Origin of the sequence: Gilliamella sp. BG2 (genome assembly GCF_046635645.1) — a bacterium.
GTDB lineage: Bacteria > Pseudomonadota > Gammaproteobacteria > Enterobacterales > Orbaceae > Gilliamella > Gilliamella bombi.
In genome coordinates, this window is the sequence record NZ_JBIDFF010000021.1 from 1 (window position 1) to 41,912 (window position 41,912).

Below are 41,912 nucleotides of genomic sequence, written 5' to 3' on the forward strand. Positions count from 1 at the left end.
GTATGAATAGCGCGATATGGTTAATGATTAACTAGCTTTAAATTGCGGTTACCTGATAGTGAGACATTTCCTTGGCTTGCTTGCTCGACAAAGTCACCCCACCAGTCAAGCATAATACGCTTTTGATGTTCATATTCTGCTTTGTTGTAGGCTCGCCTTACTGCGTTTTTATCTACATGCGATAACGCGCTTTCAATGACATCATAATTAAAGCCTTGTTCGTTTAATGCGGTACTAGCTAAAGCTCTTAATCCATGCGCAACTAACTTATCTTTGTATCCCATGCGCTTTATTGCCATGTTAGCGGTTTGGCTACTCATTGGCTTGTTATAAGGCGGTCTTGCTGTTGGGAAAACAAACTCACTTTTATGATTAATAGATTTCATTATCTCAAGTATTTTTATTGCTTGCGGTGATAAGGGTATATTGTGAGGTCTATCCATTTTCATGCGTTCGGCAGGAATACTCCATAATTTTTTATCTAGATTAATTTCTTCCCACTTAGCCCCTACGGCTTCACTTGGTCGCGTTAATGTTAATAACTGCCATTCAATCACGCATCTAGTTTGCAATTCAATCTTTGCCATAGCTAAAGCTTGCATGAACTGCGGTAACTCAGTAGGGGGAATAGTTGGCTGATTTTTTACTTTCGGGCTATTAAATACGTCGGTGATTTTGGCTAGAGGGTTATTATCGATAATTCCCATATTGACAGCATAATACATTATTTCATTAATTCGCCGGCAAACTCTTTTTACTGTTTCGTATTTATTATTGTTATTTAATGGCTGTAATGCGTTAATCGCTTTGATAGCTGTTACTTGGTTTATTGGAATATCTTTTATATAAGGGAAAACATGATTTTCTAATGAACGCCAAGCCTTTTTGAGCGTTTGTTCTTCTAAACCTTGTTCTGTTTTGAATTTGAACCATTTCTCAGCCATAGCGTAAAAGGTATTATTACAAGCTTCTTGCTTACGTTGTTCTTGTTCCGCTTTGTGATGCTGTGGATCTATCCCTTGTTTAATTAATTCGCGTGCTTCATCTCGTTGTTTTCGTGCCTGCTGTAGCGAAACTTCTGGATAACTTCCGAAGCTTACAGTAGTCCTATTATTAGTTATAGGGCGGTAATATCTGAATTGCCATATTTTTGCCCCTGTTGACTTAATAAGTAAAAGCAAACCATTTCCATCATAAATAGGATAATCCTTACTTTGTGGCTTGGCATTCTTTATTTGTGTATCCGTCATTGGGGTTACTTTTTTAGGCATACTTTTCTCTTATGGGACTATGAAATTATTTTAATATGTTTGCATAGTCCTTAATATAGTCCTAAAAACTTTGGTTGTAAATGTACCTTAATGATACTTAATGGGCAATAAAATAGACTTTAAGGCTTGTTATTACTGGGTTTGGTGTGCTTTGTTGGGTTTAAAAGAATGTTACTGTTTATTGATTTGGTGCCGTGGGCGGGACTTGAACCCGCATGCTCTTAGAGCACTACCCCCTCAAGATAGCGTGTCTACCAATTTCACCACCACGGCGCCGTTGTTATTCAGGTATATCTGAAGTCGAATTTTGCTGTACAGGTTGAGTAACTGGAGCTGTAGTAGGTGCAGTATTACCTTCATTCAGCTGTGTTGTTACTGGTACAGTATCTTCAATATTCTCAAATTCGCTAGATGAAGCTATTCGTGGTTTGCTACCTAAATTTGAAAGTAAAATGCTTATTACAAAAAACAAAATACCTAATAAAGTGGTAGCGCGAGTTAAAAAATTCCCACTACCTGAAGAGCCAAATAAAGTTGCGGATGCACCAGCTCCAAATGATGAGCCCATGTCAGCACCTTTACCTCGTTGTATTAAAACTAACGCAACTATTATAACCGCGATAATTAAATAGCTTATAATTAAAAATTCGTACATTTCAACCTGTCAATTTATATGTTATACAACAGAATTTATTGATGCGAAATATTAGCGAAAGACAGACCAACAAGCAAGTAAAATTTCATAAATTGTTAGTCTGTTTTAAAAAAAATTTTTAGTCAATCTGAGATTGTTAATGTCTAAACTAAAATAAGCGCCATGATTATTGACTGCATTAATTTCTTTTAGTTTAAATAAAGTAATTATTCTTTACATACAGCGTGTAATTTTTGTTCTTTTCCCCATACTTCAACTTGCCCTATCCAAGCGTCAATAGCATATCGGTTAGAACGTCCTGGGTATTGATTTGTTAGTGGAAACTCATCAGATGAAAAAAACCATTGTTCTCCTGTGAACCAATTGGACTTAGGGTAATTTGGGAAAGTTGTCATTCCCCATTCACTTAATACCCCTTGGTTGATTGTCCGTGTAAACAGATCCCAAGTCAGTGGTATTATTTTCCATGAATCTAAAGCATTAGGAGAATTTGACATTTCAGCTCGAGTAGGTATGTTTTCTTCGCCATGACATACTTGCGTTGCTTGTTCATATGTGTATACTCCATCTTTTGGAGCAACCCATGTTTTGGTTGGATTGAATGTGTAACTATGTATTATGCTGTTATCTGATTTAAATTTTGCTGATACCGTTACTGTGCCATTAGGTTTATGGTTGAGATAAACCATGCCATTATTATCTACTGTCACACTACCTACTGGTGTTGTATTCACAGAATAATCCCAATCTGTTTGGGCACCAGTCATAATTAATTGAAACTGAGCGCCAGAAAAACCTGTTGTTGGAAACTTCGGATAGGCAGATGCATAAAATCCATTGAGAGGGTCAAAAACATTATGATCGTAACCTCCACCACAAATCGAATCTCTATATTCAGTACCAATTTTATTCCAGCCTTTATATCCTCGGTTCGGATCAATCAAAGAGTCTTCTACAGTACCATAACCTACAAGTACACAATCTGTTTTACCATTTTGTGTAAAATGATAAGGACTTCCCCAAGTTTGATTATTATTGACTATCATTTGATTAGGTTTTGCAAAACAGATCGCCGAATCAGTATTAATTTGATAAATTTTGGTTAAATTATATAATTCGCTGTCTTTAGGAACACCATATTCAGAATGGACTTGTATATCAGAAAGAGTAATAACTAATTTAAGCGGCATCTGAAACCCACTGCCACAACCAATTACCTTTCCATATTGAGATTTTGAAATTTCTTGTCCTGCATTATCAAACCATTTAAAGGTAATTGCACCAATAGAAAAAGCCCCTTTATCGGAAGTCTTACCTCTGTCTCCATCTTCATCATAGTAATTCAGAGTGGGGGAAAATTTAAAATCAGTTGGTGTTTTGATGATAAAGTCATTTAATGTAAGGTTTTTATCAAACGATTTAGGGATATTTTTTAATTGTTCACTATAAAAAGTATCTTTAACGGTAAAACCTAAATTATTTTCAGAAGAAGCCGAAATAAAAAGAGGCGCATTTCCCATAATTGTTCCTACTGTTGTTGCCGATAGGGTAGCTGTAGCTGAAAATGGAAGTAGAAAAAAATAAATAAATAAAATAATTGAATACAAGATTTCTTTGAAAAGTGTTATTTTTAGTTGCTTATAAATTTTTTCCATCCTAAATTATTCCCATTGATTTATTTTATTGTTTTAAAAATTTTTGTATTGTTAGAGAATTGTTGATCTATTGTATTAATCATAAACCTCTTTTACCTTTTTAGTCACATCAAACAACATGCTAACATAGCAATAACGGTATTAATTTCTTTCTATTTAAACGTAAAATATTGTTATCACCTTTCGTAAGTTTATTCTTATTGAAAGAACCAATACATCTAAATAATATATATTTTATAAACCTCGTATTAGACTAATAAGATTTGCAATTCCAATAAGTAAGAAATTAATTCTACACAATTACATTCTCCACTATCAAGTTTAGCCATTTTAACTCATTAAATTATTGCTGGATAAAAATTAATCATTATTATTAGAAATATATTATTCCTTGTCATATCGTTTATAACAATCGGTTGTAATCTTGTTAATCGTTATAAACAATCAATTTAGTCGATAGAGAGGATACTTGTGATATACACAATATGAAGATGATTACGGTTTTGCCATGTGAAATCTGCTAACTCAGATAAAACATTTTTAACTAGTTTCCTTTTGAAGGTTAATACCATAGCCATTAATTTCGTTATTACAACTATTGATAACTAACTTCATAATATTGTTATGATATAAAGTAGTAGAGAAAATTAAATTTATTAATGTCAAAATACTAAGGTTATTGCACGAAATTAACGTTCCATAACGTTTAAGTAACGCTCTATGATGATTTTTTGGCTTATTTAGTGTCAAACATAATGTATCTATAAGTATTACAAGTTAGTTGTGATAATCAATGGTACGTTTCTATCTAAAAAAACGGTATAATATCGCCATTTGTATTATGACAAATTGTATTTATGAAATTTATTGTTAAGCTCTTTCCCGAAATTACCATCAAAAGTGATTCTGTTCGTTTACGATTTATTAAAATACTAACAAGTAACATTCGTAATATTTTAAAGCATCATATTGAAGATGTTGCGGTTATTCGTCATTGGGATTTTATTGAAGTTCGTCCAAAAGTTGAAAATAGTGAAGCTAAGATACTTGAATTATTAATGCGAATCCCTGGTATACATCATATTTTAGCCGTTGATGAAATCACTTTTGTTGATATGCATGATATTTTTGAAAAAGCATTAGATTATTATGCTCCATTAATTGAAAACAAAACGTTTTGTGTACGCGTTAAGCGTCGAGGTAAACATGAATTTACTTCAATTGATGTTGAACGTTATGTTGGTGGTGGGCTTAATCAACATGTGTCTTCGGCTAAGGTTAAATTAACTCATCCAGAAATCACCGTTCATCTTGAAATCGACAAAGAAAAGTTACTGCTGGTAAAAGGTCGACATGCTGGCATTGGCGGTTTTCCAACTGGTACACAAGAAGATGTTCTTTCGCTCATATCGGGTGGTTTTGATTCTGGCGTATCAAGTTATATGCTAATGCGACGCGGAAGCCGAGTGCATTATTGTTTCTTTAATCTTGGTGGAAAAACTCACGAAATTGGAGTTAAACAAATGGCGCATTACCTATGGGAGCGTTTTGGTAGCTCACATAAAGTGCGTTTTATTGCTATTGATTTTTCGGATGTTGTTGGTGAGATTCTTGAAAAAATTGATGATGGGCAAATGGGCGTTATCTTAAAGCGGATGATGATTCGTGCGGCATCAAAAATTGCGCAACGTTATAAAGTGGAAGCTCTCGTTACTGGAGAAGCATTGGGGCAAGTATCAAGCCAAACACTTACCAATTTACGTTTAATTGATAATGCTAGTGATACATTAATTTTACGTCCTTTAATCACACACGATAAAGAAACCATTATCAATATTGCGCGTCAAATTGGTACTGAAGATATAGCAAAAACAATGCCAGAATTTTGTGGCGTAATATCTAAAAACCCAACAGTTAAAGCCGTGAAAGAAAAAATTGAAGCAGAGGAAATGAATTTTAATTTCACGATTTTGGATAAAGCAGTTGCCGAGGCTGAAAATATTGATATTCGTGAGATAGCAAAACAAACTGATACAAAAATTGCTCATGTTGAAACTGTCACAACTTTGAGTACCGATCACGTGGTTATTGATATTCGATCTTCAGAAGATCAGGAAGATAATCCACTTATATTAAGCGATATTGAAGTTAAGCATATTCCATTTTATAAGTTAGCAACGCAATTTGGGAATTTGGATCAATCGAAGCAATATTTACTATATTGCGATCGTGGAGTCATGAGTAAATTACAAGCGCTTTATTTAATTGACCAAGGCTATAATAATGTAAAAATATTTTCTATATAAAAATTAACAATAATTTACTATATTGTTCGTGATTTTTACATATATAGTAAATTTTTGGATAAAACTATATTTGGTATAAAAATTAATATCAAGAATGAATGAAATAAAGAGGATTGTAATGAGCAGTAAATTACTTGTAGTTGATGATGATCCAGAAATTACTTTATTATTACGAGAACTTCTTGAGTTAGAAGGATTTCTTGTTGAAATAGCGAATAATGGTATTCAGGCTTTAGAAAAGTTTGATAGTACGATAGATCTTATTTTACTTGATATTATGATGCCTGAAATGAATGGACTTAAATTCTTATCTCAACTTAGAGGTAAATTTACGATACCTGTTATTTTTTTAACGGCTAAAGATAATGAATATGATAAAGTGATTGGACTTGAGCTTGGTGCTGATGACTACATTCTAAAACCATTTAATGATAGAGAGCTTATTGCCCGAATCAATGCACTTTTGCGTAGAGCGCATTGGGATAATGTAGCAAACGATGAAACTGAACAACCAATTAAATATACAATTGATAAACTTAATGTAAATCGAAAACAGGGATCTGCTTTTTTTGATAACAAGTATATAGATTTAACGGGTACTGAGTTTCAAGTGTTGCTTACCTTTCTAGAAAATTCGGGAAAGATAATTACACGCGAAAAACTAAGCGAATTTGTTTTGGGTAAAAATTTAGCTCCACTTGCTCGCTCAATTGATGTACATGTATCTAGATTACGGAAAAAACTACCGCCTAGAAGTGATGGTTTACCATGGATTAAAACATTACGTTCAAAAGGTTACTTATTTGTAATTGATCGAAATGACGATTTGTTATATGAATAACTTTATAATGAAGATCAGATAATATGATATGTGGCTTTTTGATAAACTAACAATAAGAATTTTCACAATATTTTTATTAACCATAGCTTTTTTTCTAATGTTAATAATGGTTTTGCCGAGTCTTGATGCTCGAAACCTAACCTACTTAGCAAACAAAGATAAACAAGCTGGTAATATGCTTGCGCATCAAATTGAAAATGATCTTATTAATGTACCAAAAGATAGTTTTCGGTGGTGGATGCGTTTTATTGTTGTTATGGATAGTTATCAAAAACCGGGGCAATTTTTATTTATTGTTACTCCTAATGGGCAAATCATTACAGCTGAAACAAAAAATATTGATTTAATCAAAAACTTTAGTGAAAAATCCCATGATGTCAAAGATCCTGCAAAAAAAATTTATGATTCTCAAGAAATTATAGGACCTTTTCTCATTCATTATGCTAATGCTGAATATCAATTATATATCCTACAACAAACTACAGATATTCAATCTCAATTAGTCAACTTTATATTTGATCATCCTTTTTTACTATTAACTTTAACCATGCTGGCAAGTTCTCCTTTTTTACTATGGCTATCTTGGAGTATTGCAAAACCTGCTCGAGGGCTAAAAAAAGCAGCTGATCAGGTTGCGAAAGGGAATTTACAAGAGTGGCCTGAGCTAGAACAAATAGGATCGTCTGAATATAAAGCTACTGGGGCTAGTTTTAACCATATGCTAAGAGAGCTTAAACGAATGCAAGAAGTACAGCAACGTTTGTTTTCAGATATTTCTCATGAATTGCGCACTCCTTTGACTCGTTTGCAGCTTGCTACATCGCTATTGCGACGCAAACAAGGTGAAAGCAGTGAAGTTATACGTATTAATAATGAAGCAATAAAATTAGATTCTATGATTGGTGACTTATTGTCATTGGCAAGGCAACAATATGACAATAATGAAATTCGTGAAGTTAATAAAATTAATATTCTATTTAAACAGGTGCTTGATAATGCCACTTTTGAAGCAGAACAAATAGGTAAAACGTTGGTCGTTACAAATTTTCCAACTAACCATACTATATTATGCTATCCAATTGCTTTGTGTAGCGCACTTGAAAACGTTATACGCAACGCATTTCGCTATTCAAATAAACAGATCGATATTAATTTTGTAGCACAACAACAAAAGCTAACAATTACAATTGATGATGATGGTCCAGGAGTTGCTGAAAGTGAACTAGAACAAATTTTTAGACCTTTTTATCGTACAAGTGAAGCTCGAGATCGTGAATCTGGCGGAACTGGATTAGGGCTCGCTATTGTAGCTAATGCCATCATACGCGATCACGGTACTGTAAAAGCAGAAAAAAGTCATCTTGGTGGACTTAGAATTGTGATAATATTGCCAATTCATAAACATCAATAAATAATAAATGAGAAAAGTTGTGTCAAATTCAGCCTTAAACATCGTTTTATTTGAACCCGAAATTCCTGCTAATACTGGAAATATTATCCGTCTTTGTGCTAACACTGGTTTCAATTTACATATTATTGAGCCTATGGGCTTTTTCTGGGATGACAAAAAGTTAAGGCGAGCCGGGCTTGATTATCAAGAATTTGTTGATGTAAAACGCTATAAAAATCTCAACCATTTTTTAGATGCCAATCAAATAGACCTATCAACACAAGTTTATGCTTTAACCACAAAAGGACAAAAGCCACACAGTGAAGTCGATTACCAGCAAAATGACTTCTTAATGTTTGGACCAGAAACCCGAGGCTTACCCAAAAACATACTTGATGCACTACCACAAGAGAAAAAGATCCGCATTCCCATGCTCGCCACTAGCCGTAGTATGAATTTATCTAATTCTGTTGCCGTTGTGGTTTATGAATCATGGCGTCAGTTAAATTATATGGGTGCAAAATAAATTTTAGTCTTACTCAGTTGTTGGATAAATACCGACGTTGGGAAAAAAGCAATATTCAAACCTTTCGGTGCGGTTAAAATAATTATTTTTTTATAAAAACCTTTTATATAGTTCATTTATTTTATTAATGTTTTTTGCTCTTAATTTAAGTCAAATAGTTATGTTTTTTAGAATTAGACTTAGGAACGGACGTTTTGGCTTTTTCGGTGCAGTTTATCGGCTAATCCCCTAAATTGGAAGTAGCTATTGTAGCTATTCTACCCACTAATAGATAAAATGTTTGAAACCTCACCGATCCCCAAAATTTTCTATTACCATTTGATTTACCAAAAAATTCAATAAAATCAATAACCCACCTGAACGATTTTAGAGCAAAAAAAATTCCTACAACACCGCATGTCAATATACCTATCTTTAAATCTTAATTTTTTATTCTTTCGATTGTTACATTATTAACTTTTATAAGTTTACCTGCTTATTTTACCAAATTACGGCATCTATACAAATACAATCACGTAAACTACATTCTAATTTACCGCTATTATTAATCTATGCACTTATGCTATATCCAAAATTAAAACTACCGAACTTATTAAGATTCTATACATTTAATTTTGGCTTTTATCGGTTCGCCTAAATTAAAAAAATAACTGCCTTTAAATTGATTTATATGTAGTGATCCTCACAAAAAAAAGCAGAAGTTACCGCTATGACATAAATACAAATCATAGCGGGACAAATATCATAGGCAAAAAATTTAGCATCAAATTCAAACCAATATTCAGAAAATCTGTTTCCCCAAAAAAAATCGTTCAACACCAATAATAGCAAAACAAAAATTTGATTATTATCTTGAAATTTGTTGTTCTATTTCACTCATAACAACAGCCATTACAGTTAAGCTTCTGGCTGCTCATTTTCAAGAGTGATATCGGGGTCGTTGTATACTGTCATATCCATAAGACCAATTTCTTTATCGGTTGCGACAGCGGCTGTCATAGCGCCAGATACATTAGCTAAAGTTCTTGCCATATCAATAATTGGATCAACAGCTAAAACCATACCAATTAATGGGAAGTATTCGGCCATGCCCATACCTGATAAAACAACGGTTGCGGCAACTGTTGCCGTGCCAGGAATTCCAGCTATACCAATTGAACCAATAACCACTACAATGACAAGCATAATATAAAATTGGATATTAGTATCAATACCAACCATATGAGCTACCATAACAGCAAGTAAAGCAGGAAAGAAACCGGCACATCCATTCATTCCCATGGTACTACCTAGAGAGCCAACTAAATTTGCGGTACCTGTATTAACACCCATTCGGACGGTTAGTGTTGAAATAGTCATTGGTAATGAACCGACAGAGGAGCGACTTGTAAAGGCTAATAACCATGTTCCTAGCGCTTTTTTTATAAACATGATTGGTGAAATACCATGAATCACAATAATGGCAACATGTACAATCAACATAATCAATGTGGCGATGTAGATCGCTGCAACAAAACTTGAAACCTGAATAATTGCGGGTATTCCGTTAGAAATGATGGTGCGAGCAAGTAAAGCAATTACTGCATAAGGCATGTATTTTATGACTGTCATCGCAATCGACATGATGATCTTATAAAGTGCTTCGATAAACGTTTTAAATAGGGCAATCGGTTGTGAGTTTTTCTTTTCCATTCTGTTGGCGGCAATCCCCATTAAGGCAGAGAAAATGACCAATCCAACAATATTTTCGTTTACCATTGATGCAATAATATTGCTTGGAATTAGATTTATAAAGGTATCAATAATATTAGTGTATTGTTTTGCCTGAGCTTGATGTACAGAACTTGAGCTTATTTCACCTAATGCAAATAGATTAGCTAACAAAATACCAACAATACAGGCAATTGCTGTTGTAAACAGTAACCAAAAAATTCCTCTGAATGCGATTTGGGGTAGATTTTTTTTACCAGAGAAATCGATAATTACTTTAACAATAGATACAAATATGAGTGGTATCACTAACATTCGGATAAAAGCGATAAATGCTCGACCAAATAGTCCATACCAAGTTGCGGTTTCTTGCATCCAGATTGTTGATGTGTCAGGAAACCCTGCTACAGCTTGAATGCTTAAACCTAGCACAGCACCAAGTATTAACCCAACTAACATACGTATTGAAAAATTAACCTTTCGCTTTTGTAATGGTCTCATTACTGTAAAAAAACAGATGAGCAATAACCCTATACCAATTAATGTCTGGTAATGAGTAATAGATAAGAACTTTTCAAAAAAGACTCCTTGAAAAATGGCATCTGGCATATTTAATCCTCACCCTTTAATAATAAATTTAATTATCTAGTAAAATATTTATTGATAGATTTATTAATACCTATCTTATTTTGCGATTGAGCCTGCAATATTTAAAATATCCCATGGTCTGGAAAATGGTGGAGCATAAAGAAAATCCATCATGGCTAATTCATCAATTTTCAAATTCGTCCATATTGCGGTTGCAAGAGTGTTGACCCTTAATGCCGCACCTTGCCCTCCAGCTATTTGACCACCTAAAATCACTCGAGTGTCGGCATGATAGATAAGTTTTGCTGTTACACTTGTTTGACCAGCAACATAGTTGCTGTGATTTTTATCTTTAACTATGACAGTTTTATAAGGAATTCCAGATTTTTGGGCTTCGCTTTCAGTTAAACCTGTTCGTCCTGCTTCAATATCAAAGACTTTTAAGGCTGAGGTGCCAATAGTGCCAGGATATTCACAATTTCCGCCACCTAAATTTTCGCCTACAATTTTGCCTAGTTTGTTCGCCCCTGTAGCAAGTGGAATATATACCATTGAATGACTAACTCTATGGTGAAGGGCAACACAATCTCCAGCAGCATAAATATCTGCCATATTAGTTTGTCCAAAGCTGTTGGTGATTATGGCACCATTTGCAAGTGTCTTAATACCAAGGTTTTTATAGATATCATTGTTTGGCTTAACACCAGTTGCAATAATAACAACATCGGCTGGATATCGTGATTTATCAGTAATTACATGTGTGACGTTGTGCGATCCTTCAAAGCCAAGTACTCGCTCTTGCAAATGTAGATCACAATGTTGTTTAATATTTTCTTCAATTAGTTCAGTGATTTGCCTATCAAATGCATCGATAAGAATTCTGTCATCCAATTGAATCAATTTGACGTTTTTTTGTAAAGCAACAAGCGATTCAGCTATTTCAAGCCCAATATATCCAGCACCTATAACAATCAAATTTTTGATATTTGAGTTGGATAATGTCTGTTTGATAGCTAACCCGTCATGCAGGTTGCGTAATGTGAAGATATTTTTTAGTTGGCTATTTTCAAGAGGGGGAATGATGGGACTTGCACCAACTGCAAGTAGTAACTTGTCATAGCTATCATCAAAGCAATTGCCAGTATTGAGATCTTTAACAGTTAATTTTTTTTGATTAGTATCAATAGCAATGACTTCATGCAAAGTTTTTATTTCAATATCATCTTTTTGAAATTGCTCAGGCGTTCGGGATATCATTTCGTTGGCGTCAGTAAAGTGGTTACCAATAAAATAAGGTAAACCGCAAGCACCAAACGAAACAATATCTGATTTTTCATAAATACGGATGGTTGCCTCAGGGTTCATTCTTTTAGCCTTTGCAGCAGCACTTGCGCCTGCAGCTTGAGCGCCAATGATGATTATTTTCACTTAATTTTCTCCTCAGTGCTCAAATACTGAATTATAAAATAATGCCTTATCATACGCCATAGATTACTTAGGCGATAGATAATTAGCATTAATATTCGTTAATTTAAAATTTCATTCGTTTAAAAATCAACAATTACACTATTTAGTGTAATTTTTAAGTCGTATCATTTTTGTCAAAAAGTTTCAGGTAACTATGTGTTTCAGTATAAATTATTAAGTATAAGTGGCTGAGTTTGGTTGATTAATGTCATGATTAAATTAATCTGTAAGTCTGTGTCATTTAATGTGGGAATATAATAAAATGATTTTCCACCTGCATTTAAAAAGATTTCTCGATTTTCTTCGTCAATTTCGTAAATAGTTTCAATACAATCTACCGAAAATCCGGGACAGATGACGTGCACATTGTTAACACCACTTTTTGCTAATGTTTGTAGTGTATCGCTGGTACTTGGCGTAACCCATTTACCTTTTCCAAATTTAGATTGATAAGCCATTTGAATTGGTATATTTATGTTATTTGTTCGGCATTTTTCGATTATTAACTGTGTGGTTATTTCACAACGTTGAATATAATCATCTTTTCGTTTGTAAATATAACGCTCTGGAATACCATGATAAGATAGTATAAGCACTTCAGGCTCACCTTGGCATTGAAATGCTTGCTTAATTTGTAAATAAAGTGCATTGATATAACTTGGATGATCGGCATAATCACGAATATAGTCAATACTATTTATGATTTTGTCGGTTGCTATAACTTGTTTAAGTTTATCAAGTACAGCGAGTGTTGTGGTCGTTGAGTATTGTGGGAAAAGTGGCAATACCGTAATTTTTGAACATGATTGAAGCTTGTTCAATGCAGATTGAATATTGGGTTCACCATAGGTCATGGCTAATTCACATTGAATATTTGGTAAGTGGAGTTGTAATTTATCACATAATAATTGGCTGTAATGAAGTAAAGGTGATGAGCCATTTATCCAAATTTTTTGATAATGATGGATAATATAAGGCACTCGTTTAGGTATTACAAGGTACTTTAAAATCGGATACCAAAACAGTTTCGGTAAATCAACGACATGACGATCGAGTAAGAACTCGGTTAAGTACCGTTTTATTGAATCTGGTGTTGCCGCGTTTGGTGTACCTAGATTAATCAGCAATAACCCTTGTTTTTTATTCACAAGTAATCCTTATTTTGAGCAAAGATAATAGTTGATAATGTTAAAAAGCCTATGTAGTGCGCCTTGATTTTGTTTTAATACTTGATACGCTTGTTCGCCAATTTGTTGACTACGCGTTTTATTTTCTAAAAGCCCATTAATCGCTGAATAAAGGGAATCGGCTGTGCTAGCACAAATGATCATGCCATCAGCTGAAATAAGTTGCTCACAAATCACTTTAAAATTGAAAAAATGTTCGCCACTAATGATTGGGATGTGGTGAAGTGCGGGTTCTAATGGATTATGCCCTCCATGTTTCACTAAACTGCCACCAACGAAGGCGATATCGGCAATACCATAAAGTTCTATTAATTCTCCCATCGTATCACCCAAAATGACTTGGGTTTGTTTAGCAGGAATTTGACCGCTACTGCGGTTTATATAATTTAATCCGCAATCATTAATTAATTTTTCGACGGTTTTAAAGCGTTCTGGGTGGCGGGGGACAATAATCAATAACAAATCGGGATATTTTTGTAATAACCGCTTAAAGGCAGATAAGATGATTTCATCTTCTCCATTATGTGTACTTGCGGCAATAAAGATAGGGCGGTCTAATTGCCACCGCTGTTTTAGCGTTTTGATTTTTTGCTGTTGTTGATCTGTTAAATCAATATCAAATTTAATACTACCGGTTATTGTTAAGCGATCACGGGGTAAACCCAGTGAAATAAAACGTTCCCCATCTTGCTTATTTTGTGCGGCAATTGCACTAATTTTTGATAGTAAATTGCTAATGGATCGCCCGAGTTTACTGTATCGATTAGCTGAACGTTCTGATAATCTGGCATTGGCAATAATTAGCTGAATATTTCGTTTATAACACTGACAGATAAAATTAGGCCAAAGCTCAGTTTCCATAATGATCACTAATTTGGGCTTAACCGTATTTAAAAAACGATTTATCGCGCAGGGCAAATCATAAGGTAAATATACATGGCTAACGCTATCACCAAGTAATGACTTAACTTGCTCTGAGCCTGTTGGCGTCATGGTGGTAACTGTGATAGGTAAACAAGGATATTGTTGTTTAAGTGCTTTGATTAGTGGGATGGCTGCTATCGTTTCACCCACCGATACGGCATGCACTAAAATACCGTTAGATTTAACTTTATTTTTGCAAAAACCATAGCGTTCAAGCCAACGCTTTCGATAAGCTGGTGCTTTACGACTACGCCAAAGCAGTCTTAGCCAAACCAGTGGTTGAATCAAATACAATAAAAAAGTATATAAAATTTGCATACTAATTATAAGTTGGTTAGATCAAAAAAGTGTTCACGGTAATAAACAAGTTCAGCAATTGAGTCACGAATATCATCAAGAGCTTGATGAGAACTCTGTTTGCTAATCCCTTTTAGTATTTCAGGTTTCCAACGTTTAGCTAATTCTTTAATTGTGCTGACATCTAAATAGCGATAATGAAAATAACTTTCTAAATTAGGCATATAGTTAAATAAAAAACGACGATCTTGCCCAATAGTATTACCACAAATTGGAGAGCTGTTTTCTGGTACCCATTGTTTTAAAAATTCGATGGTTTGTTGTTCGGCCTGTTGTTCACTAATAGTACTTTTGCGAACACGCTCAATAAGTCCTGATTTGCCATGGGTGTTTTGATTCCACTCATCCATTAATGCTAATTGCTCATCAGATTGATGAACTGCAATCACAGGTCCTTCAGCAAGAATATTTAAGTTAGAATCGGTAACAATGGTTGCGATCTCAATAATGCGATCAGTTATTGGATTGAGTCCAGTCATTTCAAGATCTATCCAAATAAGATTGTTACTATTAATTTGAGATTGTTTGTTCATAATTTGCTATAGAGATTTTCTTTTTGATACTGAGTAGTGTAGCATAACTGACAATCTGTTTTAGTAAAAAATGAGTACTATGGCAAAAAATAAACTATCCAATAATCAAAAAAGACGTGTAGCGGCAAAACATCAGCAACGATTAGCAATAAAGCAAGATGAGAGTCTGGCAAATTTTTCGTCACCTCGTGACGGTGTAGTAATAAGTCGTTTTGGTAAGTCTGCAGATGTTGAAGATAGTGCAGGTCTTATTTATCGTTGTAGTATTCGTCGCACGTTACCGTCGATAGTCACTGGTGATAAAGTAGTATGGCGCGAAAGTTTAGAGCCAAATACCAATGGTATTATTGAAGCGGTTCACCCGAGACATTCTGAACTTGTCCGGCCTGATTTTTATGATGGCGTTAAACCCGTTGCCGCAAATGTTGATCAAATCGTGATTATTTCGGCTGTCTTGCCAGAATTATCACTAAATATTATCGATCGCTATTTAGTTGCTTGTGAATGCACTGATATAAAACCTATTATTGTTTTAAACAAAATTGATTTGCTTAATGATGATCAACGCACTGAAGTTGAAAAAAAATTGACGATTTATACTCATATTGGTTATCAAGTTTTGTATGTCTCATGTCAAAATCAACAAGGCATTGCTGTATTACAAGAAGCTTTGCAAGGTAAGATTTCCATTTTAGTTGGGCAGTCTGGTGTGGGAAAATCAAGTATTATTAATTTACTGTTACCTCATCAATCACAATCAGTTATGACTGGAGGTATTTCAGAAATATCCGGACTTGGTCAACATACAACCACTTCCTCTCGGCTTTACCACTTACCAAATGGTGGAGATATTATTGACTCACCAGGGATCCGCGAATTTGGTTTATGGCACTTAGAGCCAGAACAAGTGATTAGTGGTTTTAAAGAATTTGATAATTATTTAGGCGGTTGCCACTTTCGCGATTGTAATCACTTTGATACGCCAGGTTGTTTACTACAAAAAGCAGTACAAGACGGCAAAATTGCACCATCAAGGCTTGATAACTATCATCGGATTTTACAGACAATGCAAGAAGTTAAGGCAAAAACTAACAAAATCTATAAATAATCAGCTTAATTCATTTATAACAAAATTAAATAAGTTGTATTTGTGTTCGAGTCATTACTGTAATTACTTGCTGCTCACAATTAGTGGTAACCTCTTGAAAGTCATTGCTAGATTGTGAGCAACGAATGTGTTATTTAACATCTATTTTTTTAATGCAAAACCAATAGCTACATATGCCCAACCTTGGAAAATAAGGTCGATACCTAAAAACATACCTAATACCCAAAGACTGTCATATGGCCAACCTGCAATAATCATAAATCCTAAAATTAATGTAATAATCCCTGAGGTTAAAACCCATCCCCAGCGAGGTAAATTGCGGTTATTCATAGCCGCAAATATTTGTGTAAAGCCGCTCATAATTAGCAAGAATGAAATCACCAATGTTAAGGCTGATGAAACCGCAACAGGTTGGAAAAATGACATTAGACCAATAAAAATGTATAAAATCCCCATTACTGCCCATAATGCTGACTGACCAAAATCTTTAATGCGAAATGAATGTAGCGCTTGGGCAATACCTGCAATCAAAATTAATGAACCAATAAAATAGACAGAAAAGACGGTTGCCATGAACTGATAACCTAAAGCTAAGCCCCCCAATATAATTAAAATAACACCAACTAAAATAAACCAACTTGATTTTTCTTTAAGATTGTAGACATTGTTTTCGTTAGATATCATGTTATTTACCTATTTTTATAAGTTAATTTTGGATTTCAAATTAAAATCACTTTTTAACACTTATAGTTTGTCAATGGTGATTTAGTAAATGAAAAGAAAGGTAGTGAAGGTACAATTTATTGCACAGTAATTAGTTTCTGTTCAAACCGTTACTGTGCATATAAATTAGTTAATATAATAAATCTAATTTTAGAATTAATCTTTATCTTTCAGTGCTTCTTCTAGCGTTGAATAGAACATTAGTTTGTTAGGAATTGGAACAATTTTTGCGCGAGCTAATGTTTTTAATGGTTGAAACTGTAACTCACAAATTGATAGATCAACTTGTTCAGGTAGTTCATCAATAAAATGAATTAAAGCATTGAGCCCACCAGCATCAAGAATAGGTACCGCATCCCATTGTAGCACTATGTGTTCATATCCATTAATCTTTTGATAAATTTCTAAAAATGTACGTTCAGCGGCAGCAAAAAATAGTGGCCCGTTAATACGTAGCACTAATGTTTTATCGTTACTGCGATTAAGTTCAACTAAGCGAGTCATGCGGGCGATACGGCGCATAAATAGGATTGAGGCAAGTATAATCCCAAGTGTAATTGCAATCACCATATCAAATAGTACTGTTAACGACATGCAAATAAGCATAATCAAAATATCATCTTTAGGAGCACATTTGATAATATAAATGACGCGTTGAACTGCACTCATATTCCATGCCACGATAAGTAATAATGCCGCCATAGCAGAAAGTGGGATAAATGATAATGCTGGTGCGAAGCAAATAAGAGCAAGTAAAACAACTAAAGAATGCAAAACGGCTGCAATAGGCGAGGTTGCACCTGCTTTGACATTTGCCGCTGAACGCGCAATAGCCGCTGTTGCTGAAATGCCACCAAAAAATGGTGCAATAATATTACCTAAGCCTTGGCCAATGAGTTCACTATTTGAGTGGTGTTTAGTGTGTGTCATTTCATCTAATACCACAGCACAGAGTAATGATTCAATTGCGCATAACATTGCCATGGTCAGTGAAATTGGCAGTAAGGCAGTAAATGTTGACCAATCCCAAGTAAAATCAGCGTGCTGCCAAGGTAAAATAAACTCTGGTAGAACAGCGGGTATACCATGACCTATCGTATTATCAGCTAGTGTATAGGTAAATCGTGAACCAATCGTTTCAATTTGATAGCCAAATTGATTAAAAATAAACATGACAGCAATACCAGCAATTAGAGCAGGTAGGTGTCCTGATATTTTAAGTCTAAGTTTTGGCCATACTATTAACACAATTAGTGTTACTACACCGACTAAAGTGTCAGCAATATTAATGGTTGGTAGTGTTTTAGCTAGTTCCGTAACTTTACCAATATAACTTTCTGGCATGTGCTCAAGTGTTAAACCAAAAAAATCTTTAATTTGCATGGTTGCTATAGTTATGGCAATGCCCGATGTGAAACCTAATACAACGGGTAAAGGAATATATTCGATTAATCTACCTAATCGAATTAATCCCATTAATACAAGAAATATACCCGATAGCAATGTTGCAATTAGTAGTCCAGATAATCCGTATTGTAATGATACAGGGTATAAAATAACTACAAATGCTGCTGTAGGTCCAGAAACACTAAACCTTGAACCACCCGTTAATGCAATGATAAAACCACCTATAATTGCTGTGTATAGACCATGCTGTGGTGGTACACCACTAGCAATAGCTAATGCCATTGCTAGTGGTATAGCAATAATCCCAACAGTTATTCCAGCTATTAAATCTTTGATAAAACGAGTTGTGTTGTAAGGGGTACTTATACATGCAGATATAAATGCACAGCTAATTTTTGTACCAGAAAGGCCATATAATTTCATTGTTTGTAATTAAAGAGATGTTGACTTGAATTCTTAATAAGATAATCTTTTTTAAAAAAAATAAAAGAGCGTGATAAAAATAATCGTCTTTTTTTGTAAATTTTTTTCAGAAAAAGTTTAATTAAATCATCTATAATACAATACTCCTCCATAAAGCGATTTCGAAAAAAATATCTTATGAATTTTTAAAGGACTATTTTAACTATGAAATATAATCAACCCGATGTTTTTCTAAAAATTGTAGATATTGATGAGTTATGCCAACGTTATAAAACAGGAGAAAGATTTAAATATGTATATTTTTGGGGACATAACCAAAGAGAGCCTTCGTCTATAATTACAAAATCTTGCTTTAGCCAATGGTACCCTAGCGGATTTACTGTTAATGATATTTATTATGCTACAGCTGAACATTATATGATGGCAGCAAAAGCAAGATTATTTGAGGATAAAAAAATATTACAAGAAATCCTTAAAGCTAACAATCCAGGCCTTGCTAAATCATTGGGACGCCAAGTCAGAGGATTTGTTGATAAAATATGGGATGAACAGTGTTTATCTATTGTTATAGAGGGTAACTTCGCTAAATTTTCTCAAAATCGACAATTAGCTGATTTTTTATTATCCACTCAACAAAGAGTTTTAGTTGAAGCTAGTCCCACTGATAAAATTTGGGGAATTGGTTTAGCCCAAGATGCACCGAATATAGATAACCCATTGACATGGCAAGGTAAAAATTTATTAGGGTTTGCTTTAATGGCAGTTCGACAAAAATTAAAAATGTGTTATTAAAAATGGCTAATTAGAATTCTTGGATTTGTTTTAAGATTAAATGATTGTTAACTTAAAATTATTTCTTTGATGTTATAGAATATTTTATGCTCAAACATCAATAGTTTTATTACAATTTGTAATAAAAAGTAAATATAATGGCTTTATGAATAACAAGATATGACCAGAATAAAATTTGCATCAATAAGTTTGGAAAAGCAATATTTTTGATAGAAATATTGCTTTTTGATTTATTGTTAACCTAAAAGTAATGCATCATCGGTAACTTTTTCACCACGTGTTTTTTCAAACATATCTAATAAATCCGTTACAGTTAATTTAGCACGTTGTTCTCCAGATACATCAAGCACAACTTGTCCTTGATGAAGCATTACTGTTCGGGTGCCATATTCTAATGCTTGTTTCATAGAGTGAGTCACCATCATTGTTGTTAATTGGTTTTTTGAAACAATTTCATTGGTTAGCTCTAAAACAAACTGTGCAGTTTTAGGATCAAGCGCTGCGGTATGTTCATCAAGCAATAATATTTTAGATGGTTGTAAAGTTGACATTAACAAACTAATAGCTTGTCTTTGACCTCCAGAGAGTAATCCCATCATATCTGATAATCGATTTTCAAGACCTAAATTTAAAGTAGCAAGTTTTTCTTTAAATATTGATCTGATATTTCGATTAAGAGCTGAAGATAAGGTAAAACGATATCCTCGGTTATAAGCTATAGCGAGATTTTCTTCAATAGTTAAGTTTTCACATGTGCCAACCATGGGGTCTTGAAATACACGAGCAACCATACCAGCTCGTTTCCATGCTGGCCAGCGAGTGACATTTTTACCATTAATAGCAATTTTTCCTGAATCAGGAAGTAAATCGCCACTAATCACATTCAATAAAGAACTTTTACCTGCTCCGTTACTACCAATTATGGTAACAAATTCACCTTCACTAATATTCAGGTTTAGTCCTCGTAATACATGATTTTCAATTGGTGTACCCTGATTAAAAGTTAATTGTAATTGTTCAACTTTAATCATGCTTACTTACCTCTTATTTTTGCGTGTTTTTTTAATTGCTTAGGCACAACAAGAGCCAGCACAACGAGTATCGCCGTAATGAGATTTAAATCTTCTGTTCCAACCCCGATTTCTTGTAAAAACTCATTACTAAGTGCAAATGCAATAAATAAACGATATAAAATAGAACCAACAATAACTGCTAGCATCACAGCCCAAATTCGTTTAGCGGGGAATAAGCTTTCACCAATAATAATTGATGCAAGACCGATTACAATTGTACCAACACCAATGGTGATATCAGCCCCACCTTGTGTTTGTACAAATAATGAACCTCCGAGAGCAATTAAACCATTTGATATAGCCATACCAAGAATTGTGACTCTTCCAGTCGGAATGCCTTGCGATTTTGCCATTCGTTGGTTAGTGCCAGTTGCTCTTAAGGCCAATCCCATTTGGGTATTTAAAAACGCATTGAGTAAAGCCCAAAACACAATGACAAATCCTAAAGCCATAAGAGGTTGTACAATATATTGGTTGCTGTAATCTTCAGCAATAAATGGTGAAAATATAGTTTTGGCATCAAGTAAAGAAAGATTAGGGGATCCTGCCATTCTTGATGTTTCATCCATAATATACGGACCAACACCTAATATTCTTAAATTGATAGAATAGAGTCCTATCATTACAATAATACTTGATAATAATTGAAGAATATTGAGTTTAACATACAGTATTCCTGTCATTGCTCCAGCAAGACAGCCAGCAAACATACCTAACAACGTTGCAATCCAAGGATCGATACCAATATAAATGCATAATCCACATATCGCTCCACCAAGTGGAAAACTTGCATCAGCAGTAAGATCTGGGAAATCAAGTAAACGAAACGAGATAAATACACCCAAACTCACCAACGCATAAATAAGCCCAATTCCAATTGAGCCTAATAAGAATTCAGAAGACATGAAAAAAATCCATAAAAGTTAACCGCCAAAGTTGGCGGCTTAGTTATAAAAAAAGTAAAAATTATTTTTCAACAATTTTGGTAGCTGATTTTAATACATTTTCAGATAATATAACACCTTGGCGTTCAGCCGCTTTTTTATTAATTGTTAATTGAGTAACATTACCCACTTGTGGTGGAATATCACCAGGATTTTCGCCGTTAAGTATACGGATAACAATTTTACCAGCTTGGCGACCAAGATCATAATAACTCATGCCTAAAGCGGCAATAGCACCACGTTCTGCCGATTCGGGATTGGATGCAATAAGAGGAATTTTACTTTCATTAGCCACTTTTGCTAAAGCTTCATAAGCAGAAACCACATTATTATCGGTAGTAGTATAAATCATATCTACCTTACCTTTTAAACTTCTAGCCGCGGTAGATATATCAGAAGTACGTTGCGCAGGAGCGGCAATAATTTTCATACCCCGTTTTTCTAGCTCATTTTGTAATTGTTTTAGTATGATTGTTGAGTTAACTTCGCTAGGGCTATAAACATAACCAATGTTTTTAGCCTCAGGTTTTATTTTTAGCATCATATCGATTTGAGAATCTAGTGATAAGGCGTCAGATACACCTGTTACATTTGTCTTTGATGCATCCCAACTCGGGGTTAATTTTGCTGCTACGGGATCGGTAACGGCAGTGAAAACAATAGGAATAAGTTTTGTTGTAGCAACTAATGCTTGCGAACTTGGCGTGGCAATCCCTACAATAACATCTGGTTTATTTGCTACAAATTGTTTAGCAATTTGGGCTGCATTTGCACTACTACCTTGTGCGCTTAAAAATTGTAACTTTAAATTTTTTCCAGCAATATAACCACTATCTTTTAACTCATCCTCAATACCTTTACGCACATTATCTAATGCTGGGTGTTCAACTATTGCTGTAATGGCAACAAATTTTTGTTCGGTTTTAGACTCAGCGAAAGAATAAAATGTTGCTAACGATAAACTAAGTAATATACAAAGTTTAATGATAGAATTACGCATAGAGCACTCCTGTAATGTTTTTTTTACAATCAAGCTAAATATTGATTTACTATAAAGCAAAAAAAGATAATTTTCTAGTATAAAAACAGTTATTTGTGTAAATTTTTTATTACACTTTGTCGGTGATTTGATGTTAACTTGGTAAACTTGATTAATTGATGTTAATCCAGTTATTGGATTACTGTAGGTTATATTTTTTTGCTCACCTAACTACTAAGTGAGCAAAATTTTTAATTAATTTTAGTGAAGTAGGGCTTAATTATTTTCCTATGATTTTGTCTGCAGATTGAATTATCTCAGGAGGCAAAGCAACCCCTTGTTTTTTAGCTGCATCAGTATTAACAACAAGGCGTAATGCTTGCCCTATTTCTGGAGTTATACTTCCTGGTTTTTCACCTTTTAATATGCGCACAACAAGCTTACCTGATTGGCGTCCTACATCATAGTAGCTCATGCCGTATGCAGCAACGGCTCCTCGTTCAATCGCATCAGGGAACGATGCTAAAAGAGGAATTTTATTTTCATTTGCAAATTTGACTAATGACTCATAGGCTGAAACAACATTGTTATCGGTTGTCGTGTAAATTAAGTCTACTTTACCTTTTAATGTATTGGCAGCAGTTGAAATATCAGCTGTTCGTTGAGCAGGTACCGCAATAAAATTAATATTTTGTTGAGATAAAAGAGTTTGTAGATTTTTTAATACCACGGTTGAATTAATTTCACTTGGACTATAAATATATCCTACTGATTTAACATTAGGTACAATTTTTTTCATAAATTCGATTTGTGGACCAATTTCTTGATAATCTGATACACCAGTAATGTTTGTGCCAGCAGGTTGCCAATCTTTAATTAATTTAGCGGCGATAGGATCGGTAATTCCAGCAAATACAATAGGAATTTGTTTGGTCGCTGCAGCTGTTGCCTGTGCACTTGGTGTCGCAATTGCCACAATAACATCAGGTTTTGCTGCTACAAATTGCCTTGCAATTTGAGCTGCAGTAGCACTACTTCCTTGTGCACTTTTGTATTGGACAGTTAAATTCTTGTTTAACGTATAGCCGCTGTCTGCCAATTCATCTTTAACACCATCACGGATTTGATCTAATGAAGGATGCTCAACAATTGCCGTAATGGCCACATTTTTAATTGTATCTGCAAAACTTAAAAAAGGTGTAAGCAATAATATTGTTACCAATAAAATAAAACGTTTCATGAATTAAACTCTCAAACTAGTACAATAGTTTAATTCTAGCTTTATTAATCAAAAATGTGAAGTTGTATTTTATTTAATTGATGATCATGTTACAAAATAATCGTTATTGTAAAATAGTTAAATAATTAATGTGCTTTGAATGAATTATTTCATATTCGATATAATGCCTATAAAACCATATTATCAGTATCTTTGTTTTTATTGAGCAAATATAAAAGGATTTATCCCGCTTTTAGCAAACCCTTCTTCTTCGGTTTTGATATCTAATATCAGCGAAGCAATATCATCCGCGATGACTTCAATATGAGGATCTTTATCTTGATCAAATATTTTTAAATAGCTATGGCAAGCATCACAACACTCGGTTTTAATTGCAGCGAGTTCTTTTTCTAAAGAGAGGTATTGTATGTCTTTCATATTATCGCAGCAGGTACATTTAATTCTAGGTACATACCATTCACTTTCACATAAACTGCAATGTAAATAGCGTAAACCGTTGTTACCGCCTAATTGAATAATACTAGCAGTAGGCATACTATTACAAACTGGACATAACCAAAGTTTATCTGTATTTTCTGCGATAGCTTTACTTTTAATTTGACTCGCCAATTGGCAATAATAAACAGATAATGATGACCAAATAAATATTGCTTCATTACCATCAACCTTATCAAATTCTCCTTTAAGCAAATGTAATGCTTTATTTTGTAATTCTAAAGCGCTATTTTTTTTAAGCTGTTCAATGACTATAGCGATTTGCTGCGTGGTATCAGAAAATGAGTCGAGTAATGGAGTAAAGTAATCTTGCCAAGTATCTTTAAGAGGTAAATTATCTAAACTAAGTGGAGGATATTCGCTATTTAATAAACACGTTACATCAATATCTATAGGCTGATGTTTAATTAAATTGGCTTGTTGTTCAGCTATAATTGCACAAAAATTCAAATAATCACTAATTGGATTATTGTTTGCAAGAGTTTTTAAACGTTCTGCTCGATGAGCATAAAGTGTTTTAGGTGATGGATAAAATAGTAACGGGATTTGTCTAATAACTGAGTTTGTAGCTTGTTGTTCAAGTTGTTCTTGGGGGATAATTTTTATACTCATTATAAATGCTCATTGATTGTGATTTTATTCATCACTGCTTTTTATTTTTTTACTATTAAAATGACACCGCTGATAGTTACTATCAGCGGAAAATACCATTATAGATGCAGGAAAATTACTATGCTGGTTTATGTTTAATATCTGTAGATTCTTCTTCAGATTTGGCCTTTAACCTTAGTTCATTTTGATAGATCTTTTCCATTTCTTCTTCATACCAAGTTGAATGATTTTTTTGTGCCCAAGCACGCGAAACATAGCCTGTTATCATCCCTTTAATGGAACCTTTAACCCAAATAGCCATATAAGCATGACCAATTGCAAGCAGGATTAAGCCAATTGCAGCAAGAGAATGAAAAAATATCGCAATACGGACAACTGGAACAGAAAAATTATCCGCAAAATAACGGCGCCACATGATGAGACCTGTAACAAATAAAACTAAAATTAACCCCATAATGCACCAAAATAAAAACTTTTGTCCTACATTATATTTGCCTATTGGAATGCCTCTTTCTTTGCCCAAAATGACATGTTTAAAGTTTTTAATCCATAAAAGATCATTTTTATTTGGAATATTATGGTGAGCGAGTTTTATAAACATAAACATGAGTAAAACAAAAACAATGCACCCTAAAAATGGATGCAATGCTCTTACTAATTGTGGCGTACCAAGAAATAATCCAAACAGTTTTATAGATGGAAAAAATAAAGATAAGCCAGATAGCGCAGTCAGAATAAACAGACAGACCATACACCAGTGACAGAAGCGAACAATAAGTGGTGTTCTTAATATCATGCTTTTCTTATCCATGATGATTCTCCTGTTGTGATAAATTAGAGTCAATTTTCTGTTCTAAAACAGGCAAGCCTAAACGCTTTCGAGCTTGTTTATCTGCTTCTTTTTCTTCTTCAATGTCATCTTCATCAACTTCAATTGCACCAACGCCCATGTAATGGAACAGCAAACCACTAAAAGTTGCCACAAATGCAGCTGCAGATAATGGTTTCCAAATACCCTTCCAAAATCTGACAATTTCACTAATTTTAGGGTTTTTTGGTAAGCCGTGATACAATTCTGGCTGATCTGCATGATGAAGAACATACATAACATGTGTTCCCCCAACTCCTTGTGGGTCATAAAGACCAGCATGTTCAAAACCACGTTTTTTCAAATCTACAATTCTGTGTTCAGCATGGCGAATCATATCTTGTTTAGTACCAAAGTGTATAGCGCCAGTAGGACAAGTTTTAACGCAGGCGGGTTCTTGACCAACAGCAACGCGATCGACACATAATGTACATTTATAGGAGTGATTATCTTCTTTACTAATTCGTGGAATATTGAACGGACAACCTGCTACACAGTAGCCACAACCAATACAGTGCTCCGATTGAAAATCAACAATACCATTAGCATATTGAATGATAGCACCTTCTGATGGGCATGCTTTCAAACAACCAGGATCAGAACAGTGCATACAGCCATCTTTACGAATTAACCATTCAAATTTTCCATTTATCTCGACTTCTGAATACCGCATTACAGTCCATGCTTTTGGCTCTAAATCGGCAGGATTATCATAAACACCAACAGTATTGCCAACTTCTGCACGAAGGTCATTCCATTCGCTACAAGCAACCTGACATGCTTTACAACCTATACAGGTGGTCACATCAATAAGTTTTGCAACTTCTTGTTGATAGTCCCTAGCTCGTGGCGCTGGAGTTAAAGCATTAGTTGCTGAGCGGCGTATAATATCTTGAGTTTGTAATGACATAATTTATCCTCCCATCTTATGCCGCTGTAGTAACTTTTTCGATATTGACTAAGAATGATTTATATTCTGGTGTTTGTGAATTTGCATCACCTAAATGTGGCGTTAATTCATTAACCAAAAAACCTTTCTTTGTCTGACCTGTGAATCCCCATACTATTGGGATTCCAATGGTTTCGATCTCTTTACCATCAACAGTTAAAGTTGGAAGACGTTTAGTCACAACTGCTTTAGCTTTAATATAACCTCGATGAGAAGTGATTTTAACCGTATCACCTAATTTGATTCCTTTTTTGAGGGCAAGATTTTCACTTAACTCAACAAATTGCTCAGGTTGAGTAATTGAAGCTAGCCTTGCATGTTGCGTCCAAAAATGGAAATGTTCAGTGATACTATAAGTGGTACCAACATAAGGAAATTCGCTAGCATTCCCTAAGCGAGCCAAATCTTCTTTAAATGCGCGAGCTACAGGGCTGCTGACTTGATTTGGATGCAATGGATTATTACTAATAGGTGTTTCAAACGGTTCATAGTGCTCTGGGAATGGCCCATCGACTAACCGATTTAAACAAAATAACCCACCTAAACCATCATTATTCATGATAAAAGCACCAGCCCCACTACTTGGTGGTAATGTTGCTGTAAAATCAGGTACATCATTGCCTACCCAACTTGAGCCATTCCATTTAACTAAAACTCGTTTAGGATCCCATGGTTTACCATTTTCATCCGTTGAAGCACGGTTATAAAGTACTCGTCGATTCATCGGCCACGACCACGCCCAACCAGCATGAACGCCTTTACCAGATGGATCGCTTGGATCACGCCTTGCCATTTGGTTACCTTGTTCTGTCCAACAACCACAGAATATCCAAATACCCGATGAGGTTGTACCATCTGCTTTTAATTGTGAAAAACCACTTAGTAATTGACCTTTTTTAAGAATAACATTGCCATTTTCGTCGGTTATATCAGCAAGTGCTCGTCCATTATAATCTTTGGCTAATTCCTCAGCCGCTGGGCCTTCTGGCTCCTTATAATCCCAAACTAAGTTTTCAATTGGCTCGTAATAAGCACCACCTTCTTCAGCATACAGCTCTTTTATTCTCAAAAAGATACGCGCAATAATTTCAGGATCATATAAAGCTTCATAAGGCGGTCTTGCTGCTGCCCAGTGCCATTGTAGCCAGCGAGATGAGTTAACTATTGTACCGTTTTCTTCTGCAAAACAGTTTGATGGCAATCTAAATACTTCGGTTTGAATTTTGCTAGAATCTACATCATTAGATTCGCCATGGTTTTTCCAAAACTCAGCTGTTTCTGTTGGCATTGGATCAATGCTCACCAAGAATTTTAAGTTAGATAAACCTTCGCGAATACTATTTTTATCGGGAAGTGCAGCAAGTGGGTTAAAGCCCTGACAAATAAAGCCATTGGCTTGACCATCACGCATCATTTTGCTAAATCTTAAAACATCGTAGGTTTTATCCCATTTAGGTAACCAATCAAATCCCCAATCGTTATCTTTAGTCGATTTATCACCGTACATTGATTTCATAAAGCTGACAAAGAATTTTGGATAATTCCCCCAAAAATTCACTTCGCTTGGACCAAGTGGTTTTGGTGTTTTTTCATCTAGGTACTGAGTAAGTGAAACTTGAGAATCTTTTGGTAAATCAAGATAAGCAGGCAGGCGATTTGATAATAAACCAACATCAGTTAAGCCTTGAATATTTGAATGTCCACGTAGTGCGTTAATACCTCCGCCCATTACGCCAATATTGCCTAAAATAAGCTGAATCATGGCAGCAGTACGGATAATTTGTGATCCATAAGTATGCTGAGTCCAACCTAATGCATATAAAAATGTGGCTGCTCTATCGTTAGTTTTAGTGCTAGCAAGTGAGCGGCAAACATGCAAAAAACCTTCAATAGGACTTCCCGTTATTTTATTTACCATTTCGGGTGTATAACGTTTGACATGCTGTTTTAATAGATTCCATACACAACGGGGATGACTTAGTGTTTTATCCCGAAGAGCATAACCGTTGTCATCCTTTTGATATGCCCAACTTGCCTGATCATACTGTTTGGTATCAGCTTCATAGCCACTAAATAGCCCTGTAGCTTCATCAAAATTAAAATCATCACGAACAATTAGGCTTGCATTACTATGAGTAACTAAGTAGTCAAAATTAACTTCGTTATTGGTAATAAGATAATTGATAATACCAAGTAGAAAAGCAATATCAGAACCTGAGCGAATAGGTACATACAAATCAGCCACTGAGGCTGTTCGATGAAAACGAGGGTCAATGGCAATTAGTTCAGCACCATTATTAATTTTTGCTTCTATAGCCCATTTAAAACCAACCGGATGAGCTTCAGCTGCATTTCCCCCCATTACGATAACAACATTAGCATTTTTGATATCATTCCAGTTGTTAGTCATGGCGCCGCGACCAAAAGTAGCCGCTAAGCTAGATACAGAAGGACCATGACAAACTCTAGCTTGGGTTTCAAGGCTTAACATACCTAATGCGCGAGCAACTTTGAACGCTAACCAACCTGTTTCATTACTAGCTGCTGAGGTAACAAGCCAGCCTGTTGTTGTCCAGCGATTGACTGTTGTGCCTTCCGCATTTTTTTCAACAAAATTTTTATCTCGATCAGCTTTCATTAAACGAGCAATACGATCAATGGCTTCATCCCAACTTATTTGTTGCCATTTATCTGAACCAGGGGCACGATATTCAGGATATTTAACTCGTTGTTCACTTTTTACATAATCCAGAACACCTGCACCTTTAGGGCAAAGAGAGCCTCGACTAACAGGATGATCGGGATCTCCTTCTACATGGAAAATAGACGATTCGGCATTTTTAGCCCCATCGCCACGGCTATATAGCAACATACCACAGCCAACAGAGCAGTAAGTACAATTATTTCGAGTTTCTTTTGATTTCAATAATTTATATTGGCGAGTTTGAGCAAGCGCTACATTTGGAGAAAAACCAAGCGTAGCTACCGTTGTTCCAGCCATACCACCAGCACAGATCTTAAAGAACTGCCTACGGTTAAATAGCATATGGACTCCTTAAAAAGCTGACATTACGTTTTAATTTATTATATTGGAAGCGATTAACATCCTTACTAGCTGTAATGATAATCTTTAATCAAATGGAAATAAAGGGATAAACAGATATGAATTTATAAACTTTGACATATGTCAAAAAATAAAATAATGACAGCTTAATTTATGTTTAATATGGTGAAAAATTATATTAATATAAAAAAGTTTCAGGTAACACTACGTTTAAGTATAAAAATTTATAAGGCAGTTAGACAACTGACCATAAAGCGTCTAACCAAATTAGTGAAAGTTATTTTTTCTTAATGATATAATTGCCATATCTCTTACCAATTGAGAAGAAATTAATTTTTTTATGTATATTCATTACCACCGTTTCTCAAATTACTGCAAATAATACGATTAATTTCTACAATATGGTTATTAACCATTGTTTGATATGGCTAAAAACATAAAGGAGGGTTATCATTAATACAAAAGTTCAGCAGCTCTTGTCTCTTTATTGTTTTTAGGCGCAAAAAACAAACCTTCAAGGATATTTATTTGGATAACATAACCAGAATCACATTAGCAAAATTACTTAGTACTTTTTTTTATTATCCACCAAATAATAAAGTTACTACACCATTAATACAGGCATTATTGCATATTGATGATTTAGTCAAATGGTTAAACCCTTGTATTATTTCTGAACAGTGCAATATATTAGCAAATCACATTGATGACTCAGAACTTAATTATCAGTTTTCGTTACTATTTGAAGGTCAAGGAACAATGCCTGCACCACCATGGGGATCATTTTACCTTGATAAAGAACATTTATTACTAGGCGAATCACAAGAATGCTACCGCCAATTTCTGCAGCAACATGGTTTGACACTCAATACAGGAATGAACGAACCCGAAGATCAATTTGGATTAATGCTAATGGCGTATGCCATGTTGCTTGAAAATAATAACTATACAGCAGCAAAACAGTTAATCAATGAACATTTATTGATCTGGTCTTCAACCTATTTAAAAAGACTAAAGCAAAATGAGATAAGTCCATTTTATCGGGCATTAGCTATGATTGCTGATCAATATTTGCAGATGCTTTAATTGTATTTTCTATTTTTTGAAAAAATAGTTATTTTCAGGTAAATGATTATTTTACTTAATGCTGAATTGTAACTTGTCATACTGTAACATTGCAGCTTTTATCTTAATCGGTATAATCCATGCTATGCTTTTTTCAAGGTAAATAATTAATGCTAGCCTATTTACAACTAATGCGATTAGATAGACCTATTGGCTCATTGCTTTTACTCTGGCCTACCCTTTGGGCAATTTGGCTTACGGGACACCCCTCTATTTACATAACAATTATTTTTATACTTGGCGTATTTGTAATGCGCTCGGCAGGTTGCGTAGTGAATGATTATGCTGATCGTCATTTTGATGCACATGTTGAACGGACTAAAAATCGCCCACTGGCTCGTGGAGCATTGACAGAAAAGAATGCATTATGGACGTTATTTGTATTATTATTTATTGCTCTTTGCTTATTGCTAACTTTAAATAAACTATCATGGTTGATAGGTTGTTTTGCGTTATTAACTGCGCTGATTTATCCTTTTATGAAGCGTTATACCCATTTACCTCAGATCATCTTAGGTATCGCATTTAGTTGGAGCATTCCGATGGTGTATGCAGCAACTATTGAGCAGTTCCCATTAACCTGTTGGTTGCTTTTCTTTGTTAATATTTGTTGGACAATTTCCTATGACACCGAATATGCGATGGTTGATCGCAACGATGATGTAAAAATAGGTATAAAATCCACTGCCATCTTATTTGGACGTTATGATAAATTAATCATTGGATTATTACAGATAGCTTCTATTATTGGTTTATTATTGATTAGTTTAATCAACCAACTATCGTTGATAGTTTATATTGCTTTATTACTAGTTACAGCATTATTTATTTACCAACAATGGTTGATAAAAGATCGAGAAAGAAATAAATGTTTTAACGCATTTATGAATAATAATTATGTTGGTTTGATTGTTTTTTTAGGTCTCTTTTCTGTTTAAAAATTAAATCACTACTATAATTTACAGATTGATTCAATCGAAAATATAACTTAATCATATCTGTGTTTATTTTATATCCTTTTATTTCATGAGTTTAAGTTATAAAAAAAACCTTACTTTTTTAAAAGTAAGGTTTAGGAAGTTAACACTAATTAAAAAATTATAAATGAAAAAATTATGCTTCAATAGCAACTCTTAACTTTTTCATTGCATTTTTTTCAAGCTGGCGGATACGCTCTGCTGAAACACTATATTTATCGGCTAAGACCTGTAAAGTTGATTTGCTTTCATCAGAATCTAACCAACGTGCTTTAATAATATCTTGGCTACGTTCATCTAATTTTAATAATGCATCATGTAGCCTATCTGTCGCATCATTTTCCCAATTATCATTTTCAATTGATTTTGAGAAATCAGAATTGCTATCTTCTAAGTAAAGTGCCGGTGCAATAATTGAATTATCATCGTCATCATTATCTATATCAAATGACATATCTTGTGCCGACATACGTGATTCCATTTCAAGTACATCTTTACGACTTACACCTAATTCATCTGCTACCATATCCACTTCTGCATTACTGAACCAACCTAAACGTTGTTTAGTCTTTCTTAGATTAAAGAATAGCTTTCTTTGTGCCTTCGTTGTTGCAACTTTAACAATACGCCAATTTTTTAATACATATTCATGGATTTCAGCTTTTATCCAATGCACAGCAAATGAGACCAAACGAACACCCATTTCAGGATTGAAACGACGTACTGCTTTCATCAAGCCAATATTACCTTCTTGAATTAAGTCAGCTTGTGGTAAACCATAACCCGAATAACCACGGGCAATATGCGCTACAAATCGTAAATGAGATAAAATTAACTGGCGAGCAGCATCTACATCATCGTGATAATAGAGTTTTTCACCTAATGATTTTTCTTCTTCTGCAGTTAACATTGGATAGATGTTAATCATGCGAAGGTATGATTCTATATTTCCTTGTGGGATTAAAGCACCTACTTGCATTTTTAAATCAGTACTCATTTAATTCCCCCCTTAAATAATAAATTTCGTTACATTAAATATGTAACAATAAAAACGTTAAACTAGCGTTTATTACAATATTAGACCAATGAATTATAAATTAGTTCACTATTTTAGCTAAAATACTTAAAATGTTTTACTTAATATTAGCCTTTTATTAAATTGATATATATCTTGGCAATTTATAGCAAAATAACTAGACAATTTGTGCTATTTTTAAGTATTTCTTAGTCGCAATCAACGATGAAAGCCACCCAATACTAGCTGTTATAAGGACAATCAATAAACTCTCATCCCATAATAGCCCTTCAATATGAATTATTGTTCCAAATGTATCAGAAACATTCAACATAATTAACTCTATTTGATAAATAAATATTTCCGATAACACTAACGCTATAATAGCGCTAATAAAACTAATAAACATTCCACTATAAAGAAATGGACGCAAAATAAATCCTTCTGTTGCCCCAATTAATTGCATAACCATAATCGTCTGTTTTCTAGAGAATATATTTAAACGGATGCTATTACCAATCACAAGAGATACAGCTATAATCATAAATATAGAAATAATCCATACGATAGATTTAACCATATCAGTTAGTGCTGTTAAACGAGTAAACCAGCTATCATCTAATTTTATATCATCAATACCATCAATGGTAAGCAATTCTTTTTGTAATCGATGTAACACAGCTGTCTTTTTTGACTCATCTTTAGGAATAACAATTGCTACTGCAGGTAATGGATTTTCATCTAGCAAATCGAGTGCATCACTAAACCCAGACCACGTTTCGAATTCTTCTTTTGTTTCATCTTTGGAAAGATATTCAACCTGATCAACTTCATAATAAGATTTAATTTTAGCAATCAATTCTGTTGTTTGTTCTGATGTTAATTCTTTATTGATATAAACTGTCAAACTGGGAGTTGGATTCCATTGCTGTGCAGTTTGACTAGCGTTTTTCCAAAGTAAATAGCTGATAGTTGGTAAAGTAATTGAAATAGCAATAACAAAAATGGTCAGTAATGAAGCAATAATATGCTGAGAAAAGTCATTAAACGTGTTACGCCAAGCATAACCGATTTGTCTTATCCAGCGAGAGAAAAAGCTATTTTCATTCTTCTTCGATTTACTAGGTTTGATATTAGTTAAGCTCATTAATTTTTAATCTCTAAACGTCCCTGATTTAAATGCAATATTCGATGGTGCTTGCGTCGTATCAGTCCCATATTATGCGTTGCCATCAAAATCGTTACACCAGCTTGATTAAATTCTTCAAAAAGCTTTAAGATATCTTTTGATAGTTTATCATCTAAATTACCTGTGGGTTCATCAGCAAGCAAAACACTAGGACGATTAACAATAGCGCGAGCGATACCTACTCGCTGCTGTTCACCACCAGATAACTGTATTGGATAAAATTCCATCTTATTAAGTAATCCAACTTTATCCAGTGAAGCGGAAACTCTTCTTTTAATTTCTTCAGCTGGTTTACCTAAAATAATTAATGGAATAGCTACATTATCATAAACAGTGTGATCCATCAGTAATTGGTGATCTTGAAAAATCATACCAATTGTGCGACGTAGAAATGGCATCTCTTGGCGTCTTAAACTTGAAACATCAACGCCATTTAACAACACTTTGCCATCATTCGCTCTTTCTAACCCACAAATTAATCGCATTAACGTACTTTTACCAGCCCCTGAGTGTCCAGTTAAAAAAGCCATTTCACCAGGTAATAAAGTGAAGCTAATATTTTGTAGTGCTGGTTTACCGCCAGAATACACTTTACTTACACGCTGAAATTGAATCATGACACTCTCTAACCATCTGTTTCATCAAACAAAGCATTGATAAAATCATCAGCAACAAAAGGCCTTAAATCTTCAATTTTCTCCCCGACACCAATATAACGAATAGGAATATTAAACTGATCGGCAATACTAAAGATAATACCCCCTTTTGCAGTACCATCTAATTTAGTTAATGTCATCCCAGTGACACCAACAGCCTCATTAAATAGTTTGGTTTGGCTAACCGCATTTTGACCAGTACCAGCATCAATAGTCAACATAATTTCATGGGGTGCTGTTTCATCGTGTTTCTTAATTACGCGTACTATTTTTTTTAACTCATCCATTAAATGAGATTTATTTTGTAAGCGCCCTGCAGTATCGGCTATTAATATATCTATTTTTTTTGCTTTTGCTGCTTGTATTGCATCATAAATGACAGAAGCGGAATCTGCATTAGTATGCTGAGCAATAACAGGAATATTATTTCGTTCTCCCCAAACTTGTAATTGCTCAACAGCCGCTGCCCGAAAGGTATCACCCGCCGCAAGCATAACCGATTTGCCTTGTTGTTGAAATTGACGAGCCAATTTGCCAATTGTTGTTGTTTTTCCAACACCATTAACACCAACCATCAATATTACAAATGGTTTATGGCTTTCTATATCAAGGGGCTTATCTACTCCATCTAAAATAGATTTCATTTCCTGTTTTAAAAGATCATGTAATGCATCAGCATCTTTTAGCTCTTTTCTCGATGCTTGTTTAGTTAAGGAATCAATAATTTTTTGGGTTGTGTCAAAACCTACATCAGCAATAAGTAACTGCTCTTCTAATTCTTCAAATAAAGCATCATCGATCCTTTTCCCTTTAAATAAACTAAGAAAACCTGAACCAATATTTTGTTTAGTCTTAAAAAGACCTTTTTTTAAACGAGAGAAAAACCCTTCTTTTTTTTGTTCAACCATAAATAATTATCCCATAACATTTTCTAAGATCATTTTATCTTATTTTAGAATAAAGCCCAATGTATTCAATAAAAGAGACCATTCTTGTTCTTTTGTCAGATTTTTTTCTAATTACAAAATGTAGAAAAACACTAGGTTGTTTACACTTCAAGTTAAAATAACCCTATAAAAACTCATAAATTATTTTCCTCGCAATCATTTTATGCAGTTTAGCCATATTATAATAGTTAATAAATCACTTAAAAATTTGTTTTTTATTTTTGAGTTGCTAAATGTTTATTGACAATACCACATCTTCATTTGAGTACGTATCACTCTTTTTACTTTTCCACTTATTTGTGGATAGGTAGGTTTGATCAATTTTACTTTTTTTATTCATGTTTATTACAATAGTTCCTCAAATTACTATAAACAACACGAATAATTTCTATAAATTAGTTTAAAATTTAAAATTTAAAATTTCATAATTATTACAATTTATTAATAATAATTATCAATATCATTTTTGTTATTACGGTAAAATGTTAAAATTATAATAAGAAAATAAAGGGTGAAAAAAATTGTTAAAATTAATGAAAATTAAATATTTAATTATAGCTACTATCTTCTTTACAATTATTTATATTGTATGTTTATTCATATCTCATTCAGAGCCTACAGCTAATTATATTACCTCACCAGTTACCAAAGGTAATATTGAAAAAACCGTACTAGCTGATGGAACAATTAGTGCTTTTAAACAAGTTAGTGTTGGTGCGCAGGTTTCTGGACAAATTAAAAAACTCTATGTTGAGTTGGGCGATGAAGTTAAACAAGGCGATATGATTGCTGAGATTGACGATCTCAAACAAAGCAATGATTTAAAACAATCTGAAGCGTCACTTAATAGTTTAGAGGCACAACGTGAGGCAAAAAAAGCGAGATTAGTTAACAATCAATTAACCTATGATCGCCAGTACAAACTTGTTCATAAAGGCGTTGGCATTCAATCGGATTTAGATGCGGCAAAAGCCGAACTCGATGCAATCAAAGCCGATATTGCAGCACTTGATGCTGATATCGTTAAAGCACAAATTGCAGTCGATACCGCCAAAGTTAATTTGGGATATACTAAAATTCGCTCCCCTATCGATGGAGTGATTGTTGCAATTCCAGTCAATGAAGGACAAACTGTTAACTCTGTTCAAAGTGCACCAACCATTGTTAAAGTCGCACAACTTGATAAAATGACCATTGAAGCGCAAATTTCTGAAGCCGATGTGATCAATGTAAAAAAAGGAATGCCTGTTTATTTTACTATTTTAGGTCAACCTAATAGACGCTTTGATGGTTTAACATTACGGGCTATAGAGCCTGCACCAGACTCAATTAATACTGAAACAACCTCGTCAAGCTCATCATCAACAACAAAAAGCGCAATTTATTATAATGGATTATTTGATGTAGATAATCCCGACCATGTGTTAAGAATTTCAATGACAGCGCAAGTTTATATTGTCTTGTCTGAGGCAAAAGATGTACTAACCATTCCATCTCAAGCAATTCAAAAAAAATTGGGCAATAATAAAGCCATTATTTACCTGTTAGATAAACATAATGAGATCGAAGAACATGAAGTTACTTTGGGTATCGATAATAATGTCAATGTTGAGATAAAATCGGGGATTAAAGAGGGTGATATGGTTGTGGTCAGTGGCACTAATGGTGCTTCACTAGGTGGTAATAATGCAAGAGCCCCAAGGATTCGATTCTAATATGGTCAATAATATACCTCTTATTAAGCTTGAGAATATTGTTCGTGAATTTCCAGCAGGCGATACAACTATACAGGTTCTTAAAAGCATAAATCTAACAATTAATGCTGGTGAAATGGTAGCGATTATTGGCGCATCAGGATCGGGTAAATCCACTTTGATGAATATTTTAGGCTGTTTAGATAAACCGACCTCAGGCACTTATTCTATTGGAGGACGCACAACAAGTGAATTGTCACCTGATGAGTTAGCTCAGTTACGCCGAGAGCATTTTGGTTTTATCTTTCAACGTTACCATTTATTAAATGCACTAACCGCACAAGGCAATGTAGAAATTCCTGCTATTTATGCTGGTGTTACCAATGAACAACGTCAAAAAAGAGCGAACGAAATTTTAACACGTTTAGGGCTTGCCGAAAAAATCCACAATAAACCTAACCAGTTATCTGGAGGTCAACAACAGCGGGTCAGTATTGCCAGAGCCTTAATTAACGGTGGACAAATCATTTTAGCTGATGAACCAACGGGAGCACTTGACCGTAAAAGTGGTTTAGAAGTGATGGCTATCTTACAAGAGTTACATCAACAAGGTCACACTGTTATTATTGTTACCCACGATTCAAATATTGCCCAAAGTGCCCAAAGGATTGTTGAAATTAGTGACGGTAATATTATTTCTGATTCTATTAACCCTAATTATCAATCTAAACAAAATGATAATCGGCAAGTTAAGCAAATCGAAGCAACCAGAACCCAAGATAATCTACTAGCAAAATATTACCGTTTTCGAGATGCTTTTAAAATGGCCATGCTATCAATGCTTTCGCAGCGATTACGGACATTTTTAACCATGTTAGGCATAATTATTGGCATTGCCTCGGTAGTCTCTGTTGTTGCATTAGGACAAGGCACAAAGCAGAAAATTTTATCTAACATTAACTCATTAGGAACTAGCACGTTAGAAATCTATGCAGGATCGGGCTTTGGTGATCGTAATGCGGATAAAATTACTACATTACGCTCATCAGACGCAGATTTTTTGGCGCAACAAAACTTTGTCCACAGTACTACCCCTAACCTTGCAACCAGTGTTTATTTCCGAATTAATAATTTAGCAGTAACTGGAACAGTAAATGGTGTAGGAGAGCAATTTTTTGCGGTTCGTGGTTACACTATTTCTCAAGGAAAATCTTTTGATGAAGCAAGTATTATTGCCTCAGCACAAGATGCAGTGATTGATGACAATACTGTTAAACGGTTATTTGCAAATCAAAACCCAATTGGAAAAATTTTAATGGTTGGACAGTTACCAGTAAGAATAATTGGTGTTGCAACTAAACAACAGCAAGGATTTGGTAGCAATGAAAGCCTGAATGTTTGGTTACCTTATACTACCGTGATTAACCGCATAGTAGGTCAAACTTCGTTAAAAAGCATTACAGTACGTGTTAAAGATAATGTTAATTTATCTGTTGCTGAACAAGCTATTAATCGAATTATGTTACAACGGCATGGTACAAAAGATTTTTTCATCTTTAATTCCGATAATATACGAGAAACAATCAACTCATCCGCTTGGGTAATGACGTTATTGGTTTCGGCTATTGCGCTGATTTCCCTCGTTGTTGGCGGTATTGGTGTGATGAATATCATGTTAGTATCAGTCACAGAAAGAACTCGAGAAATTGGCGTACGAATGGCTGTCGGTGCTCGATCAAGTGACATATTACAACAATTTTTAATTGAAGCTGTATTAGTATGTTTAATTGGCGGAACAATAGGTATTGTACTCTCGTTTGCCATTGGCTTTATTTTTAATTCAGTTGTTACATCATTTGCAATGAATTTCTCAGCAATAGCTATTATAGCGGCATTTAGTTTCTCAAGTATAATTGGTATTATTTTTGGTTATTTCCCTGCTAGACGGGCTGCTAAACTCGATCCAATTTATGCTTTAGAGCGAGAGTAACAATTGATATAATAAAAAATCCCATTGCACAAAATGATACAATGGGATTTAAAACGTCAAAAATAAGGGATTAACTTATGTTGTTTCTAAACTTGTTAACCATTTATTTTTTATCAGAATGCGCTTTTTCTTCTATTTTTGCATTAGGATCTAACCCTGCTACAAATGCAGTAACTCTTGCATAATCATTAATAAATGCATCATCACTAGTTACATTAAGTTGATTTGCTATGATAAAAAACTTACGATTAACAATAACCGTAGGGATTGAATCTGGTTTCATCTCTTTAATCGCATCTGCTTGTTGTGCCATAAATGATTTAACCAAAAAGCTATCTTTTGTTTTATCATACACTTCATTACTAACACCTAATTTTTCAAAAACAGCTTTAATGTCATCTGCTGTTTTTATTGTTTTATCTTTTTGAACCGCATTATAAAGTGCATCTGAAGCTTTATCTTCTATACCTAGTACATTAGCCACAGCCCATGCTTGCGCAAGATCTTTAGCTAATGGTCCAAAATCTTCTAAATGGTAGCGTTTGAATTTAACACCTTCTGGTAAAGCCTTGCTAATAGTTTGAGGACCTTGATTTTGAATTTCAAATCTAAAACAGCTTGGGCAATTAAACGAAAAGAACTCAATAACTTCTTTATCTGGCGATGGATTAGTTGGTAGCGCGGCATATTGTTTACCTAATTCAATCGGCTCAAATGCATTCGCTGAGGTGTCGGCTTTAGTAATAGTTGGGCTTTCATTTGCAAAACAGTTTACAGAAAAAAGCAAAATACTAATTGCGATAAGTGTTTTTTTCATTTTAATGATTCTCCTTATTCTTTTATAATCCCACGAGCTTTTAATAATGCGGTTTTAAAATCTTCTTCATAATCTTTTTTTAGACCTGGAATAACATCATTCTTATCCGAACCTCGCATTTTTAAATGATAAATTAAGACTTCATCACTCAAATCTTTTAATTCACCTTCAAAACCAGCCTCTTGACCTAATTTAGCTAAAAATTGTAATAAATTAAGATCAGAATCGCCTTCCCATGCGGGTTGCAATAATTCCATTACTTCATCAATACGATGACATTTCATAATTGTTACCTTTAGTAAATCTTCAAACCTTTCGAAGATAATGATAATTAAGCAATCATTAAAAATGATACGCTACGACTTGCAATAACTTTACTATATAGTAATGTTATTTTGTTTTTTCGCAACGTAAAAGAGAAATAATTTATGGAAAAACCCTCTATTACTGCAATCATTCTAGCTGGAGGTAAAAGTACCCGCATGAATGGCAACGACAAAGGACTGTTATTATTACATCAAAAACCACTTTATCAACATGTCATTGATTGCATCAAACCTCATGTTGATGCAATCATGATTAATTGCAATCGTCACACTGAACAATACCAAAAAGCTGGTTATCCTATATTTAGTGATGACCTAGCAGGATTTTGTGGACCATTATCGGGGATTTACAGCGGTTTATTACGCAGCAAAACCGATTGGAACTTATTTGTCAGTTGTGACACGCCTTTTTTGCCAGCTGATTTAATTGACCGTTTAGCTGTTTATACGGCAAATAACAGCGCTATTTATCCACATGATGGACAATACTACCATCCAACCATTCTACTTATTCATAAAACAGTTACTCAACAACTAAAAATCTATTTAGAGCAAGGCGAACGCAAGCTGATGCTGTTTTTAGAACAAATCAGTGCTAAATCGGTTGATTTTAGCGATAAAGCAGTTTGTTTTAGCAATATCAACACGCTAGAGGTGCTTAATTCATTTAATCAGAAAGAAGATAAATAATCATTTATTTTCATAAAAAATAGGGTGTTAGCTTTAGGACATTTTGGCTTTTGCAGAATGATTAATATTGCTGATAACATCTAAAACACAAACACACCCAACAGCCAAGTTTGGCGTGCTAGCTTTACTTAGTTATCGGTATATTTTGGCGCTCTGATAAGGCAAGCATATTAATATTGTGGTGCTATAAGTGTGTTTTTTACTTTAAAATCGTTCAGGTAGACTATTGATTTTATTGAACTTTTATTTGCATTTTTAAACAAAATCAACCGTTTATAGGATAGTTTTTTATTACATTGAATTTGGCTTTTTAATAAAAGCGCTTTTGTTATTTGATAATAGCTATTAATAACAGCTTGTTAATAACAGTCAGTTAATAGCAAAAGCGCAAGCTTGAAA

General features: G+C 34.2%; 34 protein-coding genes, 1 tRNA gene and 1 pseudogene. 11 read left to right on the forward strand and 25 right to left on the reverse strand.

Going from position 1 to position 41,912, the window contains the following annotated elements; translation table 11 throughout:
• Positions 1-20: 20 nt before the first annotated feature.
• The 4 genes from ACGH6Q_RS09250 to ACGH6Q_RS09265 all read right to left on the reverse strand — a co-directional run bounded on the left by ACGH6Q_RS09250 (position 21) and on the right by ACGH6Q_RS09265 (position 3,581).
• Positions 21-1,271, reverse strand: coding sequence for an integrase domain-containing protein (locus ACGH6Q_RS09250; RefSeq protein WP_085166039.1), 1,251 nt, complete (start codon positions 1,269-1,271; stop codon positions 21-23).
• Between the two features lie 187 nt (positions 1,272-1,458).
• Positions 1,459-1,544, reverse strand: a tRNA-Leu gene (locus ACGH6Q_RS09255).
• A gap of 7 nt (positions 1,545-1,551) precedes the next feature.
• Positions 1,552-1,926 (reverse strand): preprotein translocase subunit SecG, encoded by a 375-nt coding sequence (gene secG, locus ACGH6Q_RS09260; RefSeq protein ID WP_296302078.1) that lies wholly within the window; start codon positions 1,924-1,926, stop codon positions 1,552-1,554.
• Between the two features lie 206 nt (positions 1,927-2,132).
• Positions 2,133-3,581, reverse strand: coding sequence for a hypothetical protein (locus tag ACGH6Q_RS09265; protein WP_411592664.1), 1,449 nt, complete (start codon positions 3,579-3,581; stop codon positions 2,133-2,135).
• A gap of 857 nt (positions 3,582-4,438) precedes the next feature.
• Between ACGH6Q_RS09265 and thiI the strand changes: the two genes are divergently transcribed.
• From thiI to trmL, 4 genes are all read left to right on the forward strand, one after another.
• Complete coding sequence (gene thiI, locus ACGH6Q_RS09270; RefSeq protein ID WP_085166041.1) at positions 4,439-5,887, forward strand: tRNA uracil 4-sulfurtransferase ThiI; 1,449 nt, start codon at positions 4,439-4,441, stop codon at positions 5,885-5,887.
• Positions 5,888-6,005: 118 nt separating this feature from the next.
• A complete protein-coding gene (locus tag ACGH6Q_RS09275) occupies positions 6,006-6,728 on the forward strand; it encodes a response regulator (protein ID WP_411578789.1) in 723 nt (240 codons plus the stop codon).
• Between the two features lie 28 nt (positions 6,729-6,756).
• On the forward strand, positions 6,757-8,139 hold the full coding sequence (gene cpxA, locus ACGH6Q_RS09280; protein WP_296300360.1) for an envelope stress sensor histidine kinase CpxA: 1,383 nt from the start codon (positions 6,757-6,759) through the stop codon (positions 8,137-8,139).
• Positions 8,140-8,158: 19 nt separating this feature from the next.
• On the forward strand, positions 8,159-8,644 hold the full coding sequence (gene trmL / locus ACGH6Q_RS09285) for a tRNA (uridine(34)/cytosine(34)/5-carboxymethylaminomethyluridine(34)-2'-O)-methyltransferase TrmL (protein WP_244178553.1): 486 nt from the start codon (positions 8,159-8,161) through the stop codon (positions 8,642-8,644).
• Positions 8,645-9,541: 897 nt separating this feature from the next.
• Here the strand turns inward: trmL and ACGH6Q_RS09290 are convergent.
• From ACGH6Q_RS09290 to orn, 5 genes are all read right to left on the reverse strand, one after another.
• Positions 9,542-10,963: a cation:dicarboxylate symporter family transporter gene (locus ACGH6Q_RS09290; RefSeq protein ID WP_411592665.1), complete on the reverse strand. Its 1,422-nt coding sequence runs from the start codon at positions 10,961-10,963 to the stop codon at positions 9,542-9,544.
• Positions 10,964-11,038: 75 nt separating this feature from the next.
• Positions 11,039-12,370: a CoA-disulfide reductase gene (locus ACGH6Q_RS09295; protein WP_296302081.1), complete on the reverse strand. Its 1,332-nt coding sequence runs from the start codon at positions 12,368-12,370 to the stop codon at positions 11,039-11,041.
• Between the two features lie 200 nt (positions 12,371-12,570).
• Positions 12,571-13,557 carry a ferrochelatase gene (hemH, locus tag ACGH6Q_RS09300; RefSeq protein ID WP_411592666.1) on the reverse strand — a complete coding sequence of 329 codons (987 nt, stop codon included), beginning with the start codon at positions 13,555-13,557 and terminating at the stop codon, positions 12,571-12,573.
• A gap of 9 nt (positions 13,558-13,566) precedes the next feature.
• Positions 13,567-14,838, reverse strand: coding sequence for a lipid IV(A) 3-deoxy-D-manno-octulosonic acid transferase (waaA, locus tag ACGH6Q_RS09305; RefSeq protein WP_411592667.1), 1,272 nt, complete (start codon positions 14,836-14,838; stop codon positions 13,567-13,569).
• Between the two features lie 5 nt (positions 14,839-14,843).
• Positions 14,844-15,410 carry an oligoribonuclease gene (orn, locus tag ACGH6Q_RS09310; RefSeq protein ID WP_034911832.1) on the reverse strand — a complete coding sequence of 189 codons (567 nt, stop codon included), beginning with the start codon at positions 15,408-15,410 and terminating at the stop codon, positions 14,844-14,846.
• Between the two features lie 79 nt (positions 15,411-15,489).
• Here orn and rsgA point away from each other — a divergent pair, with 79 nt between their 5' ends.
• Complete coding sequence (rsgA, locus tag ACGH6Q_RS09315; protein ID WP_085164950.1) at positions 15,490-16,518, forward strand: small ribosomal subunit biogenesis GTPase RsgA; 1,029 nt, start codon at positions 15,490-15,492, stop codon at positions 16,516-16,518.
• A gap of 141 nt (positions 16,519-16,659) precedes the next feature.
• Here rsgA and ACGH6Q_RS09320 read toward each other — a convergent pair whose 3' ends face one another.
• Together ACGH6Q_RS09320 and dauA are read right to left on the reverse strand one after the other, a co-directional pair.
• Positions 16,660-17,202: an HdeD family acid-resistance protein gene (locus tag ACGH6Q_RS09320; protein WP_065590246.1), complete on the reverse strand. Its 543-nt coding sequence runs from the start codon at positions 17,200-17,202 to the stop codon at positions 16,660-16,662.
• Between the two features lie 195 nt (positions 17,203-17,397).
• On the reverse strand, positions 17,398-19,071 hold the full coding sequence (gene dauA / locus ACGH6Q_RS09325; RefSeq protein ID WP_296206968.1) for a C4-dicarboxylic acid transporter DauA: 1,674 nt from the start codon (positions 19,069-19,071) through the stop codon (positions 17,398-17,400).
• Positions 19,072-19,275: 204 nt separating this feature from the next.
• Between dauA and ACGH6Q_RS09330 the strand changes: the two genes are divergently transcribed.
• Positions 19,276-19,863 (forward strand): NADAR family protein, encoded by a 588-nt coding sequence (locus ACGH6Q_RS09330; RefSeq protein ID WP_296300396.1) that lies wholly within the window; start codon positions 19,276-19,278, stop codon positions 19,861-19,863.
• A 236-nt stretch (positions 19,864-20,099) separates the two neighbouring features.
• Here the strand turns inward: ACGH6Q_RS09330 and ACGH6Q_RS09335 are convergent, their stop codons facing one another.
• The 8 genes from ACGH6Q_RS09335 to fdnG form a co-directional block, all read right to left on the reverse strand.
• Positions 20,100-20,894: an ABC transporter ATP-binding protein gene (locus tag ACGH6Q_RS09335; protein ID WP_296300398.1), complete on the reverse strand. Its 795-nt coding sequence runs from the start codon at positions 20,892-20,894 to the stop codon at positions 20,100-20,102.
• 2 nt (positions 20,895-20,896) lie between these two features.
• Positions 20,897-21,841, reverse strand: coding sequence for an ABC transporter permease (locus ACGH6Q_RS09340; RefSeq protein ID WP_065560857.1), 945 nt, complete (start codon positions 21,839-21,841; stop codon positions 20,897-20,899).
• Between the two features lie 61 nt (positions 21,842-21,902).
• Positions 21,903-22,880 (reverse strand): ABC transporter substrate-binding protein, encoded by a 978-nt coding sequence (locus ACGH6Q_RS09345; protein WP_174798939.1) that lies wholly within the window; start codon positions 22,878-22,880, stop codon positions 21,903-21,905.
• A 259-nt stretch (positions 22,881-23,139) separates the two neighbouring features.
• Positions 23,140-24,099, reverse strand: a complete 960-nt coding sequence (locus tag ACGH6Q_RS09350; RefSeq protein WP_296300401.1) for an ABC transporter substrate-binding protein — start codon at positions 24,097-24,099, stop codon at positions 23,140-23,142.
• Positions 24,100-24,297: 198 nt separating this feature from the next.
• On the reverse strand, positions 24,298-25,206 hold the full coding sequence (gene fdhE / locus ACGH6Q_RS09355; protein ID WP_296300403.1) for a formate dehydrogenase accessory protein FdhE: 909 nt from the start codon (positions 25,204-25,206) through the stop codon (positions 24,298-24,300).
• Between the two features lie 118 nt (positions 25,207-25,324).
• On the reverse strand, positions 25,325-26,017 hold the full coding sequence (locus ACGH6Q_RS09360) for a formate dehydrogenase subunit gamma (protein ID WP_065590251.1): 693 nt from the start codon (positions 26,015-26,017) through the stop codon (positions 25,325-25,327).
• Positions 26,010-26,984, reverse strand: a complete 975-nt coding sequence (gene fdxH / locus ACGH6Q_RS09365) for a formate dehydrogenase subunit beta (protein ID WP_065590252.1) — start codon at positions 26,982-26,984, stop codon at positions 26,010-26,012. The genes ACGH6Q_RS09360 and fdxH overlap by 8 nt, the downstream gene beginning before the upstream one ends.
• A 16-nt stretch (positions 26,985-27,000) precedes the next feature.
• The gene (gene fdnG / locus ACGH6Q_RS09370) at positions 27,001-30,069 is read right to left on the reverse strand and encodes a formate dehydrogenase-N subunit alpha (protein ID WP_411592670.1); all 3,069 of its coding nucleotides are present in this window, start codon (positions 30,067-30,069) and stop codon (positions 27,001-27,003) included.
• A gap of 546 nt (positions 30,070-30,615) precedes the next feature.
• On the opposite strand from fdnG, the gene ACGH6Q_RS09375 reads away from it, so the two are divergent.
• Together ACGH6Q_RS09375 and ubiA are read left to right on the forward strand one after the other, a co-directional pair.
• Positions 30,616-31,173: a molecular chaperone gene (locus ACGH6Q_RS09375; RefSeq protein WP_174798935.1), complete on the forward strand. Its 558-nt coding sequence runs from the start codon at positions 30,616-30,618 to the stop codon at positions 31,171-31,173.
• Positions 31,174-31,322: 149 nt separating this feature from the next.
• Positions 31,323-32,150, forward strand: a complete 828-nt coding sequence (ubiA, locus tag ACGH6Q_RS09380) for a 4-hydroxybenzoate octaprenyltransferase (protein ID WP_065590253.1) — start codon at positions 31,323-31,325, stop codon at positions 32,148-32,150.
• A 175-nt stretch (positions 32,151-32,325) separates the two neighbouring features.
• Here the strand turns inward: ubiA and rpoH are convergent, their stop codons facing one another.
• From rpoH to ftsY, 4 genes and pseudogenes are all read right to left on the reverse strand, one after another.
• On the reverse strand, positions 32,326-33,186 hold the full coding sequence (gene rpoH, locus ACGH6Q_RS09385) for an RNA polymerase sigma factor RpoH (RefSeq protein ID WP_411592671.1): 861 nt from the start codon (positions 33,184-33,186) through the stop codon (positions 32,326-32,328).
• A gap of 196 nt (positions 33,187-33,382) precedes the next feature.
• Entirely contained in the window at positions 33,383-34,351 is a 969-nt protein-coding gene (ftsX, locus tag ACGH6Q_RS09390; protein WP_065590255.1) for a permease-like cell division protein FtsX, read from the reverse strand.
• On the reverse strand, positions 34,351-35,010 hold the full coding sequence (gene ftsE, locus ACGH6Q_RS09395) for a cell division ATP-binding protein FtsE (protein WP_034911799.1): 660 nt from the start codon (positions 35,008-35,010) through the stop codon (positions 34,351-34,353). Before ftsE ends, ftsX begins: the two co-directional genes overlap by 1 nt.
• Positions 35,011-35,018: 8 nt before the next feature.
• Positions 35,019-35,942 (reverse strand): annotated as a pseudogene (gene ftsY, locus ACGH6Q_RS09400) (signal recognition particle-docking protein FtsY); the annotation flags it as partial.
• Between the two features lie 587 nt (positions 35,943-36,529).
• Here ftsY and ACGH6Q_RS09405 point away from each other — a divergent pair.
• Positions 36,530-37,711 carry an efflux RND transporter periplasmic adaptor subunit gene (locus ACGH6Q_RS09405; protein WP_411578790.1) on the forward strand — a complete coding sequence of 394 codons (1,182 nt, stop codon included), beginning with the start codon at positions 36,530-36,532 and terminating at the stop codon, positions 37,709-37,711.
• Positions 37,683-39,680: a MacB family efflux pump subunit gene (locus tag ACGH6Q_RS09410; RefSeq protein WP_411592672.1), complete on the forward strand. Its 1,998-nt coding sequence runs from the start codon at positions 37,683-37,685 to the stop codon at positions 39,678-39,680. Before ACGH6Q_RS09405 ends, ACGH6Q_RS09410 begins: the two co-directional genes overlap by 29 nt.
• Positions 39,681-39,783: 103 nt before the next feature.
• On the opposite strand, the gene ACGH6Q_RS09415 is transcribed toward ACGH6Q_RS09410, so the two are convergent.
• Positions 39,784-40,497 carry a DsbA family protein gene (locus tag ACGH6Q_RS09415; protein WP_065626249.1) on the reverse strand — a complete coding sequence of 238 codons (714 nt, stop codon included), beginning with the start codon at positions 40,495-40,497 and terminating at the stop codon, positions 39,784-39,786.
• A gap of 14 nt (positions 40,498-40,511) precedes the next feature.
• Positions 40,512-40,781 (reverse strand): YihD family protein, encoded by a 270-nt coding sequence (locus ACGH6Q_RS09420; protein ID WP_034911797.1) that lies wholly within the window; start codon positions 40,779-40,781, stop codon positions 40,512-40,514.
• A gap of 144 nt (positions 40,782-40,925) precedes the next feature.
• On the opposite strand from ACGH6Q_RS09420, the gene mobA reads away from it, so the two are divergent.
• Complete coding sequence (mobA, locus tag ACGH6Q_RS09425) at positions 40,926-41,513, forward strand: molybdenum cofactor guanylyltransferase MobA (protein WP_065608956.1); 588 nt, start codon at positions 40,926-40,928, stop codon at positions 41,511-41,513.
• Positions 41,514-41,912 lie beyond the last annotated feature (399 nt).

Bases quoted from the DNA above. Each gene is read 5' to 3' on its own strand.
- fdxH (WP_065590252.1), bottom strand. From the start codon at position 26,984: ATGTCATTACAAACTCAAGATATTATACGCCGCTCAGCAACTAATGCT.
- ACGH6Q_RS09345 (WP_174798939.1), bottom strand. From the start codon at position 22,880: ATGCGTAATTCTATCATTAAACTTTGTATATTACTTAGTTTATCGTTA.
- ACGH6Q_RS09275 (WP_411578789.1), top strand. From the start codon at position 6,006: ATGAGCAGTAAATTACTTGTAGTTGATGATGATCCAGAAATTACTTTA.
- thiI (WP_085166041.1), top strand. From the start codon at position 4,439: ATGAAATTTATTGTTAAGCTCTTTCCCGAAATTACCATCAAAAGTGAT.
- ubiA (WP_065590253.1), top strand. From the start codon at position 31,323: ATGCTAGCCTATTTACAACTAATGCGATTAGATAGACCTATTGGCTCA.
- ACGH6Q_RS09350 (WP_296300401.1), bottom strand. From the start codon at position 24,099: ATGAAACGTTTTATTTTATTGGTAACAATATTATTGCTTACACCTTTT.
- fdhE (WP_296300403.1), bottom strand. From the start codon at position 25,206: ATGAGTATAAAAATTATCCCCCAAGAACAACTTGAACAACAAGCTACA.
- dauA (WP_296206968.1), bottom strand. From the start codon at position 19,071: ATGAAATTATATGGCCTTTCTGGTACAAAAATTAGCTGTGCATTTATA.
- secG (WP_296302078.1), bottom strand. From the start codon at position 1,926: ATGTACGAATTTTTAATTATAAGCTATTTAATTATCGCGGTTATAATA.
- cpxA (WP_296300360.1), top strand. From the start codon at position 6,757: ATGTGGCTTTTTGATAAACTAACAATAAGAATTTTCACAATATTTTTA.
- ftsX (WP_065590255.1), bottom strand. From the start codon at position 34,351: ATGAGCTTAACTAATATCAAACCTAGTAAATCGAAGAAGAATGAAAAT.
- ACGH6Q_RS09290 (WP_411592665.1), bottom strand. From the start codon at position 10,963: ATGCCAGATGCCATTTTTCAAGGAGTCTTTTTTGAAAAGTTCTTATCT.
- orn (WP_034911832.1), bottom strand. From the start codon at position 15,410: ATGAACAAACAATCTCAAATTAATAGTAACAATCTTATTTGGATAGAT.
- ACGH6Q_RS09335 (WP_296300398.1), bottom strand. From the start codon at position 20,894: ATGATTAAAGTTGAACAATTACAATTAACTTTTAATCAGGGTACACCA.
- fdnG (WP_411592670.1), bottom strand. From the start codon at position 30,069: ATGCTATTTAACCGTAGGCAGTTCTTTAAGATCTGTGCTGGTGGTATG.
- ACGH6Q_RS09415 (WP_065626249.1), bottom strand. From the start codon at position 40,497: ATGAAAAAAACACTTATCGCAATTAGTATTTTGCTTTTTTCTGTAAAC.
- ftsE (WP_034911799.1), bottom strand. From the start codon at position 35,010: ATGATTCAATTTCAGCGTGTAAGTAAAGTGTATTCTGGCGGTAAACCA.
- ACGH6Q_RS09410 (WP_411592672.1), top strand. From the start codon at position 37,683: ATGCAAGAGCCCCAAGGATTCGATTCTAATATGGTCAATAATATACCT.
- ACGH6Q_RS09320 (WP_065590246.1), bottom strand. From the start codon at position 17,202: ATGATATCTAACGAAAACAATGTCTACAATCTTAAAGAAAAATCAAGT.
- waaA (WP_411592667.1), bottom strand. From the start codon at position 14,838: ATGCAAATTTTATATACTTTTTTATTGTATTTGATTCAACCACTGGTT.
- ACGH6Q_RS09250 (WP_085166039.1), bottom strand. From the start codon at position 1,271: ATGCCTAAAAAAGTAACCCCAATGACGGATACACAAATAAAGAATGCC.
- ACGH6Q_RS09405 (WP_411578790.1), top strand. From the start codon at position 36,530: ATGAAAATTAAATATTTAATTATAGCTACTATCTTCTTTACAATTATT.
- rpoH (WP_411592671.1), bottom strand. From the start codon at position 33,186: ATGAGTACTGATTTAAAAATGCAAGTAGGTGCTTTAATCCCACAAGGA.
- mobA (WP_065608956.1), top strand. From the start codon at position 40,926: ATGGAAAAACCCTCTATTACTGCAATCATTCTAGCTGGAGGTAAAAGT.
- ACGH6Q_RS09340 (WP_065560857.1), bottom strand. From the start codon at position 21,841: ATGTCTTCTGAATTCTTATTAGGCTCAATTGGAATTGGGCTTATTTAT.
- ACGH6Q_RS09265 (WP_411592664.1), bottom strand. From the start codon at position 3,581: ATGGAAAAAATTTATAAGCAACTAAAAATAACACTTTTCAAAGAAATC.
- ACGH6Q_RS09420 (WP_034911797.1), bottom strand. From the start codon at position 40,781: ATGAAATGTCATCGTATTGATGAAGTAATGGAATTATTGCAACCCGCA.
- ACGH6Q_RS09360 (WP_065590251.1), bottom strand. From the start codon at position 26,017: ATGGATAAGAAAAGCATGATATTAAGAACACCACTTATTGTTCGCTTC.
- ACGH6Q_RS09330 (WP_296300396.1), top strand. From the start codon at position 19,276: ATGAAATATAATCAACCCGATGTTTTTCTAAAAATTGTAGATATTGAT.
- rsgA (WP_085164950.1), top strand. From the start codon at position 15,490: ATGGCAAAAAATAAACTATCCAATAATCAAAAAAGACGTGTAGCGGCA.